This window comes from Aeromonas sp. Marseille-Q5825, assembly GCF_946892685.1.
GTDB lineage: Bacteria > Pseudomonadota > Gammaproteobacteria > Enterobacterales > Aeromonadaceae > Aeromonas > Aeromonas rivipollensis.
In genome coordinates this window covers 113735-171405 of sequence record NZ_CAMPOU010000006.1, presented here as the reverse complement: position 1 = coordinate 171405, position 57671 = coordinate 113735, and the positions used below count along the sequence as shown (strand labels likewise).

The window sequence follows — 57671 nt, the reverse complement described above, 5'->3', positions numbered from 1 at the left end:
AGCGAGGGCAACGTCACCGGATTGCTGCCCTGCCGCTGGCAACGGATCCCCCCTCCCGGCCAAGGCCCTTTGCCATCAATGTGTTGCCCGCGCCCCGTGAAAAGCGGGCAATAAAAAAGGAGGCCTAAGCCTCCTCTTGTCTCATCCCATCGACGCTTAGAGCGCCTTCAGGATGGCCTCGACGCTGGCCTTGGCATCGCCAAACAGCATCTGGGTGTTCTCCTTGAAGAACAGCGGGTTCTGGACACCGGCGTAGCCAGTGTTCATGGAGCGCTTGAAGCCGATGACGTTCTGCGCCTTCCACACTTCCAGCACCGGCATGCCGGCGATGGGGCTGCCCGGATCTTCCATGGCGGCCGGGTTGACGGTGTCGTTCGCACCTATCACCAGCACCACGTCGGTATCGCTGAAGTCCTCGTTGATCTCGTCCATTTCCAGAACTATGTCGTAGGGGACCTTGGCTTCCGCCAGCAGCACGTTCATGTGACCAGGCAGACGACCGGCAACCGGGTGGATACCGAAGCGCACCTTGACGCCGCGCTCGCGCAGCTTGTGGGTGATCTCGGCAACCGGATACTGGGCCTGCGCCACCGCCATGCCGTAGCCCGGGGTGATGATGACGGAGCTGGCATTCTTCAGCATGTCGGCCACGTCTTCGGCATTGGTCTCGCGGTATTCGCCCATCTCCTGATCGGCCGTGGAGGCCACACCGTCGGAGCCGAAGCCACCGGCGATGACGGAGATGAAGGAGCGGTTCATCGCCTTACACATGATGTAAGAGAGGATGGCACCGGAGGAACCCACCAGGGCACCCACCACGATCAGCAGGTCGTTGGAGAGCATGAAGCCCGCCGCCGCCGCTGCCCAACCGGAGTAGGAGTTCAGCATGGAGACCACCACCGGCATGTCGGCGCCGCCGATGGAGGCCACCAGGTGCCAGCCGAAGGCGAAGGCGATCAGGGTCATCACCAGCAGTGCGAAGGTGGAGCCACCGGCGTTGACGAAGTGGATCATCAGCGCCAGAGAAACCACCACGGCCAGCAGGTTCAGCTTGTGACGATGGGGCAGTTGCAGCGGCTTGGAAGAGATCAGGCCACGCAGCTTGCCGAACGCCACCACTGAACCGGTGAAGGTCACAGCACCGATGAAGACGCCCAGGAAGACTTCCACCAGGTGGATGTTCAGCATGGCGCCGGAGAGGTGCTCGACCTGGGCGACGCTGGCCGCCTGCTCGAACGCCGCCCGGGCAGCAGCCAGGGTCGCATCCAGGTTGGAGCCGACGGAGACGACTACCTCAGCGGGTGCGGAGGGGTGCAAGTCGATGAAGCTGTTGAAGCCCACCAGCACCGCCGCCATGCCCACGAAGCTGTGCAGCACGGCCACCAGCTCGGGCATCTCTGTCATCTCGACCTTGAGCGCCAGGCGCACGCCGATGGCGCCGCCGATGACCATGGCCAGGACAATCCAGTGCACGCCACTGGTTTCCGGGTTGAAGACGGTGGCGAGCAGGGCGATGGCCATCCCCGCGATACCGAACAGGTTGCCATGCTTGGCCGTTTCTTGCTTCGACAGTCCCGCGAGACTGAGGATGAAGAGCACGGCGGCAACGATATAGGATGCTGTTACCAGTCCTTGAGACACGTTAAACCCCCTTAATCCTTACGGAACATCTTCAGCATGCGCTGAGTGACGGTGAAGCCACCGAAGATGTTGATACTGGCAATCAGCACGGCGATAAAGGCCAATACGGTGACCAGGGTCGACCCTTGCCCAATCTGCAGCAGGGCACCGACCACGATAATGCCGGAGATGGCATTGGTGACCGACATCAGCGGCGTGTGCAGGGCGTGAGAGACGTTCCACACCACGTAGTAACCGACCACGCAGGCCAGGATGAAGACGGTGAAGTGGGAGAGGAAGGCGGCAGGTGCCACCGCAGCTACCCAACCGAAGGCGGCGATGCCGAGGGCACCGAACACGAACTTCTTGTTGGACGGTTTCTTCTCTTCGGCCTTCTTCGGCGCAACCTTGGCGGCCGGCTTCTGCGGCGCGGCAGAGACGGAGATGGCGGGGGGCGGGAAGGTCACTTCACCGGCCTGGATCACCGTCATGTTGCGCTGAACCACGTCCTCGAAGTCGATGGCGACGTTGCCGTCCTTCTCCTTGCACATCAGCTTCATCAGGTTGACCAGGTTGGTACCGTAGAGCTGGGAGGATTGGGCGGGCAGACGACCCGGCAGATCGGTGTAACCTATCACCTTGACGCCGTTCGGGGTGACGAACAGCTCGGTCGGCTTGGTGTATTCACAGTTGCCACCGGTGGCGGCAGCCAGATCCACAATGACGGAACCCGGCTTCATGCTGTCGACCATCTCCTTGGTGATCAGCTTGGGTGCCGGACGACCGGGGATCAGGGCGGTGGTGATGATGATGTCCACTTCCTTGGCCTGCTGGGCAAACAGCTCCATCTCGGCCTTGATGAACTCATCGGACATGACCTTGGCATAACCGTCGCTGGAGGCACCGTCCTCGCTACCGAAGTCCAGCTTGAGGAATTCCCCCCCCATGGATTCGATCTGCTCGGCGACTTCCAGACGGGTGTCGAATGCACGCACTATGGCGCCGAGGGAACCGGCGGTCCCGATGGCAGCCAGACCGGCCACACCGGCACCTATCACCAATACCTTGGCGGGCGGTACTTTACCGGCGGCGGTGATCTGACCGGTGAAGAAGCGACCGAACTGGTGGGCGGCTTCGACCACGGCGCGATAGCCACCTATGTTGGCCATGGAGGAGAGGGCATCGAGGGACTGGGCACGGGAGATCCGCGGCACCATGTCCATCGCCATCACATTGATGTTGCGCTCGGACAGCTTCTTGACCAGCTCGGGGTTCTGGGCAGGCCAGATGAAGCTCACCAGGGTGGCACCATCCTTAATTTGTGCGATCTCGGCATCGGTCGGCGCGTTGACCTTGAAGATAAGGTCGGCTTGCCAGACGCTCGGCACCACGCTGGCACCGGCAGCCTCGAAGGCGGCATCATCGAAGCTGGCCAGCTGGCCGGCACCGGCCTCGATGGCGACCTCGAAGCCGAGCTTTTTCAGCTGCTCGACGGTGGCCGGGGTCGCTGCGACCCGGGTCTCACCGGCGAGACTCTCTCTCGGTATTCCAATCTGCATGACTATTCCCTGATGGTTAATAAACAATCATTGCCCAGTCTCTCATGTCTGAGGGGACAAGGCATGATCAAAGTGCAGGTCACGGGCCCTTTGTTATGAAAATCAGCAGGCTTTACCTCAACCTCCTGTCATGGTCAGGCCCCCGCTTTTCAGGCGCGAAGGTGATTAGTATCAAATTTTGGAGTTTTATTACAACCACGACCCCGAGCGGGCGGGTACAGAATTCAGCCCATCCCGGACCATGATTAAAAAAAACAAACCAAATTAGGGGCTTATACCAGCAAAATGCGCTGAAAAAAGTGATCCAACCAGTCAAAAAAAATGTTTTGCCGAGCCTCTACCTTAGCGTTTTTTGTTCTTATGAAATCTGCCGTTGGCTCATCTGATGAGATGAAAGGGGAAAAAGTAACCGTTTTGTAACGACTCGGGGGCCGCGCCGCCGCCATAAGGCGGGAGCGGGCCCCCTGATTCAACCCCGGACAAGGCCGGAGCTGGTCTCTCGCCTCTTACCAGGCGGCTTCATAAATATGCCGGCTCTGCACCAGGTCGATGTCGCCGTGTTCCCCGAGCGCCGTCATGCCGTGCTCTTCGAGCTTGGCCAGCAGGGTATCGATATTGGCGTCGGCCAGGCCGTAGTCCCGCAGCCGGGTCTTGACCCCCATCCGCTCGAAGAAGTCGCGGGTGGCTTTGATGGCGCCGTCGATGCGCTCCGCTTCGCTGCCACTGCGCAGATCCCAGACCCGCTCGGCGTATTGCAGCAGCTTGGCGTGCTTCTGTTCACGCTTGGCAGCGAGCAGGGCGGGCAGCACCACCGCCAGGGTCTGGGCGTGGTCGAGGCCGTGCAGGGCGGTCAGCTCGTGGCCCAGCATGTGGGTGGCCCAGTCCTGGGGCACGCCGGCCCCGATCAGGCCGTTGAGCGCCATGGTGGCACTCCACATGATGTTGGCGCGCACCTCGTAATTTTCCGGCTCCACCAGCGCCTTGGGGCCCTCCTCAGCCAGGGTCAGCAGCAGGCCTTCGGCGAAGCGATCCTGCACCTTGGCGTTGACCGGGTAGGTGAGGTACTGCTCCAGGGTGTGGATGAAGGCATCCACCACGCCGTTCGCCACCTGGCGGGCCGGCAGTGTATAGGTGAGCACGGGATCCAGCACGGCGAAGCGCGGCATCACGAACGGCGAGAAGAAGTGCTGCTTGTCGCCGCTGCTCCTGCGGGTGATGACGGCCCCCATGTTCATCTCGGAGCCGGTGGCCGGCAGGGTCAGCACGGCGCCGAGGGGAATGGCGGAAGCCACCTCGCCACCGACCGTCTCGAGGATGTGCCAGGGCTCTTTGGCCAGATCGTAGTGAGCGGCAGCGGCGATGAACTTGGTGCCATCGAGCACCGAGCCGCCGCCGACGGCGAGCAGGAAGTCGATCTGCTCGGCACGGGCCAGCTCGACCGCCCCCATCAGGGTCTCGTAAGCCGGGTTGGGCTCTATGCCGCCGAACTCGAACAGGGTCAGGCCCGCCAGCTCGCTGCGGATCTGCGCCAACAGGCCGCTACGCACCACGCTGCCGCCACCGTAGGTGATGAGGACACGGGCGTCGGCCGGGATCTGGCCGCGCAGCTGGGCCACCTGGCCCTTGCCGAACAGCACCTTGGTGGGGGTATGGAGAGTAAAGTTGTTCATCGACATTGCCTTCTTCTGATAGTCCGGCGGCCTGGCCGCAAAATGTTGATTGCATTTTTCTACAGGCAACCTCTACCATCAAGACAACATTCTGCACATTGCTTGCCTATTTCTACAAATCATCAGAATCCACCCGGAGCGACCATGTCCAACCGTTACGCCGATCTCGCCGCCAGGCTGGCCCGCCACGTCACCACCCCGGGCATCACCCCCTCCCCGGTGGATCAGGTGAACCTCATCTACACCACCGAGTATCACGGCCGCACGCCCGTGCTCTACCAGCCCCGGATGATCGTCATACTGCAGGGACACAAGGTGGGCTATCTGGCGGATCAGGTGTTTCGCTACGACCCCAGCCACTACCTGCTGATGACACTGCCGCTGCCCTGCGAGTGCGAGTGCTTCGCCTCCCCCGAGCAGCCCCTCATCGGCTTCTCCCTGGAGATCAACGTCGCCACCCTGCAGGAACTGCTGCTGGAGCTGGGGGATGCCCTGCCCGCCCCGGCGGTGCAAAAGAGCGGTGTGCACTCTGTCCCCCTGTCCGAAGAAATGTTCTGTGCCGCCGAGCGATTGATCGATCTGATGGACAAGCCCCACCACGCCCGGGTGCTGGGGCCGCAGACGGTGCGGGAGATGCTGTTCTACGCCCTGCATGAGGGGGGCGGCCCGGCGCTGCAGGCGCTGGCCAATCGTCACAACCATGTGGGCCAGATAGCCCGGGTGCTGCGTATGATAGAGGCGCGCTACGCCGACACCCTGACCATGGAGGAGCTGGCCCGGGAGGTGAACATGAGCGTCTCCGCCTTCCACCACCACTTCAAGGCGGTCACCGCCACCTCGCCCCTGCAGTACATCAAGTCGTTTCGCCTGCACAAGGCGCGCATGATGATGCTGCACGACGGCATCAAGGCGGGGGCGGCGGCGGCCAAGGTAGGCTACGAGAGCAACTCCCAGTTCAGCCGGGAGTACAAGCGCTTCTTCGGCAGCACGCCGACGGATCAGGCCTCCCGCTTCCGGGAAGGCCAGTTGCACATCATCGAAGGCTAAAAGAGAGGGATCCCCCATGCGTTCACTGCTTTGTCTGCTCACCGCCTGGCTACTGACGGCCTGCACCGGCCTCGCCGACGGCATCCGCCCCGTCACCGGCTTCCAGCTCGATCGCTACCTCGGCACCTGGTACGAAATCGCCCGTCTCGACCACAGCTTCGAGCGGGGGCTGGAGCGGGTGAGCGCCACCTACAGCCTGCGTGACGACGGCGGCGTCAAGGTGCTCAACCGCGGCCTGCAGAGCGATGGCAGCTGGCGCGAGGCCGAGGGCAAGGCCTACTTCGTGGACAAGCCTACCGAGGCGCGGCTCAAGGTGAGCTTCTTCGGCCCCTTCTACGGCGGCTACAACGTCATCGATCTGGACCCCGACTACCAGCTCTCCCTGGTGACCAGCTACAACCACGACTATCTGTGGATCCTCTCCCGCTCCCCCCAGCCGCCCAAGGCCAAGGTGGATGCGCTGATCGCCAAGGCGAGGGGGCTGGGCTTTGCCACCGACCAGCTTATCTGGGTCAGCCAGGATCCGGCCGGGAACACACCTTGAAGATCTTCCAGGCCACCCCGCCGGACATTCCCCGGGTCGCCCCCTGATGCTGAGCACTGCCACCGACAATCGGCAGGCCCAGGCCCTCTACGAGGGGCACTGCGACCAGCGGGACATCGACTCCTACGGCTAGATCAAGCCGCTCTGAGCCCCTGACCGGTCAGGTTTCGAGTCCAGAGTCCGGCATTATTCAGCCGGTGCATGGCGACAAAACATCCATACACAGCATGAATAAAGGCGACCCCGGGTCGCCTTTGTCACATCAGGGTCTGCCCCTAGAGCCGGAAGCGGCCTATCTCCTGCTCCAGCCGCTCGGTCAGGGACTTGAGCTCGGCGGCCTGGGCGGCCTCCTCCTTCGCCTGCGCCGCCAGCGTCTGGGAGACATGGCGGATATTCTCGGTGTTGCGGCTGATCTCGCCGGTGACCGAGGTCTGCTCCTCCGCCGCCGCCGCTATCTGGGTCGCCATGTCGCTGATGGCGCCTATGGCCTCGTTGATCCGCGCCAGGCTCTGGTTGGCGGCCTCCGCATCCTCCACGCTGGTGCCCGCCAGCTGACGGCTGGTCTCCATGCCCCCCACGGCACGGCGCGTGGTCTGCTGCAGCGCCTCTATCATCTGCTGGATCTCGGCGGTGGAGTCGTGGGTGCGGCGCGACAGCACCCGCACCTCGTCCGCCACCACGGCGAAGCCGCGCCCCTGCTCCCCGGCCCGGGCCGCCTCGATGGCGGCGTTCAGTGCCAGCAGGTTGGTCTGCTCGGCGATGCCGCTGATGGTGGCCAGGATGCCGCTGATCTTCTGGGCATGGCCATCCAGCTCATGAATGGTCTGGCTGGCGTCGGCCACCTCCCCTGCCAGGCCGCTGATGCTGCGCTGGCTCTGGCCGACCTGGGACTGACCGGCCACGGCCAGCCTGACCGCATCGCCTGAGGTAGTGGCGGCAAACTCGGCGTTACCGGCGATCTCCTGGGTGGCGGACGCCATCTCGGTCACCGCGGTCGCCACCATGACGATCTCGTCCTGCTGCTCGCGCACCCGCTGGCTGCGAGCCTCTGCCCCCGCCGCCTGGGTCCGCGACTGGGCCGCCAGTTCGACGGTGACGTCCCGCAACCGGCTGACGATGCCGTGCAGCCGGGCCACGAACAGGTTGAAGTTCTGGGCCAGCAGCCCCACCTCGTCCTTGCTGTGGGCCGCGATCTGCACGGTGAGATCCCCCTCGCCGTGGGCTATGTCGGCCAGCGCCTTGGAGACCCGGCCGAGATCGGCAAAGAGGTAGTTGAACATGGCGATGAGCAGGGCGCTGAACACCAGCAGCAGCACCAGGGTCAGCCCTACCAGCTGCCACAGCAGGCTGGCGAAGGGCGCCTCCAGCACATCCTTGTACATCACCATGGCGAGCAGCCAGTCGGTGCCTGGCACCCCCTGCACCGACAGCAGCACCTCACGCCCCGCTATGGTAGCGACGTGCAGCTCGCCGTCCCGGCTCCAGCCCTCCAGGGTCGTCCCCGTGAGGCCGGGGGCCAGCTCGGCCACCTGTTTCAGGGCCAGCTCCTTCTGCGGGTGGCCGACGATGAGGCCGGAGCTGTCGAGCAGCATGGCGTAGCCCTCCCCCTGCACCTTCATGGCCAGCACCTCGTCGATCAGGGCATCCAGGGAGAGATCCGCCCCGGCCACCCCGATCACCTGACCCTGATGACTCACCGGCTCCGCCAGGGTCACCACCATCTGCTGCATGGTCACGCTGACGTAGGGCGGGGTGACGATCAGCTTGCCCGCCTTGCTGGCGCTCTGATACCAGGGGCGCACCCGGGGATCGTAGTTGGCGGTGTTGAGGGAGGGATCGTGACGGGTCATGGCCCCTTGCGCCGAGCCGAAATAGGTGAGGCCGAAGCCGCCGGAGGTGCGGGTCTGCAGCAGGTGAGGCACCAGGGTCGCCTCGGGATTGTCGGCAATGACGGCGGCCAAGGCATCGACCGCGTGCTTGCGATCCGCCATCCAGTTGCCGATGGCCACCGAATGGGCGTGACCATAGTTGACCGCCTCGCTCTGGATGGCGCTCAGGGTCCGTGATTTGAGGGTGTGGAAGGCGACTATGCCGAGCAGGGCAGCCATCAGCAGCACTACCCCCAGGCTGGTCGCGAGCAGCTTGCCGCGCAACGAGAGTGTCATGACTACAAATCCTTGTGGTGACAGGAGGCCAGGAATACCCCCATATTGGTAGGTGATATCGGCGGCAGCCCCACTGGACTTTAGTGAATCCTTTTAATTTCTTCTTTATCAACAGCTGAAGATGCTGTGCATGCCACCGCGACCTCAGCCGCCGGGCACCGACATCCAGAGGCCGCCCGCAGGCGGCACTAGTGTCAGCAACGCCAGGGCGACCAGCTAGGGTGAGCGAACCCAAGGGCGGATCGGCAAGGACAAGAGAAGTGAGTCGCGCGGAGTGCGTCAGGGGTCGCCGGCGAGTGGCGCAGCAGAAAGGTTCAGGGATCGCAGAAATGCGAAAGGCCAGCTCAATGAGCTGGCCTTTCTGAAAATGGCAGGGGCGGCAGGACTCGAACCCGCAACCATCGGTTTTGGAGACCGCTGTTCTACCAATTGGAACTACGCCCCTGCAACAAACGAGGCGAATTATACAAAGCCGGGATCAAAGGTAAAGGCTTTTTTTCTCACTTTCGATGCGATCGAACAATTCACGAGCAAATCGCGGCAATTTCCGCAACCAGCCGGGGTAACTTGCTGTATTTGCAGTCCCGCCGGGGTAGGAATGGGGCATAAATGGGGGTAGGGTGAAACCAGCTACAGGGAGGTCGTTCATGCTCAATTACCGCCTGCTTCAACAACTTGCGCCCCTCAACTTCCGGGATGAGCGCAAAACCGAGTCCCTGCCAGACTATCTCGAGCGGGTCTCTCCCCTGGTGCCCTTCATTCCCCAAAATGTGCTGACGCAATGGATTTACCGCCATTGGCGCGGTTTTGAGTCCAACTGGAGCTTTATCGACCTCGCCCGCCACCAATTCGAGTGCGAGGCCTGGGACACGGCCCAGGTCGTGAGCCAGATAGGCTCCCGTCACATGGAGGTGATCGAGCGCTGGGGCGAGATGCTGCGCAGCAACCGCTATGTGCGCCGCTCCTGGCTCGGCGAGGACATGCTGAGCCGGGGCACCTGGTCAGAGCCCATCATAGTGCTCGCCCCCGAGCCCGGCGGCCATTATCCGGACGGCCAACCCCTGCCGCTGCCATATTGCCTGCTGGAGGGGCATCACAGGCTCGGCTATCTGCGCAGCATGGCCGAAGATGGCCTGTCGTTGCAGCGTGAGCACCAGGTCTGGATTTGTCGACCCGTTCGCGACACTCAAACGTTTTTACCGGCAAATCCTGCCTCTGAAATAAATTTTTGACAATTCAAAAACCAGCCCTATAATCTGTCCGGTTTTGAAAAAGGTCGGGACAGGACGATGCCGTTTTTGATGAAAAAAGCAGCCTTGCAGACGGGTGGAGCGCACCAGAGCGGCCCCGTTGTTTCCGGTTTCCGACCCACAGATCCCCAGTTATTTTTAAAAAGAGCCCCTGTTTCAGGGGCTTTTTTTTGTGCCAGAAAAACCTTCATTGATGTCAAAGGGAATGCAGACGATGACCAATCCACTCTATAACAAACACGTCATCTCCATCTCGGACCTGACCCGGTCCGACATGGAACTGGTGGTCGCCACCGCTCAGCGGTTGAAGGCCGAACCCGACACCCGCCTGCTGAAAGACAAGCTGGTCGCCAGCTGCTTCTTCGAGGCCTCTACCCGCACCCGTCTCTCCTTCGAGACCGCGGTACAGCGCCTCGGCGGCAACATCATCGGCTTCGCCGACGGCGGCAACACCAGCGCCAAGAAGGGCGAGACCCTGGCCGACTCCATCAAGATCATCGGCTCCTATGCCGATGCGGTGGTGATGCGCCACCCGAAAGAGGGCGCCGCCCGTCTGGCCTCCGAATTCTCCCGGGTGCCTGTCATCAACGGCGGTGACGGCTCCAACCAGCATCCGACCCAGACCCTGCTCGACCTCTTCTCCATCCACGAGACCCAGGGCAAGCTGGACGGCCTCAACGTGGCCTTCGTCGGTGACCTCAAGTACGGCCGCACCGTCCACTCCCTGGCCCAGGCCCTGAGCCTGTTCAACTGCCGCTTCTTCTTCATCTCCCCGGAAGCCCTGGCGATGCCGGACTACCTCTGCGAAGAGCTGGAGGAGAAGGGCATTCAGTTCAGCGTCCACGAGACCATGGAAGAGGTGATGCCGGAGCTGGACATCCTCTACATGACCCGGGTCCAGAAAGAGCGCTTCGACGAGACCGAATACAAGCACATGGCCGCCAAGTTCGTGCTGGAGCTGGCGACTCTGGAAGGGGCCAAGCCCACCATGAAGATCCTGCATCCCCTGCCCCGGGTCGACGAGATCGAGGTCGCCGTCGACAAGACCCCCCACGCCTACTACTTCCAGCAGGCGGAAAACGGGGTCTATGCACGCCAGGCGCTGCTGGCACTGGTACTGAACGAAACCGTCTAAGGGAAAAGGGGAACATCATGTCCGAGAAGAACCAACTGCAAGTCGAAGCCATCCGTCACGGCTCCGTCATCGACCACGTCCCCGCCGGCCAGGGCATCAAGATCCTCAAGCTGTTCCAGCTGATCGAGACCCAGGAGCGGATCACCGTCGGCTTCAACCTCAAATCCGGCGCCCTGGGCAAGAAGGATCTCATCAAGATCGAGAACACCCGCCTGACCGAACAGCAGGCCAACCAGCTGGCGCTGTTTGCCCCGACCGCGACCGTCAACATCATCGAAGACTTCGCCGTGGTGAAGAAGCACCAGCTGAAGCTGCCGGAGTTCATCGCCGGGGTGTTCCACTGCCCCAACTCCAACTGCATCTCTCACAACGAGCCGGTGGACAGCTATTTCCGGGTGCGCGAAGTGAAGGGCGCTGTGCGCATGAAGTGCAAATACTGCGAAAAATCCTTCACCCAGGACATCGTCAGCGAGCGCTATTGATACTCTGTCGGGCCCTGCGGGGCCCATTTTTGACCCCTGTCACATCACTTATTCCCCCTTTGGTTATAATTTGCCATCTCGCAACGGCTAGACATCGCTCATCACCTACCGAAATGCTCGTCATCAGTGTTTTTCGCTATGAAAAACAGGCGTGACAGACTGAGCGCCATAGCCATCTGTCATCGTCAAAGGAAGTCGCCATGGTCAAGACCCTCAGTCGCCCCCCGGAACAGGAGTCCGACCTGGCCCAGCTCGATGCCTGCCGCCAGATCATCGGCCAGCACTGCTACAGCACCCAGGAAGAGATCCGCCGCGAGCTGGCGGAGCGCGGCTTCGCCGACATCAGCCAGTCCACCATCTCCCGTCTGCTGCGCCGCCTCGGCGTCGCCAAGGCCCAGAATGCCAATGGCAAGAAGGTCTACACGCTGGTCGACGATCAGCTGGAACCCGCCGGCAGCACCCGCTCCGTGCACGACATGGTGCGCGCCGTGGTGCACAACCAGCAGATGGTGCTGGTGCACACCACCCCTGGGGCCGCGACCGTGGTGGCCCGCCTGCTGGATCGCCACGCCGATCCCGAGATCCTGGGGGCCGTGGCCGGCAACGATGTGGTGCTGATAGCCCCGCGCCACATCAGTCGCACTCGCCAGGCCCATGCCGCCGTGGTGCGCACCCTGGAGCAGGCGCGCTAAGCCAGCCCCGAATGCAGCAAGGCGACCCCTGGGTCGCCTTTTTATTGCCTGCGATCTGCCCGTGCCATCATGCACAGCCATAAAAAAACGGGAGCCCACAGGCTCCCGTTTCATTCGACTCGTCTTCTCGTGCTACTTCACTCAGGAGAGCAGGGCCCCCAGGCTCAGGCAGACCACGATCAGCACAGTCAGTATGCCGAGCAGCGGTGCCACCCACTTCAGCCAGCGCACATAGGGCACCTTGGCGATGGCCAGGCCACCCATGACCACGGCCGAGGTCGGGGTCACCAGGTTCACCAGACCGGAGGCGGATTGGTAAGCGGTCACCACCAGCTCGCGGCCCACGTTGGCGAAGTCGGCAAGGGGCGCCATGATCGGCATGGTCAGCACCGCCAGACCGGAGGAGGACGGCACCAGGAAGGAGAGCACCACTTCCAGCACGAACATCACGTTGATGAACACCACTGTGGAGAGGCCGGTCACAATGCCCTCCGCGCTGTTCAAGATGGTGTGGGTGATCATGCCGTTGTCCATCACCACCACTATGCCGCGGGCGATACCTATGATGAGGGCCACGCCGAGCAGGTCGCGGGCACCGTCGATGAAGTTGGAGGTCAGCTCCTCCTCGCTCATGCGGGAGATGAGGCCGACTATGATGGCGGCGGCCAGGAAGACGCCGGAGATCTGCGCCATCCACCAGCCGAGCACGGCCACTCCGTAGATCATCACGGCGAAGGCGGCCACGAAGATCCCCAGCACTATCTTGCGAGTCAGGGTGAACTCCAGCATCTGGTCGCTCTTGTTGCCGAGGAAGTGGGCACGGTTCTCATCCCACTTGTCGGCCACCAGGGACTTGCTGGGGTCGTTGCGCACCATCTTGGCGTAACGCATCACATAGGCGACGCACAGCAGCCAGCCAGCCACCAGCATGGCGACCCGCAGCCAGATGCCGTCGGTGAAGGAGATGCCGGCCGCGTTGGCGGCAATCACGGTGGCGAACGGGTTTATGGTGGAGCCCAGCGTCCCTATACCGGCGCCGAGCAACACTGTCGCGGCGGCGACCACGGGGTCGAAGCGGGCGGCCATCATCACCGGCACCAGCAGGGTGTAGAAGGGCAGCGACTCTTCCGCCATGCCGTAGATGGTGCCCCCTGCGGCGAACAGCGCCATCAGGATAGGGATCATCCACTCCTCGCGGCCACGCAGACGATCGGTGACGCGCTCGATACCGGCATCGATGGCCCCAGTCTTGGTCACTATGCCAAGGAAGCCGCCGATGATCAGGATGAAGAGGGAGACGTCGATGGCGCCTGCCTCATAGGTATCGTGGTTGTAGAGGCCATCGATGGGTGCCAGCAGCACGTCGACTATCCCCTGGGGATTGGCCTCTACCAGCTTGTAGGTGCCAGCCACCGGCACTTCCTTGCCGAGGGCTTCATTCATTACCATGTCGTATTTGCCGGCCGGCACTATCCAGCTCAGGGCGGCCACCAGGGCGATCAGCACAAACAATATGGTGTAGGCTGACGGGAACTTGAATTTGGTCATGGTCCAGCTTCCTTCTGTGGTGTGGTATCCATGTATCTGCGGGTCGTAGGGTTAGAGGTGTTATGCCGCCGTCACATGGTCGAAAAGCCGGGGGTCACCCCCCGGCACCACCGGCGACCTTAGTCGCCCAGCGTAGCCACCATCACTGCCTTGATGGTGTGCATCCGGTTTTCGGCCTCGTCGAAGACTATGCTGTGTTCGGATTCGAACACGTCCTCGGTCACTTCCAGACCCTTCATGCCATATTTGTCAGCCACTTCCTTGCCCATGGTGGTCTCATCGTTGTGGAACGCCGGCAGGCAGTGCATGAACTTCACATCCGGGTTCTTGGTGGCGTTGATGACGTCCATGTTGATCTGATAGGGGGTCATCAGTTTCACCCGTTGATCCCAGGCTTCCTTCGCTTCACCCATGGAAACCCAGACGTCGGTATAGAGGAAGTCGGTACCCAGCACGCCCTCTTTCACGTCTTCGGTCAGGTGAATGCGCGCACCTGTCTCTTCGGCGATCTGGCGACACTTGGCGACCAGCTCTTCTTCCGGCCAGAAGGCCTTGGGAGCAACCAGGCGGATGTCCATGCCCATCTTGGCGGCACCGACCATCAGTGAGTTGCCCATGTTGTTGCGAGCGTCACCCAGGTAGGCGAACTTGATTTGATCCAGACGCTTGCCCTTGCCGTGCTCCAGCATGGTCATGAAGTCCGCCAGGATCTGGGTCGGGTGGAATTCGTTGGTCAGGCCGTTCCAGACCGGGACACCGGCATAGGCACCCAGCTCTTCCACTATCTCCTGGCCGTAGCCACGGTATTCGATGCCGTCATACATGCGGCCCAGCACACGGGCGGTGTCCTTCATGGACTCCTTGTGACCGATCTGGGAACCGCTTGGGCCAAGGTAGGATACTTGCGCGCCCTGGTCGAAGGCCGCCACTTCAAAGGCGCAGCGGGTACGGGTGGAGGTCTTCTCGAAGATGAGGGCAATATTTTTTCCGCTTAGATGTTTGCGCTCATAGCCACCGTATTTGGCTTTTTTCAGGTCGATGGCCAGATCGATCATGTATTGGATTTCGCGCGGGGTGAAGTCCAGCAGTTTCAGGAAGTTACGGTTACGCAGATTAAAAGCCATGATGAGTTCTCTCTATATTTGTGTCAGACCAATTCGGGCAGTGTTGTTAACTACGCAGTGATTCAACGACTCAAGCATTCACGGTATGGGTGGCGACTATATTGGTGCCGGCTTCGCCTTTGAGGATGGCGAGGCCATCTTCCAGGGAACCGATCCCGACCATGCCGCCGGTTGCCTTGACAAATTCGCAGGAGGCTTCGACCTTGGGCCCCATGGAGCCGGCATCGAACTTGACGCCAGCCAGTTCATCCGGGCTGGTGACCCGCAGCGGGTGCTGGGTCGGCTTGCCCCAATCCAGGTAGACGGCATCGGCGTCGGTCAGGATCAGCAGGGCATCGGCCTTGATCTGTCTGGCCAGGTAGGCGGCGGACATGTCTTTGTCGATCACCGCTTCGATGCCGGTCAGGCACTGGCCATCCCAGGTCACCGGAATGCCGCCACCACCGGTACAGATGATGAGGTGGCCCTGGGCGATCAGGGTTTCGATGGCGTCGCCTTCGACGATGCGCTGGGGCAGCGGGGACGGCACCACGCGGCGGAAGAACTTGCCGTCGGCCTTGACCGACCAGTGCTTCTCGGCCGCCAGGGCGCGGGCCTCGGCTTCCTCATAGACGGGGCCGATAAATTTGGTCGGATTGGCGAAGGCGGGATCCTTGGGGTCGACCTGCACCTGGGTCAGCAGCGCGGTGACGTTGCGGCTCGGCATCAGGTTTTTCAGCTCCTGGATCAGCATGTAGCCGATCATGCCCTGGGACTCGGCGCCCAGCACATCCAGGGGATAGGGGGAGACCTTGGTATAGGCGCTGTTCTGCAGAGCCAGCAGGCCGACTTGCGGGCCGTTGCCGTGCACCAGCACCACGTTGTACTCCTCGGCGATCCGGGCGATGGTCTTGGCGGCGGTCGCTATGTTCTTGCGCTGGATGTCGGCTTCAAGGGGCTCGCCACGACGGAGCAGAGCATTGCCACCCAGGGCGACGACGACAGTTGGTTTTTTCATAGTGGTTGATCTCGATTCGGGGTCTGTGTGGCGCCAGCCTCTGCCGGCGCCACGCCGTCTTGTCAGATGCCGTCACGTTCCATCGGGCAGCTCATGCAGCGGGCGCCGCCGCGACCACGTCCCAGCTCTTCACCCGGGATGGGCAGCACTGTGATGCCGGCCTTGTCGTACTTCTCGTTGGTGTAGGTGTTGCGCTCGTAACCCACCACCACGCCGGGACGCACTGTCAGCACGTTGTTGGCATCGTTCCACTGCTCGCGCTCGGCCTCGAAGCTGTCACCACCTGTGGTGATGAGCTTGAGCTGATCCACGCCCAGCGCCTTCTCGATGGCGGTGACGAAGTAGCCCTCTTCCTTGATGTTCATGCCGGTGGCGCCGCCCGGAGTCAGGCTCCAGCAGTTCACATCCTTGCGGATGACCTCCGGATAGACGGAGAAGGTGTCTATGTCCATGTGGGTCATGACGGTATCCAGGTGCATGCAGCTGCGGTGTTTCGGCAGTTGCATGGCGATGACCTGTTTGGCCTGACCGTGCTTGAACAGGCCGCGTGCCAGGTGCTCCACCCCTTGCGGCGTGGTGCGCTCGGACATGCCGATGAGCACGGCGCCCCGGCCGATGACCAGGACGTCGCCCCCTTCGATGGTGGAGTTGTCGTAGTCACGATCCTCGTCACCGAAGTACTTGATGAAGTCCTGACCGGCGAACTGCGGGTGCCAGCGGTAGATGGCCTTCACATGGTTGGTCTCGCGGCGACGGGCGGCCTTGGCCATGGGGTTGATGGAGACGCCACCGTAAACCCAGCAGGAGGTATCACGGGTAAAGAGGTGGTTGGGCAGCGGCTCTATGATGAAGTCGGTCGGAGCGTGCATGCCGACCACCATGTTGACGCCGCTGAAGGGCATCTCTGAGTAGGTCAGGCCACCGGAGAGGATGCGGGCCAGCTCGCGGTGCGGCATGTCAGCCAGGAAGCAGCGCACGTCATTGGCCAGTGCGGTGCCGAGGCGATAATCGGAGACCTGGTGTTGCAGCAGCCAGGCTTTGGCTTCCGGCACATCCAGGGTTTCGGCAAGCAGGTTGGTCAGCAGGAAGACTTCGACATTCTGATCGCGCAGTACCTGAGCGAATTTGTCGTGCTCCTGACCGGCACGTTCAACGGACAGGACGTCATCGAACAGCAGATCCTGGCAGTTGGAAGGGGTCAGGCGCTTCAGACTGAGGTTGGGGCGGTGCAGCATGACACGGCGCAATTGGCCAACTTCAGAACCTACATAAAATTTGCTCATGATTATATTCCGTCTAGCAGTGGTCCCTGCGAGTGATTGAATAGATTCCTTCTATTCTGGCTCGTGGCTAAGGCGGGATATTCTTTATGTAGGGTACTCGGCTTGTGTTCTATCCTGCCCTTGCCTTTCGTGACAGAGGTTAGGACTAGCAATCACCGCAAACTTAGACATTGATCACATTCACTCTAGACTGAATAAAATCAGGAGTTAATTTATGATGGAGTTTACATAAATGACATTTACTCATTAACGCCTGCCGCATAACGACGCAATAAAGGCATGTTTTATTTCACCAGGATACCGTTTTCATTCATGCCAGATATCTACAAATGGATATGAACAATTATAAATAACCAATAAAATCATAAGCATGTCTGGTTTTTATTTTTTGTTTGAATTTTATACGTTCATCCATGCATTTATCCTCATAAATACTCCCGCCACTCACCACATAAATAGTCATCTTCATCCCTTCGCCTGAATAATCCATCTCTTGTCCCAGATCATGGCATCGGCGCCAACCCGTACGGGCAGCCCTCCGTATCAGGGTGCTCATCGCATCTCCTTTATATGGATATGCATTCTGAGCGCATCCTGGCGATGCTTTTCTCACCAGCGCCATTGCATCCCGGTTTTAAAGTTTTTTCATTAGTTGAATTTATTGCGCCACCTTGCGCCACTCCCGGGTTCGCCTTAACTCAGAAAGTGATCAGGATCACGCTATTTTCTATCACCAAGGAGATAACCATGAAGATCAAATCGCTGTTTCTGCTGGTCGCCCTGGTTCTGCCCATGACCCCGACCCTGGTTCAGGCCCAGGGCGCCCCCGCCATGCCGCTGGTGGTATGCCACATTGACCAGGCCCCCCAGAAGCTGCTCCCCGCCTACCTGTGCCAACAGCATGGCGGCCAGCAGCACCATTGATACTGCCCCAGGGGGAGAACGCCTCCTCCTGGGTTGTCAGTTCCCCACACCGGCATACCCCTCCCCCGATAAGCCCGCTCCTTCTAGCCGCTTCCGGCCAGCACCCCCATGCAACCCTCTGTGTTCACCCCTCGACCCGTCCTGGCACAGGTGCCTCTGACCCTGGATGCTGACGGCCCCGGCTCGCCTATCTGCGATCGACTCTGACCCTGGTGACTTTTCTGAACCTCAGTTAAACGAGCCGTGAGACATTCGCCATAGCAGACGTAAGCCAAGCGCCTCAAAAATTCTCGCCATAGTCGGAAGATAGGAGCAAAAAAACCGCACTTAAAAATCACAACTAAATGATTTACAAAGAAATGACATCATTATCATTTCTCGAGAAACGAGTTTCGAAAAAACGTTTTTCAACATGCCGTTGTCGTCCCCCGGGAAATCCTTATAGTTACTCCTGCACGGACGCAATGAAGTCGGTCAGGAAGACTGGCTGCCAGGGTTGGGCAAATGGACTCACCACAGGATGTGGTAAAGGACACCTCCCAGGACGGAGAAAGTGCGACGGGAACGGATGACTCGTCAGGCCATGATGGCTAAAGGACACCCCAAAGGATTGGGAAGGGGAAACCTAAAGGAAGAGGTATAGTCAGGGATTGCAGGGAGCAACTTCGTTCAAGGATATGAGCGATAAGACTATCGGGGGCGACGCAAGTCGCCCCCATCTTTTTTTGGGAATTTTTCACACTTTCCCTGTGAGCTACCACCCTGGCGCCAGCGGCCAGGGTGCCCACGACCAATCCAACCGACCTTACTCCAGCCGGAAGTGCCCCACTATCTCCCGCAGCCTGTCATAGGTGTGCTGCATTGAAGTCGAACTCTCAACCGTCCGCTCGCCATTGCCCTTGAGCTGGGTGATCACCTCGGCGATGGCGCTCATGTTGCGGTTGATCTCTTCGGCGACCGCACTCTGCTGCTCCGCCGCTGTGGCGATATGACTGATGAGATCGTTGATCTCCACCACTTCCCCCGCCATCAGATCCAGCGACGCATTCACCTTGCTGGTGTTCTCTGCCGCATCCTGACAGCTCTGCCGGGTGTTGCCCATGGCCGCCACCACAGTCTGGGTCCCCCGCTGCAACCGGGTCAGCATGGTCTGGATCTCGGCCGTGCTCTGCTGGGTACGGCCCGCCAGGGAGCGCACCTCGTCGGCGACCACGGCAAAGCCGCGCCCCTGCTCACCGGCACGGGCGGCCTCGATGGCGGCGTTGAGGGCCAGCAGGTTGGTCTGCTCGGCGATGCTGCCGATGACCCCGAGGATGGAGCCAATCTGCTGCACATCCTGCTGCATGGCGGCGATGGAATGGGCCGTGGTTTCCACCTCCGTCACCAGGGCGGTGACGCTGGCCATGGCCTGATCCACCACCCGGCGCGACTGGCTCGCGAGCTGCTGGCTCTGACCAGTCAGCTGGGCCGTGCTGGCGGCGCTTTCCGATACCGAGACGGCGGTACGGCTCATCTCGTTGATTGCGGTGACCACCTGTTCGGTCTCTCGCACATGCTCGGCCAACAGCCCCTGGGCCGAGCCCGTCTGCCTGGCCAGACCCGAGATCCCTTCGTTGAGCTGGCCGCTGGCTTCCCGTACCTCTCCCATCATCTCCTGCAGCCGCTCGATGAAGCGGTTGATGCCGGCCGAGATCTGGCCAAGATCATCCTTGCTGGTCACCGTCAGGCGGCGGGTCAGATCGCCGCTGCCCCGAGACAGCTCCTGCACCAGATCACGCAGGGAGAGGATGGGGCGGTAGGCCAGGTTGAGGGCCACCATTGAGATCACCAGCACCAGGGCCGCGACCCCGAGCAGGGCCAGGGTGATCTTGCCGTTGAGCGCCTGGGTCATGGACCGGATGTAATCGAGGTCCACGTAACCGGTCAGGAGCCACTGGCTGCCACGGATATCCAGCTGATTGGGGCGAGACTCGCTCTCTCCCTGGGGTTTGCTGCTGTAGAGCACCTGGCCCTGACTGTCCGCAAGGGAGAAGTAGCGCCCCTCCCCGCTTACCTTGGCCAGCAGCGCCTTGAACTCGCTCATATCGAGGTAATAGAGGTAGGCGGAATCGGCACCCCGGGGCACCAGGATGGAGATGACCGGCTTGCCGTCCAGCTGCTCCAGCGAGCTGACGGTGATCTGGTTGTTGGCGGCGGGGATCAGCTTGCGCAGGGCTTCAACCCTGGCCTTGTCGTCGATGACCCCGTTCACGTCGAACGCCATGTCGCCGATCAGTTTGACGATGTTGTGAAAGCCGGTCTCCTGCAGCGCCTTCTTGACGCTGGTCACCCCGAGGTTGAGGTTCGCCGCCAGCAGCACCTTCTGGTTGATGTCACCGGCCAGCTTCTCCTTGACCAGGGTGATCTGCTCGTTGATGTTCTGGGTCGCCTGGGTGCGGATATAGCCACTGATGAAGTGATTGACGCTGAACCAGGCGGTGCCGATGGTGACCAGGATGGCGAGCAGCAGCAGGACGTTGATTTTGACTTTGAATGGCATGGGGTGGGTCCCTCCAAGTAGAAAGGGCCGGAACATGTCCGACCCTCTCTGCCAATGCTTACTTCTTCTTGGCGTACTTCATGGAGTCCAGGGCCACGGCAAGAATGATGATGCCGCCCTTGATGATGAACTGCCAGTAGGGGCTGACCCCTATGTAGGTCAAGCCGTAGTTGATCAGGGTGAAGATGAGCACCCCTGTGATGACACCGGCGACAGTCCCCACACCACCGGCAAAGGAGACACCGCCCACCACGCAGGCCGCGATGGCATCGAGTTCATACATGAAGCCGAGGTTGTTGGTGGCGCTGCCGATGCGGCCCGCTTCCAGCATGCCGCCGAAGGCGTAGAAGACGCCGGCCAGGGCGTAGATCATCACCAGGTTGACCGCTACGTTGACGCCGGAGACCTTGGCGGCTTCCGGGTTGCCACCGATGGCGAAGATGTTCTTGCCGAAGCGGGTCTTGTTCCACAGCACCCAGACGAAGACGCTGGCGATGGCCGCATAGAAGGTGAGATACGAAAGCTTGAATCCCCCTATCCGGATAAAGCCCTGCGCGAAGCTGGAGAAGCGGGGGTCGAAGCCGGCCACCGGGGAGGCACCTACCGAGTCAAAGTAGAGGGAGTTGATGCCGTAGACGATGATCATGGTGCCCAGGGTGGTGATGAAGGGCGTCACGTTCAGGTAGGCAACAATCAGGCCGTTGACCAGACCGATCAGGGCACCCACAGCACACACCAGCAGGATCACCACAGGAATGGGCACTTCACCCAGACTGGGGAACACCTTGTTGACGTTGGTCAGCGCCTGCAGCATGGTGGCCGCGATCAGCGCCGCCAGACCGACCTGACGACCGGCCGAGAGATCCGTACCCTGGGTGATGATGATGCCCGCCACCCCGAGGGCTATGATGACCCGCACCGAGGACTGGGTCAGGATGTTGCTGAGGTTGGTGAGGCTGAGGAAGGAGGGCTCCTGGATCACTATGATCATGAGCAACACCAGCAGCACCAGGTAGATGGCGTTCTCTTTGAGCGCCTGCATCAGATTGAAATTTTTAGCCGACTCCATAATGTCTTCCTGTCTTTATAGGTACAGAGATGCCAGGCGCAGGATCTCGCTCTGGTCAGTTTCTTTGGTGTTGACGATCCCCGCGACCCGGCCATTGCTCATGACCATGATGCGATCCGTGATCCCCAGCAGTTCAGGCATCTCGGACGAGATGATGATGATGCCCTTGTCCTTCTTCGCCAGCTCCAGGATGAGCTGATAGATCTCGAACTTGGCGCCCACGTCTATGCCGCGGGTCGGTTCATCCAGCATCAGGATCTCCGGCTGGGTCAGCAGCCAGCGGCCTATGATGACCTTCTGCTGGTTGCCCCCGGAGAGGGAGCCAATCTGTGTCTGTTGGGTCGGTGTCTTGACCCGCATGGAGTCGATGACCCACTGGGTATCGCTCTTCATCTTGTTGTCGCTGAGCAGCCCCATGGATCCCTTGTAGCTGTCCATGTTGGCGATCAGGGAGTTGAAGGCGATATCGAGACGGGAGTAGATCCCGGTGGAGCGGCGCTCCTCCGTCACCAGGGCGAAGCCGTTCTGGATCGCCTCGTGGGCATTGCGATTGGCGACCTCCTTGCCGTGCAGCTTGATGACACCGTCGCTGTGATCGCGGATGCCGAACAGGGTCTCGACTATGTCGGTGCGCTTGGCCCCCACCAGACCGGCGATGCCGAGGATCTCTCCCTTGTGCAGGTTGAAGCTCACGTCCTTGATGGAAGGCTGGTTCTTGGCCGTCAGGTGCTCGACTTCGAGGATCACCTCTTTCGGCTGGTTGGTTTTCTCCGGGAAGCGCTGGGTCAACTCACGACCGACCATCATGCCGATGATCTGATCCATGGTCATACCCTCGAGCGGCTGGGTCGCCACCCACTGGCCATCCCGCAATATGGTGATCTCGTCACAGAGCTGGAAGATCTCTTCCATCTTGTGGGAGATGTAGACGATGCCGCACCCCTTGTCCTTCAACTTGTTGATGATCTTGAAGAGGTGGTTGACCTCTTTCTCGGTCAGGGAGGAGGTGGGTTCGTCCATGATGACGATCTTGGCGTCATAGGAGAATGCCTTGGCGATCTCGATCATCTGCATCTGGGAGACGGAGAGGGTGCCGACCTTGACCCGGGGGTCTATGTCGATGTCCAGCTCGTCGAAGATGCGCTTGGTGTCGTCATACATCTTGCCGTGGTCGATGAACCAGCCCTTGGTGGGATAGCGACCTAGCCACATGTTGTCCATCACGGTGCGTTGCAATACCAGGTTCAGCTCCTGGTGCACCATGGATACGCCATTTTCCAGCGCCTCTTTGGAAGAGGTGAAGTTGACCTCCTCGCCCTTGAAGAAGATCTTGCCCTGATCCTTCTCGTAGATGCCGAACAGGCACTTGAGCAGCGTGGACTTTCCTGCGCCATTCTCGCCCATCAACGCATGCACAGAATGAGGACGGACCCGTAAATTGACATTATCGAGTGCCTTGACGCCAGGAAAGCTCTTACTGACGTCAATCATCTCCAACAGCCATTCTGATTGTTGCCGTGTTGTCATATCAGCCATCACATCTGGTTGAAAAAAGGGCAAGGGGATCTCCCTTGCCCTGGAGGGGGGAATTACTCGAATTGGGACAGGTTGTCTTTATCAACGCCCACGTAGGCAACACGCACGACCTTGTTGTCGATCTTCCAGTTGGTGCCTTCACCGGCCGGCTTGCCTTCAGCCAGGTTCTTGGTCAGCTCGTAGGTGGCCTTGGCCTGGTTGGCCGCATCGTTCAGCACTGTACCCGCCATGGCACCGCTCTTGACCATGGCCAGGGCTTCCGGCAAGGCATCGACGCCGAACACCGGGATGGCGCTCTTGCCCTGGGCTTTCAGGGATTCAACAGCGCCCATTGCCATGCCGTCGTTGTTGGCGATGACCACTTCGATCTTGTTGGCGTTGGGGCCGGAGATCCAGGCGTCCATCTTGTCTTTCGCCATGGCGGTATCCCACATACCGGTATCCATGTGCAGCTGCTCTGTCTTGACGCCGCCGTCATTCAGGGTCTTGACGACGTAGGTGGTACGGGCTTCGGCATCCGGGTGGCCCGGCTCGCCCTTCAGCAGTACGAACTGGATGACGCCATCCTTGTTCAGATCCCACTCAGGGTGTGCCTTCCAGTGCTTGGCGATCAGCTGGCCCTGGATGATGCCTGACTCCTTGGAGTCGGTACCCACGTAGTAGGCCTTGTCATAGCTGGCCAGATCGGCCGCGCTCGGTTCCTTGTTGTAGAACACCACGGGGATCTCGTCTGCACGGGCCTTCTCGATCACGACAGGGGCCGCCGCCGGGTCAACCAGGTTGATGGCCAGCGCCTTCACGCCCTTGGCCAGCAGCACGTCGATCTGGTCGTTCTGCTTGGACTGGTCATTCTGGGAGTCATTCATCAGCAGCTCCACACCGGGATTGGCTGTCGCTTCCTTCTCGATGGCCTTGCGCACTACCGCCATGAAGTTGTCGTCATACTTGTAGACGGTGACACCGATACGGGTATCGGCCTGGGCTTGGGCTCCCGCCATCAGTCCCATCAGCAAGGTGGCAACTGTCGTGAGTTTTTTCATTGTTATGCTCCGATCTCTAATATCTGTTTTTGTAGGGAATGCTGTACACCGTTTGAACTGGCGCCAGCCTAATGTAATCAGTTTGTTGTATGGCGGTCTGTGATCATGGCAACAAAATGAAAACGTTTACACTCTGTTACATAGACATAAAACACTTTAAAATCAATCAGATATCCAATTAAAAGACCTTTACGAATCCATTTTCGTCATCGGCGTCAGATTCAGTGTAGAACACAGTTCCAACTGTAACTTCCAGGCGACAACCAGAATTCGGGTCGCACGCTCTGGCTCCAGGAGTCATCACCCCCTACACCCATGTGGAAACCATCCAGGCAGAGGTGCAATCCCCCCAGGGCCACCAGATCGGTCTGGTGGCGGGCCTGGGCCAGCTGCTGCTGGCTGTAGCGGCTGACGCTGAAGTGGAACTTGCCCTCCATGCTCACCTCTGCGAGGCGCAGCTGACGGGTATCGCAACGCAAACCGTTGTCGGTCGGGAACACATAGGGGGTGTGCAGGGCCGAGATCGGCAATTGCCAGCGATGGAGGTCGGCGGAAAGCTGACGATCCGGATAGTTCTCGTGGGGACCGCGTCCCAGCCAGCTCACCTCGTCGACCTCGTCGGCCAGCCAGAGCCTGGCCCCGATGCGGGGCAGGGACGGCATGTCGGCGGCAACCTCCACCTCTATGCGCAGCGCCATGGCGCCGTCGGCACCGAAGCTGTGATGCCAGCGGGTCAGCAGCCGCAGCGACTCCCCGACGAAGTAACCGTGGGATACGACCAGCGTCCCCTTATCGGGGTTAGCCTCCAGGCCGAGGCAGCGGTGCTGCAGATCATTGAGCCCGGCCTCCTGCCAGCGGGCAATCCAGGCGTTGGGATCCGCGTGATCCGCCTCGCTGGTGCCGATGTCGTTGTCGAGCGGTGCCCGGTAGAAGTGATCGGCGATGGCATCCCGCAGCCGCTCACGGCCCTGTTTCTGCCAGCTGCTGATGCGGCCGCTGGCCTTGTCCAGCCGCCACTCGCTGCCTGCGGCACGCACCAGCCAGTGGTCCGGCTGCTCGCTCAATGAGGCGGGAGCCCGGGTAACAGGCAGGGCCAGAGGGGTCGGCAGCATGCATTGCTGGCGCGCCACCTCGTGATCCGCCCCGGCCCAGGCCGTGGCGGTGGGCTGCACTATGGCCAGATCCAGCCAGGCCAGGGTGCCTGCGGCAAAGCCCGGCAGCCGCTCCAGCAGGGTCAGCGTCACCCTGCCCTGGGGCGCCAGCTCGAGCGGGCACTCACCCTGGCTCAGCACCACACCGTCCTCCAGCAGCTGCCAGCGCAACACTTCGTTGTCCGTGAGGCGGAACAGGTATTCGCTGCGGATCTCGACCCGGAGCGGCTGCCGGCTTTGCAGGGTCAGCACGAAGGGCTGCTGGGCCCGTTTCGCCTCGAACAGGGTGGGATGCGGCGTCCGGTCCGGGAATAGCAGGCCGTTGCAGCAGAACTGGCGATCGTTGGGAATATCGCCGAAGTCACCGCCATAGGCCCAGAAATGGCGGCCATCGTCGGTTTTCTTGTCGAGCCCCTGATCCACCCAATCCCACACGAAACCGCCCTGCAGGCGGGGATGATCGCGAAACGCCTGCCAGTAGTGGGCGTAGCCCCCCAGGCTGTTGCCCATGGCGTGGGCATATTCGCAGAGGATGAGCGGCCGGGTCTCTTCCGGCAGGCCTATCCACTTGGCCAGCGCCCACTTGGGCACCGCTGGGAAGGGTTGATCCTGATGGGTACGGGCATACATGGGGCAGATGATGTCGGTGGCCGGGGTATCGGCCCCGCCCCCTTCGTACTGGACCGGCCGGCTCGGATCGGCCCGTTTGACCCACTGGTACATGGCGTCGTGGGCCGGGCCATAGCCGGATTCGTTGCCCAGGGACCAGATGATGATGCTGGGGTGGTTGAAGTCCCGCGCCACCATGCGGGTGACCCGCTCCAGGAAGGCGTTGCTCCAGGCGGGATCCTGCGCCAGCCGCCCCATGGGGGTCATGCCGTGGGTCTCCAGGTTCGCCTCGTCCACCACGTAGAGGCCGAGCCGGTCACACAGTCGATAGAACTCGGGATGGTTGGGGTAGTGGGAGCAGCGCACCGCATTGAAGTTGTGCTGCTTCATCAGCCGCAGATCCTGCTCCATGGCGGCAGGGGTCACCACATGGCCCAGGGCGGGATCGTGTTCGTGGCGATTGGCGCCGCGGATCAGCAGCGGCTGGCCGTTGACCCTCAGCAGGCCGCCCTTGATCTCCACCGCCCGAAAACCCACGTCATGGGCCTCGCTCTCGATGGGCTCGCCCTGCTCATCCAGCAGGGTCAGGGTAAGTCGATAAAGATGGGGAGTCTCGGCGCTCCACTTGTGCGGCGCCGCTACCTCCAGCCACAGCTCGGCCCTGTCTGTGTAGGCGCCCTTTTCGTCGATGGCGCCTGTACCGAGCGGCTGGCGCCGATCGGCGATCAGCGTCTCACCGAAATAGAGCCTGGCCTCCACCGCCAACCCGGCGCCCTCATTGACCTGCAGCGCCACCTTGAGGCGGGCGTCCCTGTAACAGGCATCCAGCACAGGGGTCAGCCGCACGTCCAGCAGCCGGCGCTCGGGTTTGTGCAGCAGGCTGACGGAGCGGAAGATGCCGCTCATGCGCCACATGTCCTGATCCTCCAGATAGGAGCCATCGGACCAGCGCAGCACCAGCACGGCCAGTCGGTTCACACCGGCCTGCAGGAAGTCGCCGAGATCGAATTCGGCAGGCAGCCTGCTGTCCTGGGAGTAACCGACCCAGCGGCCGTTGCAGAACAGATGGAAGGCGCTGTCCACCCCATCGAAGATGATCCGGGTCTGGCCGCTGGTCAGCCAGTCGGCGGGCAGCTCAATCTCGCGGGAATAGCAGCCGGTGGGATTCTCGGCCGGCACCCTGGGCGGATCGCAGGGGAAGGGGTACTTGATGTTGGTGTAGATGGGGCGATCAAACCCCTGCAGTTGCCAGTTGCCGGGCACCCTGATGGGGGTCGCGCCGGGCAGATCCCCGCTCAGCCACTCCTCTGGCACCAGCTCAGGGGCTTCGAAGAAGGAGAAACGCCAGTCGCCATCGAGCAGCATGCGGGAGGGCGAAGGGAGCCCGGCACGGGCATCGGCCTCGCTGCGCCAGCTGAACAAGGGGGTATGGGCAGGCAGACGATTCACCGATGTAATCGCCTGGGTCTGCCAGTCCTGACGGGCCACTATCTCCCTGAGCATTCTTCTCTCTCCCTGCATGAAACAGATAACGCATGCAGTGTAGGGGAGTTTTGCCCGGTGATCGGCGATCTCGCTCACACAGATGTAAACGATTACACTGATTTTGTTAAGTAAAACAGGGTAAAAATAAGATAAATGAAAGTAAAAGATCGCCCTGCCGGATAGGCAGGCTGAAACAGGGCGATCCAGACGGGGAAACCGGGGAAAAAGAGAGAGATTGAGCTTCGAATGGAAATTTTTCAGGGCGTGTCATCAGAGTCATGATCGTGTGGGGCCACCCTAGTGGCCCCAATCCACCGTAAGAAGGCGGCAAGAAGCACAGCCTGCAGAGTCTGGTGGGTACTATCAGATACGATTGCGCAGAAATTGGCTGACGCCATCAAGCGGCTGTTGAGCAGGGATCTAGTCGTGTGGCGGCGCCTCTGCGCCCCACTCCACCACCATGACAGCGGTGAGGAGACGCAGGGGCGCCACCGAGTGGCGGTTGAGCAGGACAGGAGTCTGTAAGCGTGCCTCTGCACCCCACCCCACCGCCATGACGGCGGCGAGAAGACGCAGCGATCAGAGCCTGACGGGCGCGACCGAGTGGCGGTTGATCAGGGTCGGGGTGTAGATCCGGCTCTGCACCGTCTCGCTCTCCCCTGCGGCGAGTTGCAACGCCAGCTTGGCGGCCTGGGCGGCCATGAGTTCTATGGGATAGCGCATGGTGGATAGCTTGGGTCTCAGGTATCTGGCATAGATGATGTCATCGAAGCCCACCACCGAGACCTCTTCCGGCACCTTGAGGCCGTTGTCTGCCAGTACAGAGATGGCCCCTGCCGCCATGGCGTCGTTGTAGGCCACCACGGCCGTGATGGGCAGCCCCTTGGCCAGCAGGTTGAGCATGGCGCGCTCCCCCCCTTCCTCATTGGGCATGCCGCTCTCCACCAGCTCGGGATCTGCGCTCAAACCCGCCTCGGCCAGGGCATCCTGATAACCCTGATGGCGCAGCAGGGCATCCTCGATGGCGTGATCCGAACTGAGGAAGGCGATGTGACGGTGCCCCAGCTCCAGCAGATGGCGGGTCGCGGTGGCGGCCCCCTGCCGGTTGTTGAGGGCGATGCAGCGGCCCCTCAGGCTGGGGATGTCGCGGTTGATCAGCACCATGCCGGGGGCTCGCAGGGCGTAGTCGATGAGCTCCTCGTCGCTGAGCGCCTTGCTGTGCACCACCAGCGCCTCGCAGCGCTTGCCGATCAGCAGATCTATGGCTTCCCGCTCCTGCTGGGCGCGGTGAAAACCATTACCCATCAGCAGGTGCAACCCCTGTTCCACCGCCACGGCGGCGACCCCCTTGACCAGGGCTCCGAAGAAGGGATCCGCCACGTCACCGACCACCACCCCCATGGTGTCGCAGGTCTGGCTGACCAGGGCCCGGGCGTTGGCGTTGGGGGTGTAGCCCAGCTCTGCCATGGCCTTCTGCACCACCTCGCGGGAGGCGGCGCTGGCCTTGGGTGAGTTGTTCATCACCCGTGAAACCGTTGCCACCGATACATTGGCCAAACGGGCGACATCCTTGATGGTGCTCATGCTGTTTTCACTTATTTCACGGTTCGATATGGCGCCATTATACCGGGCAATGTCACTGATAACAGGGGGAAAAGCCATGTCGATGCATTTATAACCACACAAACAAGTGTAATCGTTTCCACATATTTGTTAACCAGTTCACAGTTTGTCCGTCAGCCCCTCGGCTAGACTCCTGCTCAGGCTTTCCTTGCGTGAGGCACGAACGGTGGAGAAGAGGATGAGAGTACTGGTGACCGGCGGTTGCGGCTATATCGGCAGCCACACCTGTCTGGCCTTGCAGGCGGCAGGCATGGAGCCCGTGGTGGTGGACAACCTCTGCAACAGCAAGGCCGCCGTGCTGACACGGGTCGCCGCCATCAGCGGGCAGATGCCCAAGTTCTATCAGGGGGATATCCGTGATCCTGCCCTGCTGGACAGCATCTTCGCCGAGCAGCAGATAGACGCAGTGATCCACTTCGCCGCCCTGAAAGCGGTCGGCGAATCGACCCGGATCCCCCTCGAATATTATGAGAACAACCTGAGCGGCACCCTGGTGCTGCTGCAGGCGATGAAGCGGGCCGGGGTTCACAACCTGGTGTTCAGCTCCTCGGCCACCGTCTACGGCGACCCGGCCAGCACCCCCATCCGGGAGGACTTCCCGCGCAGCGCCACCAATCCCTATGGCCGATCCAAGCTGATCATCGAGGAGATCCTCGAGGATCTGCAGGCCGCCGAACCCCACTGGAGCATGACGCTGCTGCGCTACTTCAACCCGGTCGGCGCCCACGAGTCCGGCACCCTGGGGGAGGATCCCCAGGGCATGCCCAACAATCTCATGCCCTATATCACTCAGGTGGCCATTGGCCGTCGTGACTGTCTCTCGGTATTTGGAAACGATTACAACACGGTGGATGGCACAGGGGTGCGCGACTATATCCATGTGATGGATCTCGCCGAGGGGCACGTCAAGGCGCTGCACCACTGTGCGGGGCGAGGCGGCGTCCACCCCTACAACCTGGGTACGGGCCAGGGCCAGAGCGTGCTGCAGATGGTGGCGGCGTTCGAGGCGGCATGCGGCCGCCCCCTGCCCTGTCGCATCGAACCCAGACGCCCGGGTGACATCGCCGAATGCTGGGCCGATCCCGCCAAGGCCGAGCGCGAGCTGGGCTGGCATGCCACCCGGGATCTCGCGGCCATGTGCGCCGACAGCTGGCGCTGGCAGTTCGCCAACCCGAACGGTTACGAGGAGTAGGCCTGACGGCCTGCCCGTTACGATTTTCTCAACTCATTGATTGGAGTGATGATGTTCAACCCTGTTGATCACCCCCACCGCCGTTTCAACCCGCTGACCGGCCAGTATGTACTGGTCTCCCCCCACAGGGCCAAGCGCCCCTGGCAGGGTCAGGTCGAAAAAATAAGCCAGGCACCGAGCCAGTCCCACGATCCGGACTGCTTCCTCTGTGCGGGCAACAAGCGCGTCACCGGCGACCAGAATCCCGACTATCAGGAGACCTTCGTCTTCACCAACGACTTCGCCGCCCTGATGCAAGACACCCCGGCCGCCGACAGCCAGCAGGATCCCCTGCTGAAGCTGGAGGCCGCCCGCGGCACCAGCCGGGTCATCTGCTTCTCGCCGGATCACGGCAAGACACTCCCCGAGCTGGCGCTGCCCGCCATAGAGGCGGTGATCAGCACCTGGATGAGCCAGGTGGCCGAGCTGTCGAGCCAGTGGGACTGGGTGCAGGTCTTTGAAAACAAGGGCGCCGTCATGGGCTGCTCCAACCCCCATCCCCATGGCCAGCTGTGGGGCAGCGACTTCCTGCCCAACGAGATCGCCCGCGAAGAGCAGCACCAGCGCGACTGGCTGGCCGAACACGGCCGCCCGCTGCTGCTGGACTATGTGGAGCGGGAGCTGGCGGACAGATCCCGCATAGTGGTGGAGACGACACATTGGCTGGCCGTGGTGCCCTTCTGGGCGGCCTGGCCGTTCGAGACCCTGCTGCTGCCCAAGGCCCATGTGCCCTCCCTGCTGGGTCTCACCCGTGAGCAGCAGGAGGATCTGGCGGTGGCGCTCAAGGAGCTCACCAGCCGCTACGACAACCTGTTCGAGTGCAGCTTCCCCTACTCCATGGGCTGGCACTTCGCGCCGCCCAAGTCGGATTGCCCCGAGGCCTGGCAACTGCACGCCCACTTCTATCCGCCCCTGCTGCGCTCCGCCACGGTACGCAAGTTCATGGTGGGCTTCGAGATGCTGGCCGAAACCCAGCGAGACCTGACCCCGGAACAGGCCGCCGAGCGCCTGCGCTCCCTCTCCCCCGTTCATTACAAAGCCAATGAGGTGACCCCATGACCCCGAGCCAACGCGTCAGCGCCGTGTTTGCCGAGCAGTTTGAGCAACAACCCGACCTGCTGGTGCGCGCCCCCGGTCGCGTCAACCTCATCGGCGAGCACACCGACTACAACGACGGCTTCGTGCTGCCCTGCGCCATCGACTACGAGACCTGCGTCGCCATCGGCCTGCGCAGCGACAACCTGGTGCACGTGATCGCCGCCGACTACGGCAACCAGCGGGATCTGTTCGACCTGGACAAGCCCATCACCCATCATCCGGATCAGCGCTGGAGCGACTACATTCGCGGCGTGGTCAAGCATCTGCAGGCCCGTGGCCATGCCCTGCGCGGCCTCAATCTGGTGGTCTCAGGCAACGTGCCCCAGGGGACAGGCCTGTCGTCGTCCGCGTCTCTTGAGGTGGCCATAGGCCAGGCCTTCAAGGAGGCCCTGGGGCTTCACATCAGCCAGGCCGAGATCGCCCTCAACGGCCAGCAGGCGGAGAACCAGTTCGTCGGCTGCAACTGCGGCATCATGGATCAGATGATCTCCGCCAGCGGCAAGCAGGATCACGCCCTGCTGCTGGACTGCCGATCCCTGGAGACACGCCTCATCCCCATGCCCGAAGATCTGGCGGTGCTGATCGTCAACTCCAACGTGCGTCGCGGCCTGGTGGACAGCGAATACAACACCCGTCGCCAGCAGTGCGAGACCGCCGCCCGTCACTACGGGGTCAAGGCCCTGCGCGACCTGGATCTGGCCGCGCTGGAAGCGGGCAAGGCCGGGCTGGACGAAGCCTGCTACCGCCGTGCCCGCCACGTGGTGGGAGAAAACGCCCGCACCCTGGCCGCCGCCGAGGCGCTGGCCTCTGGCGATCTGGTGCGCCTCGGCGAGCTGATGGGCCAGTCCCATGCCGCCATGCGGGATGACTTCGAGATCACCGTGCCCGCCATCGACGGCCTGGTAGAGATCATCAAGGCAGAGATCGGTACCCAGGGCGGCGTGCGCATGACAGGGGGTGGCTTCGGTGGCTGCGTGGTGGCCCTGCTGCGCCCGGCGCAGGTGGACGAGGTGATCGCCGTGGTCGAGGCCCAGTACCCGGCCAGGTTTGGCCTCAAGGCGGACTGCTACGTCTGCCGCGCCAGCGCCGGGGCCGGCAGGCTCTAACGGGAAGCAGATGAGTGACAGGTCACTGACCATAGAAACGGGCAAACCATGAAGACATTCGAACTGGAAAACGAGGAGGGGCTGCGCCTGCGCGGCCTCGAATTTGGCGCCACCCTCACCTCCCTCAGCCTGCCGGTGGCCGGCGTGCGCCGTGAAGTGTTGCTGGGCTGCGCCGATGAAGCCTATGCCACCCAGCAGGTGTGGCTGGGGGCGGTGGCGGGGCGCTTTGCCAACCGCATCGGCGCCGCCGAGCTGGTGCGAGGGGACGAACGCTGGTCCCTGGACGCCAATCAGGCCCCCCATTGCCTGCACGGCGGACGGGTCGGATTCCATCGTCAGCCCTGGCAGATCAAGGTGCGGGAGGCGGACAGGGTCAGGCTGGCCCTGCTCTCAAGGGCGGGAGATCAGGGCTTCCCCGGCAACCTTCGGGTGACCCTGGAGTATCGGCTGGAGCAGCAGGATCTGGTGGTCGACTTCAGGGCCAGCACGGACGCGCCGACCCCGGTCAGCCTCACCAGCCACGCCTACTTCAATCTCGATGGCCACCAGGGCGGCAGCGATCTGCGCTCTGATATTCGCAATCATGCCATCAGCATCAATGCCGATCGCTTCCTGCCCACCGACCAGAGCGGTTTGCCGCTCGCCATCACGCCGGTGGAGGGCCCCTTCGATCTGCGTACCGAACGCCCCATAGGCCAGGATTGGCTGAGTCACCCCCAACAGCAGCAGGCCAAGGGCTTTGACCACGCCTTTCTGCTGAACGGCCCCGAACAGGCGTGGGCGGCACGGGTGGTCTCAGGGGATAAGCAGCTGGTGATGGAGGTCCATACCAATCAACCCTCCCTGCAGTTCTACACCGGCAACTGGTTGGCCAGCACGCTGGACCGCAGCGGTCGGCCATACCGGGATTACGACGGTTTCTGCCTGGAGGCGCAACAGCTGCCGGACAGCCCGAACCGGCCCGAGCTCGGCGACCCCTGGCTGCTGCCGGGCCAGCTGTATCACCACCAGACCCGTTACCGCCTGATCCCCGCAGGCTAAGACCTCCTACCGATCTCCCCCTTCAAAGGGGGAGGCGCTATGACGTCCCTTATGAAGGGGAGGGATGGGGTTCTTCAACCCTCTCTTGCTGACGACAGTCCACCGAGCCAACTCAGGAGTCTTGATGAACATGGATGATCACTACCTCGCCGCGCCGGATCGTTACCAGCGCCAGCCCTATAGAGCCGCCGGTCGCCACGGCCTGCGCCTGCCCGGCATAGGCCTCGGGCTCTGGCACAACTTCGGCGCCGGGAGCGATCCCGCCAGGGTGAAGGCCATGGTGCATCAGGCCTTCGATCTGGGGATCACCCACTTCGATCTCGCCAACAACTACGGGCCGCCGCCGGGCTCCGCCGAGACCACCTTCGGCGGCGTGCTCAAGCGCAGTCTGGCCCCCTACAGAGACGAGCTCATCATCGCCAGCAAGGCGGGTTATGTGATGTGGGACGGCCCCTACGGCGATGGCGGCAGCGCCAAGTACCTGTTTGCCAGCCTGCACCAGAGTCTGCGCCGGCTCGGGCTCGACTATGTGGACATCTTCTATCACCACAGGCCGGATCCCCGCACCCCGCTGGAGGAGACCTGCCAGGCACTGGCGCTCATGGTGCGCCAGGGCAAGGCGCTCTATGTGGGCCTCTCCAACTACCCGGCCGAGCTTGCCGCCAGGGCGGCGACCCGGCTGGCCGAACTCGGCACCCCCTGCCTGGTCAACCAGCTCAAGTACTCCCTGTTCCAGCGCGACATCGAGGCCGAGACGCTGCCGGTCTGCCGCGAGCAGGGGGTAGGGGTAGTCGCCTTCTCGCCCCTGGCGGGGGGCCTGCTGAGCGATCGCTACCTGGAGGGGATCCCGGCGGACTCCCGCGCCGCCAGCGCCAGCCCCTTCCTCCAGCCAGACCAGATCACCGCGGACAAGCTGGCCCGCATCCGCGCCCTCCATGCCCTGGCGCAGCAAAGGGGTCAACCCCTGTCACAGCTGGCATTGCAGTGGGTGCTTCGCGATCCCGTGGTGAGCTGCGCCCTGATCGGTGCCAGCAGCCCGCAGCAGATAGTGAGCGCGGTCGAGGCCCTGGCCATGCCGCCACTGGACGAGGCGCTGCAGCAGCAGATCCTGGCGGTGCTGGCATGACGGGCCTATGCCGCTGACCATGTCAGAAGATGACGGAACCAGGGGACTGCCGGCCCCTGCCCCGCGCCGCCCGCAGACAGACGACCCCGGCCGCGCGGCACCTAGCGGGTTCGACTGTCCCTTCCAATAATCTCTGGTTGCCCGCGTGATTTTCCGCCATCATTGGCCGCCCCGACCCTGATCGGGGCTGATTTTATCCGGACCCATCAACCAAGAGATCTGTACCATGACCGAATCCTACGCCCTGTTTGTGGCCTTCGTGCTGGGCATAGTGGAAGGCCTGACCGAGTTTCTGCCCGTTTCCTCCACCGGCCACATGATCATCGTCGGCCACCTGCTCGGTTTCGAAGGCCCCAAGGCCGCCACCTTCGAGGTGGTGATCCAGCTGGGCTCCATCCTGGCTGTGGTCGTCATGTTCTGGCGCCGGCTGTTCGGCCTCATCGGCATCCATTTCGGTCAGAAACCGGCACCTGGGCATGCCACCCTCTCCCTGGTGCACATCATCCTCGGCATGCTGCCCGCCGTGCTCATCGGGCTGGCCATCCACAGCTGGATCAAGGCCCATCTGTTTGGCCCTGAAACCGTGATGTATGCCCTGGTGGCCGGCGGCATACTGCTCATCATCGCCGAGAAGTTCCGCCCAGCCGTCACCGCCGAGACCCTGGACGACATCAGCTACAAGCAGGCGTTCGGCATAGGTCTGTTCCAGTGCCTGGCGCTCTGGCCCGGTTTCTCCCGCTCCGGCGCCACCATCAGCGGCGGCATGCTGATGGGCATCAGCCGCCATGCGGCGGCCGAATTCTCCTTCATCATGGCGGTGCCCATGATGATGGCGGCCAGCGGACTGGACCTCTACAAGAGCCGCGACTTCCTCTCCATGGCCGACTTCCCCATGTTTGCGGTGGGCTTCGTCACCGCCTTCGCGGTCGCCATGGTCGCCATCAAGACCTTCCTGGCGCTGATCCGTCGCCTCGACTTCATCCCGTTCGCCATCTACCGCTTCGTGGTGGCCTTCGCCGTCTACCTGGTATTTGTGGCCTGATCCCGAGGGATTGCCTGATGAATAAAGGGACCGTTAAGGTCCCTTTTTCTATTGCTGCCCGCACTCAATAGAGGCGATGGCTGATGCCGTTGAGCAGCCGCGACAGCCCCTTGGTGAAGTGGACGGGTGCGTCCTGCACCGTGTAGCAGAGGCAACCGTCCGGGGTGTGCGGGCTGTGGGCGTGACTGGCATCGCGCCAGATGAAGTCCCCTGCCTGATAACAGATGTCCCCCTCCTGCATGTTACCCGCCAGCAGCAGGGTCAGCTCATAGCCCTTGTGGGTATGCTCGGGGATGCGGCCACCGGCCTCGATATGGAGCAGGCTGGCGCGAGCCCCCATCTCGTCGAGCGGCAGGCTGTGCTGGCGAATGGCGCCCACATGGCGCCACTTGGGCGCATGGTGGCGGGCCAGCACCCGTGGCAGCCGGTAGGATTGGCCCGCGACTCGCAACTCGGGGGCCGGCCGCACCTGCTGCGCTAGCTCAGCCACGGTCGCCACGGGCTGTTGCAGTATCTCCGCCAGCATGGCGTCGAGCCCGGCCGGCAGCCCCTGGTCCGGCGCGGCCGGCGCCAGGAGCTGGTTCGCCAGCTCAGCCTCAAGGGTCTGTACCTGGGCGGCACACTCGGGGCAGAGCTCGCAATGGGCGGAGACACCGACGGCCAGCGGCAGGGGCAACTCGTCGGCGGCGAAGGCGCGCAACATGAGTTCGGTCGGATGGGTCTTAATCATGGCCTTGCTCCACTTGCTCTTTCAGTTTCTGTAATGCCAGCCGGAGGCGGGACTTGATGGTCCCGAGCGGGACGCCTAGCCTGTCGGCCAGCTCCTGCTGGGAAAACTCCTGCAGATAGATGCCGCGCACCACCTGTTGTTGCGGCTCCGGCAGAGTGGCGAGGTAATCTGCCATCTGGCGGGTCAGCACGGCGTCCTCCCCGCCGCTCAGGTGCTCCTCTTCCGCCCTGAACTCCAGCAGGGGCCACAGCTCCTCGGCGCAGAGATCCTCCTTGCTGGCGCGACGGCGCCGCAACATGTCGAAACTCTGGTTGCGCATGACGGTGTAGATCCAGGTGGTCGGCGCCCCCTTCTCGGGGTGATAGAGCCGCGCCTTCTGCCACACCAGCAGCATGGTCTCCTGCACCAGCTCGAGGGCGTTGGCCTCGCTGCCGAGGTGGCGCATCCCATAGCTGCGGATGCGCGGCGCGAAGTGGTGGAACAGGGTGGCGAAGGCGACCTTGTCGCCATGTTCGGCCACCCGAATGAGAAGAGACGTCAGATCGCCATCTGGGTTGTCCATGGGGGGCGATATCCTGCGTGGAGCCGATTGTGGTTGGCCAGTATATGCCATTGCGCCATCCCTTGAGTGTTGCTGTCATCACCATTACGACGGGCGGGGCAAAAGGATCACCGGGGACGGGAATTCAGTGGCTCGCGACCAGCAGGCCGCTCAGCAGGGAGAGGGCGGGCTGGTTATCCTTGGCCGCGACCAGCCACTGCTTCTGCTCCACCGGGATGGGCAGTACCTCCAGCCAGCGCTGGGCCACCCAGCTGGCGTCGTCCCAGTCGGGCTCGGGGTAGAGGGCCGCGTATTCCGGGTAGTCGTTGAACACATCCTGCAGCGCCTTGGCCAGGGTGTGCTGGTCGGCCTTGAGCCGGCCGCTCTGCCAGGGGGGCAGCGGCTCCACCTCGCCGACCCGCAGGCCGTCTGGCTCCTGCCACAGATCGACTATCCTGACCCGCTCCACCCCGAGCACTGTGATGCCGAGCAGGCCGTCCGGCAGCAGATCGAAATCGATGATCCGCACCCGGGTGGCGATGGGATACATGTTACGCATGGCGTCGGGCTGGCGGGGGTCCAGCATGCAGAGCGCAAACTCCCGCTCCCGCACCTCGGCTATCATGCGCTGATACTTGGGCTCGAAGATGCGCAGCGGCATGATGCCGCCGGGCAGCAGGTGGGCGGAGAGTGGAAACAGCACCAGTGTCATCGGGATCGTCCTCTAGCGACTTCCTCTAAGGATACGACCGCCGGACGGTGCGGGATCATTCAGACCAAATTGGAATAAATAACCCCTTAACAATCAGGGGAAAATAGCCTGGACAAGCCGCTTCGATATGCAGTAGAAATGGATAACCACCACTTATTCAAATCAATATTCTGCAATGTGGTGAAAAACGCAGTGAAATATCCGCCACCCCAAGGGGGTCGGGCCATTCCTATAGTTTTCTCGGCCCGATGCGGGTAAAATTCACGCCCTTATCCAGTCAGTCATTTTTCGACGCGCAACCTCGGTGGTCAGTTATGAAAGAGCATATTCATCATCTACTTGAACAAACGGTAGCCAATCTCAAGTCCGCAGGCGTCTTGCCGGCCGACCTGGAAGCCCGGGTGCAAGTAGACCGATGCAAGGAGAAGGCTCACGGCGACCTGGCCACCAACCTGGCCATGCTGCTGGCCAAACCGGCCCGCAAGAACCCCCGTGAGCTGGCCGCTGCCATCATAGAGCACCTGCCCGCCTCCGATCTGATCGCCAAGGTCGAGATCGCCGGTCCCGGCTTCATCAACTTCTTCTTCGACCCGAGCTGGCTGGCCGGTCAGGTGGAAGCCATGGTGACCAGTGCCAACGCCAACGTGAAGCTGCCGACCCCGCAAACCGTGGTGGTGGACTACTCCGCCCCCAACGTGGCCAAAGAGATGGCGGTGCACCACATCCGCAGCACAGTCCTCGGTGACGTCGCCGCCCGCGCCCTGGAGTTCCTCGGCCACAAGGTAGTGCGTGCCAACCACATCGGCGACTGGGGCACCCAGTTCGGCATGCTGATCGCCTACCTGGAGAAGATGGCCAACGAGCACGCCTCCGACATGGAGCTCAAGGACCTGGAAGCCTTCTACACCCAGGCCAAGCGTCACTACGACGAAGACGAAGCCTTCGCCGAGCGCGCGCGCAACTACGTGGTCAAGCTGCAGGGTGGCGATGAGTACTGCCGCACCATGTGGAAGAAGCTGGTCGACATGACCATGGAGCAGAACCAGCGCAACTACGATCGCCTGAACATCTCCCTGTCCAACAAGGACATAATGGGCGAGTCCATGTACAACGACATGCTGCCCACTATCGTCACCGACCTGAAGGCCAAGGGCCTGGCGGTCGAGAGCGAAGGGGCGACCGTGGTCTTCCTCGACGAGTTCAAGAACAAGGATGGCGAGCCCATGGGCGTCATCATCCAGAAGAGCGATGGCGGCTTCCTCTACACCACCACCGACATCGCCTGTGCCAAGTACCGTTACGAGAGCCTGGGCGCCGACCGTGTCATGTACTTCATCGACTCCCGTCAGCACCAGCACCTGATGCAGGCCTGGACCATCACCCGCAAGGCGGGCTATGTGCCGGAATCCGTGCCGCTTGAGCACCACGCCTTCGGCATGATGCTGGGCAAGGACGGCCGCCCCTACAAGACCCGCTCCGGCGGCACCGTCAAGCTGGTCGATCTGCTGAACGAAGCCGAAGAGCGCGCCAGTGCCCTGCTGGAGAGCCGCAACAGCGATCTCAGCGCAGAAGACAAGGCCAAGGTGGTGCACGCCATCGCCATGGGCGCAGTCAAGTATGCGGATCTCTCCAAGAACCGCACCACAGACTACATCTTCGACTGGGACATGATGCTGTCGTTTGAAGGCAACACTGCCCCTTACCTGCAGTACGCCTACACCCGCATCCAGTCCATCTTCCGCAAGGCGAACATAGATGCCGAGGCCCTGACCGGCCACGTGACCCTAAACGAAGAGGCGGAAGAGGTGCTGGCCCAGAAGCTGATCCAGTTCTCCGACGCGGTCAACGGCGTGGCGGACAAGGGCATGCCGCACCTGCTGTGCACCTATCTGTACGAGCTGTCCGGCAACTTCATGACCTTCTACGAAGCCTGCCCGATCAACAAGGACGGCGTGGACGAAGCGACCCGCAACAGCCGCCTGCTGCTGTGCGCCGCCACCGCCAAGGTGCTCAAGCTGGGCCTGGGCGTGCTGGGCATCCACACCCTGGAGCGCATGTAATAGATGGCGACCCGGGATTACGTCGGCAACAGCCCGAGACGACGGGCCGGTGGTCGTAACATCAAGAAAGCGGCACCTCGCCGCTTTCCTGTTATCCCGGCACTGCTGGCCGGGGCCCTGGTCGTCGGCTTTGGCGCCTTCCTTTACCTGATCAACGGCAAGGGGGCTGATGCCCCCACCATAGAAGAGCAGGTGAAGGCCAACAAACCCAAGGCACAGGGCAATACCCTGCCCCAGGAGAAGTGGAGCTACATAGAGCGGCTGGAGAACAAGCAGGTGGACATCATAGAGCCGCCGCCCCAGCCGGGCGTGCTGCCGCCTCCGCCTGCCGAGACCCTCACCCTGCAACCCGAGAAGCTGCCGCAGCCGGTACCGACCGAGATCCCCCAACCGGGGACCCCCCTAGGTCAGGTGAAGCCCTTCCAGCCGCAGCCGGTGCAACCGACCAAGCCGGCCACCGGTGCCCCGGTCGCCAGCGCCCAAGAGCAGGTGATCGACCAGAAGGCCGAGCGTGAGCGGATGGAGCGGGAGATCCGTGCCGAACTGGAGCGGGAACGCGCCGAGGCCGCCAAGGCCAAGGCGGCGACCCAGACGGCGGCAGCCGACGGCGGTCGTTACATGATGCAGTGTGCCGCCCTGCGCTCGCAGGATTCCGCCGAATCGCTCAAGGCACGCATCGCCTTCGGCGCCGGCCTCTCCTCCAGCCTGCAGGTGGTCAATGGCGCCAATGGCACCGTCTACAAGGTGATGGTGGGCCCCTTCAGCGGCAAGGCGGCCGTCGATGCGGCCAACCGCAAGCTGCAGAGCTCCGGCATCAGCGGCTGCATTCCCAAGAAAGGCTAGCCGCACAGCCAATCAAGAAGGGCCGGGGGACAACCCCGGCCCTTCTCCTTTCGACTCCCCTCTCCCTCGCCGGCATGGCCTCCCCCTTTCTCCCGACAACAGGCAGGCTTGAAAAGCCGGTTTGCCATCCCCATCTTTCTTGCCATGCACAGTCCGGCCGTCATTCGGCTCAAGCGAGGTAAGTAAAGTGACTACCATAGTTTCCGTCCGCCGCAACGGCCAGGTCGTGATCGGCGGTGATGGCCAGGTCTCCCTCGGCAACACCGTCATGAAGGGCAACGCCCGCAAGGTTCATCGTCTCTACAACGGCAAGGTGCTGGCAGGTTTTGCCGGCGGCACCGCCGACGCCTTCACCCTGCTCGAGCGCTTCGAAGCCAAACTGCAGGCCCATCAGGGCAACCTGGAACGCGCCGCCGTGGCGCTGGCCAAGGACTGGCGCACCGATCGCGCCCTGCGCCGCCTCGAGGCCCTGCTGGCCGTGGCCGACGAGCACAAATCCTTCATCATCACCGGCAACGGTGACGTGGTGCAGCCGGAGCATGACCTGATCGCCATCGGCAGCGGCGGCAACTTCGCCCAGTCCGCCGCCATCGCCCTGCTGGAAAACACCGATCTGGATGCCAGGACCATAGTCGAGAAGTCCCTCAAGATTGCGGGCGACATCTGCGTCTTCACCAACGGCAACCACACCATCGAAGTGCTGGACTACAGCGCCAAGTAAGGGCGCCCGTCAGCCAACTCATTCTCCAAGGGGTGGGCCCTGCCCGCCCCGGATACAGGAACTCCATCATGTCCGAGATGACCCCGAGAGAAATAGTCCACGAGCTGGACAGACACATCATCGGTCAGGCCGATGCCAAGCGTGCGGTGGCCGTGGCCCTGCGCAACCGCTGGCGCCGGATGCAGCTCAGCGAAGAGATGCGCCATGAAGTGACCCCGAAAAACATCCTGATGATAGGCCCGACCGGGGTTGGCAAGACCGAGATCGCCCGTCGTCTGGCCAAGCTCGCCAACGCCCCCTTCATCAAGGTGGAAGCGACCAAGTTCACCGAAGTGGGCTATGTTGGCAAGGAAGTGGACAGCATCATCCGCGATCTCACCGATGTCGCCATCAAGCTGGTGCGCGAGACCGAGATGGAGAAGATGAAATACCGCGCCGAGGAAGCCGCCGAGGAGCGCATCCTCGACGCCCTGCTGCCGAACCCGCGCAACAGCTGGGGCGAGGAGGAGAAGGCCGACAACTCCAACACCCGCCAGATCTTCCGCAAGAAACTGCGGGAAGGTCAGCTGGATGACAAGGAGATAGAGCTGGATCTGGCCGCCACCCCCATGGGCGTCGACATCATGACCCCGCCGGGCATGGAAGAGATGGCCAACCAGCTGCAGGGGCTGTTCCAGAACCTGGGCCAGCAGCAGAAGAAGAAGCGCAAGATCAAGGTCAAGGAGGCCATGAAGGCGCTGATCGAAGAGGAAGCGGCCCGCCTGGTCAACCCGGAAGAGCTGAAGCAGAAAGCCATTGCCGCGGTCGAGAACAACGGCATCGTCTTCCTCGACGAGATCGACAAGATCTGCAAGCGCGGCGAGAGCTCGGGCCCCGATGTATCCCGTGAAGGGGTGCAGCGCGACCTGCTGCCGCTGGTCGAGGGTTGCACCGTCAACACCAAGCACGGCATGGTCAAGACAGACCACATACTGTTCGTCGCCTCCGGCGCCTTCCAGGTGGCCCGTCCGTCGGACCTCATCCCCGAGCTGCAGGGTCGCCTGCCGATCCGGGTCGAGCTGACCGCACTGACTACCCATGACTTCGAGCGGATCCTGACCGAGCCGAACGCCTCCCTGACCGATCAGTACCAGGCGCTGATGGCCACCGAAGGGGTCAAGATCGAGTTCACCCAGGACGGTATCCGCCGTCTGGCCGAGGCGGCCTGGCAGGTCAACGAGCGCACCGAGAACATAGGTGCCCGCCGTCTGCACACAGTGATGGAGCGGCTGATGGAAGACATCTCCTACGACGCCTCCGAGAAGTCCGGCGAGACCTTCGTCATCGACACCGACTACGTCAACGCCCACCTCGGCGCCCTGATCGAGGACGAGGATCTGAGCCGCTACATTCTGTAAGCGCGCCCCCTCCCGATAAAAAACGCCTCCCTCCGCGGAGGCGTTTTTGTATGCGTTTCTGCTCAGGCTCAGGCGCTGACCAGCATCCCCTCCCGGCGGCGACCCACCAGCCAGAGCGCCAGGCCAATCAGCAGGGCGCTCAGGGCGAAGAGGGCCCGGGTGCCGAACACCAGATCGCTGGCCATGGTCAGGCCCTGCTCTCCCACCAGGGCGGCGAACAGGCCGCCGAGCCCGGCCACCCCGGTCAGCTGGCCCAGATTGCGCGACAGGGTCAGCAGACCGGCCACGGCGCCACGGGTCTGCTCACTCGCCCCACCCACCACGGCACTGTTGTTGGCGGTCTGGAACAGGGCATAACCGGCTGTCAGCAGCAGTATGGGCAGCAGGTAGCCGAGCGGGCCGAACTGCCCCGCCGCCCCGGCCAGACCGAGGGCCGCAGTCCCCATGACTGCCAATCCCAACCGGACCACCTGCCGCGCACCCAGCCTGTCCACCAGCCAGCCAGCGGGCATTCCCGTCAGGGCTGCCAGCAGGGGCCCACCCGATATCATCAGGCCGACAGTCCCGAGACTGAGACCGAAGACCCCCCTCAGGTAGAAGGGGCCTATGAGCAGGGTCAGCACCATGACGCTGGCCACCAGGGCGCTGGCGACAAGGCCGTTGCCAAGCCCCGGGGCCCCCCGCAGCGCCAGCGGCAACAGGGGCACAGGGGCGCGGCGCTCGCGGCGAACGAACCAGGCAGTGACCAGCAGGGCCCCCGCCCCCCACCAGAGGGCCAGGGCGCCCCCCAGAGTCAGCGCCAGGCCGTAGCAGAGCAGGGCCGCCACCAGCAGTGACAGGCTCGCGAGGTTCATCTCCTCTTTTTGTGGCGAGGAGCCGTCCCGAGGCAGACCGAGCCGGGCACAGCCCAGCGCCAGCAGGCTGAGGGGCACCAGCAGCAGGAAGGGGGCCTGCCAGCCAAAGCCGGCCGTCAGCAGGCCGCCAAAGGAGGGGCCGAGCGCAGTGCCGCAGGCCGACAGGGTACCGAGCAGCCCCATGCCCCAGCCCCGCCGCGCTGGCGGCACCAGCTGGCCCACCATGGCCAGCGCCAGGGAGAGCATGCAGGCCGCAGCGACCCCCTGCAGGGCACGGGCCGCGATCAGCCAGCCTATGGTCGGCGCCAGGGCACACAGCAACGAGGCCAGCGCAAAGAGCCCCAGCCCCAGGAGCAGCAGGCGACGCCGACCGAACCTGTCCCCCAGTCGGCCGGCCACCACAGTCAGGCAGGTGATCCCCAGCAGATAGGCCACTAGCACCCATTGCAGGCTGGCAAAGGGCACCGCAAAGGCCTGCCCCAGGGCGGGCAGCACCATGTTGGCCAGGCTACCCCCCAACATGGGCAGCAGGGTGGCGAGGCCGAGTGCCAGCAGGCCGAGACGGCGAGCGGCAGGGGTCGGGAGGGGCTTGGGTTCTGACATGGCACTGTCTCCGGCAGAGGATGATGCCACAAGGCTAGCGGGGGGCATGAGTTGGCGGAAGACGCACGACTTGCAGTTTATAGCTGCACGAGACGCCATATGAAGAGAGGGGTTTTCGCGTATGATGAAGCCAACCGACCGTCATGGGTCATCACCCGGGATCCCCGGCTCGGCGAGGGCAATGCCATGAATACCCCCGACTTCAATCTGCTGCTGACCCTGGATGCCCTGCTGGACGAGGGCAGCGTGGCCGGTGCCGCCAGACGACTCTCCTTGAGCCCCTCCGCCATGAGCCGGGCCCTGGCCAGGCTGCGGGAGACCACGGGTGACCCCCTGCTGGTCAGGGCGGGCCGGGGTCTGGTGCCCACGCCGCGTGCACTGGCCCTGCGCGCCCAGGTCAGCCAGCTGGTGCAGGAGGCGCATGCCGTGCTGCGCCCCCAGCAGGAGATAGACCCGGCACGGCTGGTGCGCACCTTCCGCCTGAGATCCAGCGACGGCTTCGTGGAGGCGGTCGGCCCTGCCCTGCTGGCCCGGCTCGCCGCCGAGGCCCCCGGGGTCAGGCTGCACTTTCTGGCCAAGCCCGACAAGGAGAGCCACCCCCTGCGCAGCGGCGAGCTGGATTTCGAAACCGGCGTCATAGGTGCAGAGACGGCGCCCGAGCTGCGCACCCAGGCGCTGTTTCAGGACCACTTCGTCGCCGTGGTGCGTCCGGGCCACCCCCTGTGCGAGGGTACCCTGACCGCCCCCCGCTATGCCGCCGCCCGCCACATACTGGTGTCACGGCGCGGGCTGGAGCAGGGCCCCATAGACGAGGCCCTGGCGCACCTCGGGCTGGCCCGCGAGGTGGCGACCCTGGTCCCCGGCTTTGCCACTGCCCTGGCGCTGGTGCGAGGCAGCGACCTGGTGGCGACGGTGCCCGAGCGGCACTGCGCCGCCCTGCACGCCGATCTGGTGACCCTGCCCCTGCCCTTCCCGCTGGCAGGGATCAGGGTCGCCCTGATCTGGCACCCCAGTCAGGACGCCGACCCGGCTCACCGCTGGCTGCGCACCCTCATCCGCGAGACCTGCGCCCAGGCCCCCTATGGAGTGGACATCAGGGACAGCTGATCCCCCCGGCGGCAGGCACATCCACCTCCCGGCCGCTCGGGGAGCACGGTGCGGCCGCCCGGGATCCCGAGGGCTCCGGCCCGCTGCACCCGCCTTTTCCCTCCTTCACGCAGAGCAGTGATGCACCGCCCGCCTCTTGTTCAAAAAAAAGATCTACCCGCCCTCTTCCCTCGAGTTTATACGAGCGTATAATTTAGATCAAAATCTGTGCAGCAGGAGCCTTGCTAGATGCACCCCACTCGTCAAAAACTGCTCGATACGGGCCTTGCGATCGCCACCGACAAGGGATTGCGCGGCCTCACTGTGCGCGAGCTGGCGGCGGCCGCCGAGGTCAATCTCGGCACCTTCGTCTATCACTTCGGTCACCGCGACGCCTTCATCGACGAGCTGGTGGAGCTCTGGTACGCCCCCCTCTTTGATGAGCTCAAAGCGGTGGCTGCCCGCGGCACCTACCCCTCTGCCCTCGCGACCTTCGAGGCCACCATGGTGGCGGTGATCGCCCTGGTGGCGCGCCAGCGCAGCTTCATCAATCACCTGTTTGGCGATGCCCTGGCCGGCGAGAGCGCGGCCCAGCGCTTTCTGCTGAGCCTGCCGCGCCGCCACCCCCTGCTGCTGCTCGAGCAGGTTCAGAAGGCGCAGGCGGAGGGATCCTTGGTGGCGGGCAACCCGTTGCAGCTGATGATCTTCATCATGGGCTCCGTCGGTCTGCCCCTGGTGATCGCCGGTGGCGGTCGCCAGCTCGGCTGGCTGCCTCCGGAGGCGGCGCCGTTTTTGTCCCAGATAGACAATCCCGAGGCCGCCCGGCAACGCCTGACGTGGGCCCTGCGCGGCCTGCGCCGCTCCGAAGGAGATCCCGCATGAAACAACGCATCGCCATCCTGGCCCTGCTGCTGGCCCTGATCAGCGGCTACCTCTGGTGGCAGGGCCGCCCCCAAGGAGATCCGACATGAAACAACGCATCGCCATCCTGGCAGTGCTGCTGGCCCTGATCGGCGGCTACCTCTGGTGGCAGGGCCGCCCGGCCGACGGCTCCATCCTCTACGGCAACGTCGACATCCGCGATGTGAACCTGGCGTTCAGGGTCGGCGGCAGGGTCAGCGAGGTGCTGGTCGATGAGGGGGACGTCATCAAGGCGGGTCAGCCGCTGGCGCGTCTCGATCCCGTGCCCCTCACCCACCAACGCGACAGCGCCCGAGCCAATCTGGCCGCGATCGAAGCGGCCAACGCCTTGATCCACAAGGGGTATCGCAGGGAAGAGACAGACCGTGCCCGGGCCGAGCTGGCCGCCGCCGAGGCGGCTGCGCTCGAGGCAGAGCAGCAGTGGCGTCGCCAGAGCACATTGGCGGCGACCGGCGCCATCTCCCGTGGCCAGCTCGACAGCGCCCGCTCCCAGCGGGATCAGACCCAGGCCCAGGTGCGCTCCGCCCGCGAGCAGCTCGGCCAGCTCGAGACCGGCTACCGCCCGGAGGAGATAGCCCAGTCCGATGCCCAGCTGCAAGGGGCCAAAGCGGCGCTGGCCAGCGCCGAACTGGCGCTCGCCGACGCCGTGCTGACAACCCCCAGCGACGGCATCCTCCTCACCCGCGCCATCGAGACTGGCAGCATGGTGCAGCCGGGAGCCACCGCCTTCAACCTCTCACTGACCGCGCCTGTCTGGGTGCGCGCCTATGTGGAGGAGCCCTGGCTCGGCCACTTCCCGAGCGGTGCCAAGGTGACCCTTACTACCGACTCAAGGCCGGACAAGCCCTATCAGGGGGTGGTGGGCTTTGTCTCCCCTACCGCCGAGTTCACCCCCAAATCCGTAGAGACGCCGGATCTTCGCACCCACCTGGTCTACCGGCTGCGCATAGTGGTGCAGGATCCTGACTCTGCCCTGCGCCAGGGGATGCCGGTCACCGTCAGGCTGCAGCCATGAACGCCGCCATCCAGCTCGCCGGGGTCACCAAGCGCTTCGGCGAACGGGTGGCCCTCAACGCCATCTCGGCCACCATTCCGAGCGGCGGCATCACGGGCCTGGTGGGGCCGGACGGCGCGGGCAAGAGCACACTGCTGCGCCTGCTGGCCGGTCTGCTGGTACCGGAGGCCGGGGAAATCCGGGTGCTGGGGCTGGATCCGGAGCGCGAGGGGGATGCCCTACGTCAGCGGTTGGGCTACATGCCACAGCAGTTCGGGCTCTACGAGGATCTCAGCGTGCAGGAGAACCTCAACCTCTATGCTGACTTGCGCGGGGTGCTGGAGCCAGAGCGCAGCCCCACCTTCGAGCGCCTGCTCGCCTTCACCGATCTCGCCCGCTTCACCGCACGGCCGGCGGGCAAGCTGTCGGGGGGAATGAAGCAGAAGCTGGGGTTGGCCTGCGCCCTGCTCGGCACCCCGGACGTGCTGCTGCTCGACGAGCCCGGGGTCGGGGTCGATCCCATCTCCCGCCGCGCCCTCTGGAAGATGGTGCGCGAGCTGGCCCAGGGAGGCATGACGGTGCTCTGGAGCACCGCCTACCTCGATGAGGCCGAGCTGTGCGACCACGTGCTGCTGATGGCGGACGGCGAGGTGCGCACCAGCGGCACCCCGGCGACACTCATGGGGGCCATGGCGAGCCGCTGCTGGCTGCTGGAAGCCGGAGAACTGGATGGCCGTGAGCGGCGCGCCCTGCTGCGCCGCGCCCTGGCTCACCCGGCTGTGATGGACGGCACTGTGGCGGGGGAGCGGGTGCGTCTGCTGCTGCACCCGGACCAGATGCCGCCTCCCCTGGCGGAGCTCGGCCTCTCGGAGGGCGGCTTCGTACCGACCCCTGCCCGGCTCGAAGATGCCTTTATCGATCTGCTGGGGGGAGGCCCGGGTGGGGAATCCAGCCTGGCGCAGCTGATGCGCGAGGCCAGCCTGCCCGAGGGGGTCTCCCAGGAGGCGGTGATCGAGGCCCGCCGCCTCACCAAGCGTTTCGGCGATTTCACCGCCACCGACGACGTCAGCTTCGCGGTGCGCCGGGGGGAGATCTTCGGCCTGCTCGGCCCCAACGGTGCGGGCAAGTCCACCACCTTCAAGATGGAGTGCGGCCTGCTGCGCCCAAGCAGCGGGCAGGCGCTGGTGACCGGCATCGATCTGGCCCGCAGCCCCTCGGCGGCGCGTCAGCACCTCGGCTACATGGCCCAGAAGTTCTCCCTCTACAAGCAGCTCACCGTGGCCCAGAACCTGTCGTTCTTCGCCGGCATCTACGGCCTGTTCGGTCGCCAGCAGCAGACGCGCATCGACGCCATGGTGAAGGCGTTCACCCTCGGCCCCTGGCTCGGCCAGCAGACGGAATCCCTGCCCCTTGGCCTGCGCCAGCGCCTGTCCCTCGCCTGCGCCCTGCTCCACGAGCCGCCGCTGCTGTTCCTCGACGAGCCCACCTCGGGGGTCGATCCTGTGACCCGGCGGGAGTTCTGGTCCCACATCAACGCCCTGGCCGATCACGGGGTGACAGTGCTGGTCACCACCCACTTCATGGACGAGGCGGAGTATTGCGACCGCATCGCCCTCATCTACCGAGGCCGCCTGCTGGCACTCGGCACCCCGGACGAACTCAAGGCCAGTGCCGCCGGAGGGGTCACCCTCTCCCTGCCAACCTCTTCATTACCAACGATGGAAGAGGCCTTCATCACGCTGGTCGAGCAGGCCAGCGAGGAGGACGCATGAGCATCAACCGTCGCCGTCTGCTGGCCCTGTGCCACAAGGAGTCCCTGCAAATAGTGCGCGACCCCAGCAGCATCCTGATCGCCTTCATCATGCCGGTTGTGCTGCTGGTGGTGATGGGCTACGCCATCAACCTGGACGTGGACCACCTGCGACTCGGCATCTGGCGCACCGACGGCGGCGCACCGGCCATCCGCCTCGAACAGGCCCTGCGCGGCTCGAACGCCCTTGAGGTGCAGGGCGGTCCGAGCAAGGAGGCGCTGCTCGGCAGCCTTGAGCGCGGCGAGATCCGCGGCCTGCTGGTGATCGACGAGGGGTTCTCCCGTGCCATGGCGGGCCAGGGCGGCGGCACCCCCAGGGTCTTGCTGCTCACCGACGGCTCTGAACCCAACACGGCGAACTTCGTCACCAACTACGTGCAGGGGATCTGGCAGGGGTGGCTCGTCAGGGAGGGCGTCTCCCTGCCGGTGGCGGTGGAGAGCCGCGCCTGGTTCAACCCGGCCCTGGTGAGCCGCAACTTCCTGGTGCCCGGGTCCATCGCCGTGGTGATGACCATCATAGGCGCCCTGCTCACCTCCCTGGTGGTGGCCCGGGAGTGGGAGCGCGGCACCATGGAGGCCCTACTCGCCACCCCGGTGACCAAGACAGAGCTGCTGCTCTCCAAGCTGTTGCCCTACTACGGGCTCGGCATCGCCGCCATGCTCATCTGCCTGCTCTTCTCGGTAGCCGTGATGGGGGTGCCCTGGCGCGGCTCGCTGATCTCCCTGTTCGTGCTCACCACCCTGTTTCTCGGCAGCGCCCTCGGGCTCGGGCTCTTTCTCTCCACAGTGATGCGCAGCCAGTTCAACGCCGCCCAGGCCGCGCTGACGGCGGCGTTTCTGCCGGCCATGATGCTCTCGGGCTTCGTGTTCGAAATCGCCAGCATGCCGCCCCTGTTGCGAGCCATCACCCACCTCATTCCGGCCCGCTACTTCGCGAGCTCGTTGCAGACCCTCTACCAGGCGGGCAACGTGCTCTCCATCCTGCTGGTCAACGGCGTCTGCCTGTTGCTGCTGGCCGCCTTCTGGCTGGCCCTCACCGCCCGCAAGACGCGGCGCACCCTGGAGTAAACATGCTGATCCGACTCTGGTGGCTGATCCGAAAAGAGTTGCAGGCCCTGATGGGCAATACCCAGGGACGCTTCCTGCTCATCATGCCGGTGCTGCTGCAAACGGCCCTCTTCCCCTTCGCCGCCACCCTGGAGGTGACCGGCAACACCCTCGCCATCTACGACCAGGATGGGGGGGTGCAGAGCCGGGAGCTCATCGAGCGCCTCACCCACATGCCCGCCTTCACCACTGTGATGCCGGTGGCGGGCGAGGCTGGGATGACAGATGCCATCACTGGGCAGCAGGCCCTGATCGGCCTCATCATTCCACAGGATTTCTCCCGCCGCCTGGCGCGCGGCGACACTGCCAAGGTGCAGCTGATCATCGACGGGCGCCGCTCCAACGGGGGTCAGGTGGCGGCAGGCTACATCAGCCAGGTGATCGCCCGCTGGCAGAGCGAGGGCAAGGGGCTGCCGGAGCTCACGGTGCGCCACCTCTACAACCCCAACATAGAGTTCAGCTGGCACATACTGCCCTCCCTGGTGGCCATCATCACCACCATTGGCTGCCTCATCGTCACCGCCCTGTCGGTGGCGCGGGAGCGGGAAGAGGGCACCTTCGATCAGCTGCTGGTCTCCCCCCTCACCGCAGGCTGGATCATGGCGGGCAAGGCGGTGCCCGGCATTCTGGTGGCGGTGGGCCAGGGCACCATAGTCGCGTTGGCGGCCCGCTTCCTCTATCAGGTGCCGTTTGGCGGCAGCACCACGCTGCTGATGGCAGGCATGGTCTGCTACGGTCTGGCGCTGGCGGGGATAGGGCTCTTCGTCTCGTCCCTCTGTTCGACCCAGCAGCAGGCGTTTCTCGGGGTCTTCTCCTTCATGGTGCCGGCGGTGATCCTCTCCGGCTACGTCTCCCCCATCGAGAACATGCCGCTGTTGTTCCAGTGGCTGGCGGCCGTGGATCCCCTTAGCCATTTCATCCTGCTGCTCAAGGGAGTCTTCCTCAAGGATCTCGGCTGGTCGGCGGCCTGGCCCCTGCTCTGGCCTCTGCTCGCCATCGCCGGTGTCTCCCTCTCCCTGGCGCTGGCCATGTTCCGCCGCCATATCGCCTGATGACCCGGCCCCTGCCAGGGGTCGGGCCCTTGCCCGCCATACCGGCACTCGACCGGGGCCAGCAGCCACGCCGGGCACGAAAACCGTCAACTGGTATACCCATTTATGTATAAGTTTGAATTCCCTCGAATTACCCCTGAGGAGATATATAAATAGACACTTGATTTGCATCAATCGACCGCCCCCGTCGACTGGGTAGCCTAGCTTCAGAATGATGTTTTATTACTCCAAATCAGAGGCAATCATGAGCAAAGTCAGGCTGGCCGTCATCGGCAACGGCATGGTGGGGCACCGCTTCATCGAAGAGTTGATCGAGCGATCCGATCCGGACCGGTTCGAGATCACCGTCTTCGGTGCAGAACCGCGTCCCGCCTACGATCGTGTCCATCTCTCCTCCTACTTCTCCCACCACACCAGCGAAGATCTCTCCCTCGTCAAACCCGGTTTCTACGAGAAGCACGGCATCCGCCTGCTGCTCGGCGAAGCGGTGAAAAAAATCGACAGGGCAACCCGCGAGGTGCACTCCAACAAGGGCACCGTGGTCGGCTACGACAAGCTGGTGCTGGCCACCGGCTCCTACCCCTGGGTGCCGCCCATCCAGGGCAGTCAGCACCACGAGTGCTTCGTCTATCGCACCATAGAGGATCTGAAAGCCATCCGCAGCGCCGCCAGGAGCGGCAAGAGCGGGGTGGTGATCGGGGGTGGTCTGCTCGGGCTGGAGGCGGCCGGTGCCCTCAAGGCGCTGGGCCTCGAGACCCACGTGGTGGAGTTCGCCCCGGTATTGATGGCGGAGCAGCTCGACGGTCAGGGCGGCCAGCTGCTGCGCCGCAAGATTGAATCCATGGGGGTGCAGGTACACACCAGCAAGAGCACCAGCGAGATCCTGATGCATGGCGGTGAGCAGGCGAAACACCGCCTCGCCTTTGCCGACGGCAGTCAGCTTGAGGTGGACGTGGTGGTCTTCTCCACCGGCATCCGCCCGCAGGACACCCTCGGCCGTTATAGCGAACTGGCCATCGCCGAGCGCGGCGGCGTAGCTGTCGACGATCACTGCCTCACCTCAGACCCCGACATCTATGCCATCGGCGAGTGCGCCGCCTGGCAGGGCCGCTTCTTCGGGCTGGTGGCGCCGGGCTACAAGATGGCCCAGATCACCGTCGACCACCTGCTCGGCGGCGACAGCCGCTTCGAGGGGGCGGACATGAGCGCCAAGCTCAAGCTGCTCGGCGTCTCCGTCGGCTCCATCGGTGATGCCCATGGCCGCACCCCTGGCAGCCACAGCTATGTATTCCAGGATGACCAGGCCGGCGTCTACAAGAAGATAGTGGTGAGCGAAGACAACAGCCGTCTGCTTGGCGCCGTGCTGGTGGGTGACGTGGATGACTACGGCAACCTGCTGCAGCTGATGCTCAACGCCATGCCGCTGCCGAGCCACCCGGACACCCTGATCCTGCCCGCCTACGCCGGGGCCAAGCCGACCCTGGGGGTAGATGCCCTGCCTTCAACCGCCCAAATCTGCTCCTGCTTCGACGTCTCCAAGGGCGACATAGCCCAGGCGGTGGCCGAGGGTCACACCACCCTCGCCGCCATCAAGCAGCACACCAAGGCCGGTACCGGCTGCGGCGGCTGCGTGCCGCTCATCAGCCAGGTGCTCAACGCCGAACTGGTGAAGCAGGGCATAGAGGTCAACAACCACCTCTGCGCCCACTTCCCCCACTCCCGTCAGGAGCTGTTCCACCTGGTCAAGGTGGAAGGGATCAAGAGCTTCGACGAGCTGCTGGCCAGGCATGGTCAGGGCCATGGTTGCGAAGTGTGCAAACCGACCGTCGGCTCCATCCTCGCCTCCTGCTGGAACGAGCATGTGCTGAGCCCGCTGAATACCCAGCTGCAGGACACCAACGACATCTTCCTCGGCAACATGCAAAAAGACGGCAGCTACTCCGTCATCCCGCGCATGGCCGGTGGCGAAGTGACCCCGGAAGGGCTGCTGGCGGTGGCCGAAGTGGCCCGCGACTACAAGCTCTACACCAAGATCACCGGCGCCCAGCGCATCGGCCTGTTCGGCGCCCAGAAGGACGATCTGCCCGCCATCTGGCGCAAATTGCTGGCCGCGGGCTTCGAGACAGGTCAGGCCTACGCCAAGGCGCTGCGCATGGCCAAGACCTGCGTCGGCAGCACCTGGTGCCGCTTCGGCGTACAGGACAGCGTCGGCCTCGGGGTCTTCCTCGAGAACCGCTACAAGGGCATTCGCACCCCGCACAAGATGAAGTTCGGGGTCTCCGGCTGTACCCGTGAATGTGCGGAAGCGCAGGGTAAAGACGTCGGCATCATCGCCACAGACGCGGGCTGGAACCTCTATGTGGGCGGCAACGGCGGCATGAAACCGCGCCACGCGGACCTGCTGGCTTCGGACCTCGACCGCGAGACGTTAGTCCGGTTGATCGACCGCTTTATGATGTTCTACGTCACCAGCGCCGACAAACTGCAGCGCACCTCGGTCTGGCTCGGCAATCTGGAAGGGGGCGTCGACTACCTGCGCGAGGTGATAGTCCACGACAAGCTGGGGCTGGCCGAGACCCTGGAACGCGATATCCAGGTGCTGATCGACAGCTACGAGTGCGAATGGTCGCGCACCCTCAACGAAGAGGAAGCGCTCAAGCGCTTCAGCCACTTCATCAACAGCGACAAGCGCGACCCAGACGTCCAGTTCGTCAGCGAGCGCGACCAACACAGACCCGCGACCCCGGCCGAGCGCATCCCCGTCTACCAGATCGAGGTGGAGACCAAATGATGAAATTAGCCTGTCAACTCAACGACATACTCCCTGGCACCGGCGTCTGCGCCCTGCTGGAAGGGCGCCAGAATATGCCTGTTTCGCTCGATGTGGAGGTTCAATCATGAAATTCGCCTGCCAACTCAACGACATCCTGCCGGGAACCGGCGTCTGCGCTCTGATCGAGGGTCGTCAGATCGCCCTGTTCCGCCCGAGCGCGGCCGCCGAGGTGTTCGCCATCGACAACCGGGATCCCTTCTTCGCCGCCAACGTGCTGTCGCGGGGCATCATCTGTGAACACGACGGCGCGCTCTGGGTCGCCAGCCCCCTCAAGAAGCAGCGCTTTCGCCTGAGCGACGGCCACTGCTTCGAGAATCCGGCCATGTCGATTGCGGCCTATGCCGTTGAAGTGCGTGACCAGCAGGTCTGGGTCGCCGTCTAATCCCATACACATCAGGGCTGCCTGCGGGCGGCCCGCTTAAAGAGAGCCAGCATGTATACAGACACCATCAACAAGTGCGCCGCCAATGCGGCCCGCATCAACCGCTTCGAGCGCAGCGACAAGCTCGGCTTCTGGCTCAGCTCCGCCATGGCGGGGGCCTATGTGGGCCTCGGCATCATACTCATCTTCACCCTGGGCAACCTGGTGGATCCCAGCATTCGTCCGCTGGTGATGGGGGCCACCTTCGGCATAGCCCTGACCCTGGTGATCATCGCCGGCTCCGAGCTGTTCACCGGCCACACCATGTTCCTCACCTTCGGGGTGAAGACGGGCAGGATCTCCATGGCCGACCTGCTGCGCATCCTGCCCCAGACCTGGGCCGGCAACCTGCTCGGCTCCATCTTCGTCGCGCTGATCTACTCCTACGGCGGCAGCCTGCTGCCGGACGCGGGCAGCCTGGCCCACAAGGTGGCACTGGCCAAGACCCAGGCGCCGGCCCTGACCCTGTTCATGAAGGGCGTGCTGTGCAACTGGCTGGTCTGCCTCGCCATCTGGATGGCGCTGCGCACCGAGGGCGCGGCCAAGTTCATCGCCATCTGGTGGTGCCTGCTGGCCTTTATCGCCTCCGGCTACGAGCACTCGATCGCCAACATGACGCTGTTCGCCCTCTCCTGGTTCGGCGCCCACTCCGAGGCCTACACCCTGGGTGGCATAGGCCACAACCTGCTGTGGGTCACCCTGGGCAACACAGTCTCCGGCGCGCTCTTCATGGGGCTGGGCTACTGGTATGCCACCCCCAAGGCGGAGCGTCCCGTCCCAGTGACCGACGCCAGCGCCACCGCCAGCCAGACCCAAACCGCCTGATCCGGAGGCCCCATGGACTACTTGCCCATCTTTTGCCGACTCGACAACAAACCCGTGCTGCTGGTTGGCGGCGGTGAGGTGGCGGCGCGCAAGGCGCGCCTGCTGCTGGACGCCGGCGCCCGACTGACGGTGGTCTCCCCCTCGCTCGACCCCGAGCTGGCGGGACTGGCCGCCAACGGAAGCATCGAGTGGCTGGCCGGTGAATTCGCGCCGCAGCAGCTGGCGGGCAAATGGCTGGTGGTGGCCGCTACCGATCGGCGCGAGGTCAACGCCCTGGTCTACCAGAGCGCGAACCAGGCGAGGATTTTCGCCAACGTGGTGGACGACCCCAAACGATCCAGCTTCATCATGCCGTCCATCATCGACAGATCGCCGCTAATGGTGGCCATCTCCTCCGGCGGCAAGGCCCCTGTGCTGGCCCGGCTGCTGCGGGAGAAGCTGGAAGCCCTGCTGCCCCAGCATCTCGGCGCCGTGGCGGCCTTTGCCGGCGGCCTGAGAGACAGGGTCAAGGCCCGCTTCGCCAGCATGGGGGAGCGACGCCAGTTCTGGGAGCGACTGCTCGGCGCCGACCGCCTCGGTCAGGCGCTGGCGCGCGGCGACAAGGCCGCCGCCAACCAGCTGGCCGACACGCTCTTTGCCGAGGATGCCGCTGCCAAGGGCGAGGTGATCCTGGTGGGAGCAGGCCCGGGGGATCCCGGCCTGCTCACCCTGCACGCCCTGCGCCAGATGCAGCAGGCGGATGTGGTGGTCTATGACCGCCTGGTGTCGGACGAGGTGATGGCGCTGGTGCGACGGGATGCCAGACGCATCTTCGTCGGCAAACAGGCCGGCAACCACTGCGTGCCCCAGGAGGGCATCAACCAACTCTTGCTGGAGGAGGCGAAGAAGGGACAGCGGGTGGTGCGGCTGAAGGGGGGCGACCCCTTCATCTTCGGCCGGGGCGGCGAGGAGCTGGAGACGCTGGTCGGCAGCGGCGTGGGCTTTCAGGTGGTGCCGGGGATCACGGCGGCGAGTGGCTGCGCCGCCTACGCCGGCATTCCGCTGACTCACAGGGATCACGCCCAGAGCGTGCGCTTCGTCACCGCCCACGGCAAAGGGGGCGCCCAGGATCTCGACTGGCCCCTGCTGGCCAAGGACAAACAGACCCTGGTGTTCTATATGGGGCTTTCATCCTGCGCCGTGATCCGCGAGCAACTGTTGGCCCACGGCAAGCAGGGCAACACCCCGGTGGCGCTGATCGAGCGCGGCACCCAACCCTGCCAGCGGGTCATTCGCGGCACCCTGGACCAGTTGCCGGAGCTGGCCATCGGCGTCGAGAGCCCGGCCCTCATCATGGTGGGTTCAGTGGTGACCCTGGCGGACAAGCTCGCCTGGTTCGGCCAGGACAACGACGCAGTGCGGATCGCGGCATCGGCCTGAGACTAGGCCCAACGCCAGTATTGAAAGCGCCACCTTGGGGTGGCGTTTCTTTATCCTGCATTTACTGTCATAACCTCTTGTTTTGAATTTGGTATCCTATGGAGCAAGGCCATCCGGCCAACCGAATTCAGGAATCTTGTTGCATGTCTCTCCCCCCCAAGAACAGCGCCAAACAGCGTGAACACGACAGAGCCCGCATCCTCACCCTGCTGCTGGCCGACGATGCCCTCACCGACAGCCTGCTCGATCCCCAAGGGGTGCAGGACGCCGAGCTGCGGGATCAGACCAGCGAGCTGACGCGCCTGGTCAACAGCCTGCCGGCCGCCGACGTCGCCGATGCCCTGGAGTCCCTGCCGCCGGACGAGCGCCAGGTGCTCTGGCAGCAGGTAGACCCGGAGCGCCACGGCCAGATCCTGGTGGAGGCGTCGGAGACGGTGTGGGACAGCCTCATCAGCGGCATGAGCGACAAGGCGCTGCTGCACGCCCTGCGCACCCTCGACATAGACGATCAGATCTATCTGGGCCAATACCTGCCCCGCAATCTGATGGGTCGACTGCTCACCTCCATGGCCCCCGACCAGCGCGACCGGGTGCGGGAGGTGATCCGCTACGGCAAGCACACAGTCGGCGCCATGATGGACTTCGAGCTGATCACGGTGCGGGCGGACATAAGCCTGGCGACTGTGCAGCGCTATCTGCGCCAGCTCGGCAAGATCCCCGCCAACACCGACAAGCTGTTCGTCACCGACAGACGCAACCGGCTGCAGGGGGAACTACCCCTCACCACAGTGCTGCTGCACAAGCCGGAGACCAGGGTGGAAGACGTGATGGAGAAGAACCCCGTCACCTTCGATCCGGAAGATAACGACGAGGCGGCGGCTCGTACCTTCGAGCGGGACGATCTCGTCTCCGCCGCCGTGGTGGATGGCAAGGGCAAGCTGATGGGACGGCTCACCGTCGCCGAGGTGGTGGACCTGGTCTATGAGGAGAGCGACACCGATCTGCG

The 57671-nt window shown here is 63.3% G+C and carries 47 protein-coding genes and 1 tRNA gene (1 of these 48 cut by a window edge); 28 read left to right on the top strand and 20 right to left on the bottom strand.

From position 1 onward, the window contains the following. Positions 1–156: 156 nt before the first annotated feature. The 3 genes from pntB to yqhD form a co-directional block, all read right to left on the bottom strand. Positions 157–1641, bottom strand: a complete 1485-nt coding sequence (gene pntB / locus OC537_RS15665; protein ID WP_106885534.1) for a Re/Si-specific NAD(P)(+) transhydrogenase subunit beta — start codon at positions 1639–1641, stop codon at positions 157–159. Positions 1642–1652: 11 nt separating this feature from the next. Next, positions 1653–3179, bottom strand: a complete 1527-nt coding sequence (pntA, locus tag OC537_RS15660) for a Re/Si-specific NAD(P)(+) transhydrogenase subunit alpha (RefSeq protein ID WP_106885533.1) — start codon at positions 3177–3179, stop codon at positions 1653–1655. 506 nt (positions 3180–3685) lie between these two features. Further along, a complete protein-coding gene (gene yqhD / locus OC537_RS15655) occupies positions 3686–4849 on the bottom strand; it encodes an alcohol dehydrogenase (RefSeq protein WP_262112618.1) in 1164 nt (387 codons plus the stop codon). Positions 4850–4993: 144 nt separating this feature from the next. Here yqhD and OC537_RS15650 point away from each other — a divergent pair, with 144 nt between their 5' ends. Beyond that, entirely contained in the window at positions 4994–5896 is a 903-nt protein-coding gene (locus tag OC537_RS15650; protein ID WP_168236007.1) for an AraC family transcriptional regulator, read from the top strand. 16 nt (positions 5897–5912) lie between these two features. After that, complete coding sequence (locus OC537_RS15645) at positions 5913–6440, top strand: lipocalin family protein (protein WP_168236008.1); 528 nt, start codon at positions 5913–5915, stop codon at positions 6438–6440. A 275-nt stretch (positions 6441–6715) separates the two neighbouring features. Here the strand turns inward: OC537_RS15645 and OC537_RS15640 are convergent, their stop codons facing one another. Together OC537_RS15640 and OC537_RS15635 are read right to left on the bottom strand one after the other, a co-directional pair. Next, complete coding sequence (locus OC537_RS15640; RefSeq protein WP_111910887.1) at positions 6716–8605, bottom strand: methyl-accepting chemotaxis protein; 1890 nt, start codon at positions 8603–8605, stop codon at positions 6716–6718. A gap of 368 nt (positions 8606–8973) precedes the next feature. Next, positions 8974–9050: transfer RNA gene (locus OC537_RS15635), tRNA-Trp, on the bottom strand. Positions 9051–9252: 202 nt separating this feature from the next. Between OC537_RS15635 and OC537_RS15630 the strand changes: the two genes are divergently transcribed. The 4 genes from OC537_RS15630 (at position 9253) to OC537_RS15615 (ending at position 12164) form a co-directional block, all read left to right on the top strand. After that, positions 9253–9837 carry a hypothetical protein gene (locus OC537_RS15630; protein ID WP_262112609.1) on the top strand — a complete coding sequence of 195 codons (585 nt, stop codon included), beginning with the start codon at positions 9253–9255 and terminating at the stop codon, positions 9835–9837. A 232-nt stretch (positions 9838–10069) separates the two neighbouring features. Continuing rightward, positions 10070–10990 carry an aspartate carbamoyltransferase gene (pyrB, locus tag OC537_RS15625; RefSeq protein ID WP_005324450.1) on the top strand — a complete coding sequence of 307 codons (921 nt, stop codon included), beginning with the start codon at positions 10070–10072 and terminating at the stop codon, positions 10988–10990. A gap of 17 nt (positions 10991–11007) precedes the next feature. After that, entirely contained in the window at positions 11008–11472 is a 465-nt protein-coding gene (gene pyrI, locus OC537_RS15620) for an aspartate carbamoyltransferase regulatory subunit (protein WP_005324452.1), read from the top strand. A 200-nt stretch (positions 11473–11672) separates the two neighbouring features. Continuing rightward, positions 11673–12164, top strand: coding sequence for an arginine repressor (locus OC537_RS15615; protein WP_005324454.1), 492 nt, complete (start codon positions 11673–11675; stop codon positions 12162–12164). A gap of 141 nt (positions 12165–12305) precedes the next feature. Here OC537_RS15615 and OC537_RS15610 read toward each other — a convergent pair whose 3' ends face one another. From OC537_RS15610 to OC537_RS15590, 5 genes are all read right to left on the bottom strand, one after another. Continuing rightward, complete coding sequence (locus OC537_RS15610; protein ID WP_025328664.1) at positions 12306–13712, bottom strand: YfcC family protein; 1407 nt, start codon at positions 13710–13712, stop codon at positions 12306–12308. Positions 13713–13831: 119 nt separating this feature from the next. Further along, positions 13832–14836 (bottom strand): ornithine carbamoyltransferase, encoded by a 1005-nt coding sequence (gene argF, locus OC537_RS15605; protein ID WP_042644520.1) that lies wholly within the window; start codon positions 14834–14836, stop codon positions 13832–13834. Between the two features lie 70 nt (positions 14837–14906). After that, entirely contained in the window at positions 14907–15833 is a 927-nt protein-coding gene (gene arcC / locus OC537_RS15600) for a carbamate kinase (protein ID WP_106885525.1), read from the bottom strand. A 62-nt stretch (positions 15834–15895) separates the two neighbouring features. Continuing rightward, positions 15896–17116 (bottom strand): arginine deiminase, encoded by a 1221-nt coding sequence (gene arcA / locus OC537_RS15595; protein WP_106885524.1) that lies wholly within the window; start codon positions 17114–17116, stop codon positions 15896–15898. A gap of 343 nt (positions 17117–17459) precedes the next feature. Beyond that, positions 17460–17672, bottom strand: coding sequence for a hypothetical protein (locus OC537_RS15590; RefSeq protein WP_262112600.1), 213 nt, complete (start codon positions 17670–17672; stop codon positions 17460–17462). A gap of 191 nt (positions 17673–17863) precedes the next feature. Between OC537_RS15590 and OC537_RS15585 the strand changes: the two genes are divergently transcribed. After that, positions 17864–18040, top strand: a complete 177-nt coding sequence (locus OC537_RS15585) for a hypothetical protein (protein ID WP_262112598.1) — start codon at positions 17864–17866, stop codon at positions 18038–18040. 805 nt (positions 18041–18845) lie between these two features. On the opposite strand, the gene OC537_RS15580 is transcribed toward OC537_RS15585, so the two are convergent. From OC537_RS15580 to OC537_RS15555, 6 genes are all read right to left on the bottom strand, one after another. Then, a complete protein-coding gene (locus tag OC537_RS15580; protein WP_262112596.1) occupies positions 18846–20579 on the bottom strand; it encodes a methyl-accepting chemotaxis protein in 1734 nt (577 codons plus the stop codon). Positions 20580–20637: 58 nt separating this feature from the next. After that, a complete protein-coding gene (gene mglC, locus OC537_RS15575) occupies positions 20638–21648 on the bottom strand; it encodes a galactose/methyl galactoside ABC transporter permease MglC (protein ID WP_106885521.1) in 1011 nt (336 codons plus the stop codon). Between the two features lie 15 nt (positions 21649–21663). Continuing rightward, positions 21664–23184: a galactose/methyl galactoside ABC transporter ATP-binding protein MglA gene (gene mglA / locus OC537_RS15570; protein WP_041206573.1), complete on the bottom strand. Its 1521-nt coding sequence runs from the start codon at positions 23182–23184 to the stop codon at positions 21664–21666. Between the two features lie 53 nt (positions 23185–23237). Beyond that, on the bottom strand, positions 23238–24224 hold the full coding sequence (gene mglB / locus OC537_RS15565) for a galactose/glucose ABC transporter substrate-binding protein MglB (protein ID WP_262112593.1): 987 nt from the start codon (positions 24222–24224) through the stop codon (positions 23238–23240). A gap of 221 nt (positions 24225–24445) precedes the next feature. Continuing rightward, complete coding sequence (locus OC537_RS15560) at positions 24446–27487, bottom strand: beta-galactosidase (RefSeq protein ID WP_262112591.1); 3042 nt, start codon at positions 27485–27487, stop codon at positions 24446–24448. Between the two features lie 561 nt (positions 27488–28048). Beyond that, entirely contained in the window at positions 28049–29053 is a 1005-nt protein-coding gene (locus OC537_RS15555; RefSeq protein WP_163148389.1) for a substrate-binding domain-containing protein, read from the bottom strand. 217 nt (positions 29054–29270) lie between these two features. On the opposite strand from OC537_RS15555, the gene galE reads away from it, so the two are divergent. The 6 genes from galE to bacA all read left to right on the top strand — a co-directional run bounded on the left by galE (position 29271) and on the right by bacA (position 35736). Continuing rightward, entirely contained in the window at positions 29271–30284 is a 1014-nt protein-coding gene (gene galE / locus OC537_RS15550) for a UDP-glucose 4-epimerase GalE (protein ID WP_234568734.1), read from the top strand. Positions 30285–30335: 51 nt separating this feature from the next. After that, on the top strand, positions 30336–31382 hold the full coding sequence (locus OC537_RS15545; protein WP_234689887.1) for a UDP-glucose--hexose-1-phosphate uridylyltransferase: 1047 nt from the start codon (positions 30336–30338) through the stop codon (positions 31380–31382). Then, the gene (gene galK / locus OC537_RS15540) at positions 31379–32527 is read left to right on the top strand and encodes a galactokinase (protein ID WP_163148386.1); all 1149 of its coding nucleotides are present in this window, start codon (positions 31379–31381) and stop codon (positions 32525–32527) included. The genes OC537_RS15545 and galK overlap by 4 nt, the downstream gene beginning before the upstream one ends. Positions 32528–32575: 48 nt before the next feature. Further along, entirely contained in the window at positions 32576–33568 is a 993-nt protein-coding gene (locus OC537_RS15535; RefSeq protein ID WP_262112584.1) for a galactose-1-epimerase, read from the top strand. A gap of 130 nt (positions 33569–33698) precedes the next feature. Further along, complete coding sequence (locus tag OC537_RS15530) at positions 33699–34694, top strand: aldo/keto reductase (protein WP_262113320.1); 996 nt, start codon at positions 33699–33701, stop codon at positions 34692–34694. A gap of 226 nt (positions 34695–34920) precedes the next feature. Beyond that, positions 34921–35736, top strand: coding sequence for an undecaprenyl-diphosphate phosphatase (gene bacA / locus OC537_RS15525; protein ID WP_106885514.1), 816 nt, complete (start codon positions 34921–34923; stop codon positions 35734–35736). A 64-nt stretch (positions 35737–35800) separates the two neighbouring features. Here bacA and OC537_RS15520 read toward each other — a convergent pair whose 3' ends face one another. The 3 genes from OC537_RS15520 to OC537_RS15510 all read right to left on the bottom strand — a co-directional run bounded on the left by OC537_RS15520 (position 35801) and on the right by OC537_RS15510 (position 37719). Further along, positions 35801–36466 (bottom strand): ChrR family anti-sigma-E factor, encoded by a 666-nt coding sequence (locus OC537_RS15520; RefSeq protein ID WP_111910876.1) that lies wholly within the window; start codon positions 36464–36466, stop codon positions 35801–35803. Next, a complete protein-coding gene (locus tag OC537_RS15515) occupies positions 36459–37028 on the bottom strand; it encodes a sigma-70 family RNA polymerase sigma factor (RefSeq protein ID WP_025328693.1) in 570 nt (189 codons plus the stop codon). Before OC537_RS15515 ends, OC537_RS15520 begins: the two co-directional genes overlap by 8 nt. 124 nt (positions 37029–37152) lie before the next feature. Continuing rightward, positions 37153–37719 (bottom strand): LON peptidase substrate-binding domain-containing protein, encoded by a 567-nt coding sequence (locus OC537_RS15510; RefSeq protein ID WP_262112579.1) that lies wholly within the window; start codon positions 37717–37719, stop codon positions 37153–37155. Positions 37720–38033: 314 nt separating this feature from the next. Between OC537_RS15510 and argS the strand changes: the two genes are divergently transcribed. From argS to hslU, 4 genes are all read left to right on the top strand, one after another. Then, a complete protein-coding gene (gene argS / locus OC537_RS15505) occupies positions 38034–39779 on the top strand; it encodes an arginine--tRNA ligase (protein ID WP_262112577.1) in 1746 nt (581 codons plus the stop codon). 3 nt (positions 39780–39782) lie between these two features. Then, positions 39783–40622, top strand: a complete 840-nt coding sequence (locus OC537_RS15500; RefSeq protein ID WP_106885511.1) for an SPOR domain-containing protein — start codon at positions 39783–39785, stop codon at positions 40620–40622. A gap of 187 nt (positions 40623–40809) precedes the next feature. After that, positions 40810–41343: an ATP-dependent protease subunit HslV gene (hslV, locus tag OC537_RS15495; protein WP_025328697.1), complete on the top strand. Its 534-nt coding sequence runs from the start codon at positions 40810–40812 to the stop codon at positions 41341–41343. 68 nt (positions 41344–41411) lie between these two features. Then, a complete protein-coding gene (gene hslU / locus OC537_RS15490) occupies positions 41412–42740 on the top strand; it encodes an HslU--HslV peptidase ATPase subunit (RefSeq protein ID WP_005328414.1) in 1329 nt (442 codons plus the stop codon). Positions 42741–42808: 68 nt separating this feature from the next. On the opposite strand, the gene OC537_RS15485 is transcribed toward hslU, so the two are convergent. Further along, the gene (locus OC537_RS15485) at positions 42809–44197 is read right to left on the bottom strand and encodes an MFS transporter (RefSeq protein WP_262112574.1); all 1389 of its coding nucleotides are present in this window, start codon (positions 44195–44197) and stop codon (positions 42809–42811) included. A gap of 186 nt (positions 44198–44383) precedes the next feature. Here OC537_RS15485 and OC537_RS15480 point away from each other — a divergent pair, with 186 nt between their 5' ends. The 11 genes from OC537_RS15480 to mgtE all read left to right on the top strand — a co-directional run. Continuing rightward, the gene (locus tag OC537_RS15480; protein ID WP_262113318.1) at positions 44384–45304 is read left to right on the top strand and encodes a LysR family transcriptional regulator; all 921 of its coding nucleotides are present in this window, start codon (positions 44384–44386) and stop codon (positions 45302–45304) included. A 228-nt stretch (positions 45305–45532) separates the two neighbouring features. Continuing rightward, on the top strand, positions 45533–46165 hold the full coding sequence (locus OC537_RS15475) for a TetR/AcrR family transcriptional regulator (protein ID WP_262112573.1): 633 nt from the start codon (positions 45533–45535) through the stop codon (positions 46163–46165). Between the two features lie 85 nt (positions 46166–46250). Beyond that, positions 46251–47219, top strand: a complete 969-nt coding sequence (gene hlyD / locus OC537_RS15470; RefSeq protein ID WP_262112572.1) for a secretion protein HlyD — start codon at positions 46251–46253, stop codon at positions 47217–47219. Further along, complete coding sequence (locus OC537_RS15465; RefSeq protein ID WP_262112571.1) at positions 47216–48970, top strand: ATP-binding cassette domain-containing protein; 1755 nt, start codon at positions 47216–47218, stop codon at positions 48968–48970. Before hlyD ends, OC537_RS15465 begins: the two co-directional genes overlap by 4 nt. Beyond that, the gene (locus tag OC537_RS15460; protein WP_111910865.1) at positions 48967–50076 is read left to right on the top strand and encodes an ABC transporter permease; all 1110 of its coding nucleotides are present in this window, start codon (positions 48967–48969) and stop codon (positions 50074–50076) included. The genes OC537_RS15465 and OC537_RS15460 overlap by 4 nt, the downstream gene beginning before the upstream one ends. A 2-nt stretch (positions 50077–50078) precedes the next feature. Then, the gene (locus OC537_RS15455) at positions 50079–51167 is read left to right on the top strand and encodes an ABC transporter permease (RefSeq protein WP_262112568.1); all 1089 of its coding nucleotides are present in this window, start codon (positions 50079–50081) and stop codon (positions 51165–51167) included. A gap of 244 nt (positions 51168–51411) precedes the next feature. Next, positions 51412–53958, top strand: coding sequence for a nitrite reductase large subunit NirB (gene nirB / locus OC537_RS15450; RefSeq protein ID WP_262112566.1), 2547 nt, complete (start codon positions 51412–51414; stop codon positions 53956–53958). 106 nt (positions 53959–54064) lie between these two features. Next, positions 54065–54382: a nitrite reductase small subunit NirD gene (gene nirD / locus OC537_RS15440; RefSeq protein WP_262112564.1), complete on the top strand. Its 318-nt coding sequence runs from the start codon at positions 54065–54067 to the stop codon at positions 54380–54382. Positions 54383–54433: 51 nt separating this feature from the next. Further along, the gene (gene nirC, locus OC537_RS15435) at positions 54434–55246 is read left to right on the top strand and encodes a nitrite transporter NirC (RefSeq protein ID WP_262112562.1); all 813 of its coding nucleotides are present in this window, start codon (positions 54434–54436) and stop codon (positions 55244–55246) included. 12 nt (positions 55247–55258) lie between these two features. Then, positions 55259–56665: a siroheme synthase CysG gene (cysG, locus tag OC537_RS15430; RefSeq protein WP_262112560.1), complete on the top strand. Its 1407-nt coding sequence runs from the start codon at positions 55259–55261 to the stop codon at positions 56663–56665. 143 nt (positions 56666–56808) lie between these two features. Next, a protein-coding gene (gene mgtE, locus OC537_RS15425; protein WP_262112558.1) for a magnesium transporter crosses the window boundary here: on the top strand, positions 56809–57671 show its 5' portion. 562 nt of this gene lie beyond the right edge of the window; the window shows 863 of its 1425 coding nt (coding positions 1–863); its start codon is at positions 56809–56811; its stop codon lies beyond the right edge, outside the window.

Bases quoted from the DNA above. Each gene is read 5' to 3' on its own strand.
- OC537_RS15590 (WP_262112600.1), bottom strand. From the start codon at position 17,672: ATGAGCACCCTGATACGGAGGGCTGCCCGTACGGGTTGGCGCCGATGC.
- OC537_RS15535 (WP_262112584.1), top strand. From the start codon at position 32,576: ATGAAGACATTCGAACTGGAAAACGAGGAGGGGCTGCGCCTGCGCGGC.
- OC537_RS15480 (WP_262113318.1), top strand. From the start codon at position 44,384: ATGAATACCCCCGACTTCAATCTGCTGCTGACCCTGGATGCCCTGCTG.
- OC537_RS15585 (WP_262112598.1), top strand. From the start codon at position 17,864: ATGAAGATCAAATCGCTGTTTCTGCTGGTCGCCCTGGTTCTGCCCATG.
- OC537_RS15645 (WP_168236008.1), top strand. From the start codon at position 5,913: ATGCGTTCACTGCTTTGTCTGCTCACCGCCTGGCTACTGACGGCCTGC.
- mglA (WP_041206573.1), bottom strand. From the start codon at position 23,184: ATGGCTGATATGACAACACGGCAACAATCAGAATGGCTGTTGGAGATG.
- OC537_RS15485 (WP_262112574.1), bottom strand. From the start codon at position 44,197: ATGTCAGAACCCAAGCCCCTCCCGACCCCTGCCGCTCGCCGTCTCGGC.
- OC537_RS15500 (WP_106885511.1), top strand. From the start codon at position 39,783: ATGGCGACCCGGGATTACGTCGGCAACAGCCCGAGACGACGGGCCGGT.
- pyrI (WP_005324452.1), top strand. From the start codon at position 11,008: ATGTCCGAGAAGAACCAACTGCAAGTCGAAGCCATCCGTCACGGCTCC.
- mglC (WP_106885521.1), bottom strand. From the start codon at position 21,648: ATGGAGTCGGCTAAAAATTTCAATCTGATGCAGGCGCTCAAAGAGAAC.
- galK (WP_163148386.1), top strand. From the start codon at position 31,379: ATGACCCCGAGCCAACGCGTCAGCGCCGTGTTTGCCGAGCAGTTTGAG.
- OC537_RS15545 (WP_234689887.1), top strand. From the start codon at position 30,336: ATGTTCAACCCTGTTGATCACCCCCACCGCCGTTTCAACCCGCTGACC.
- pyrB (WP_005324450.1), top strand. From the start codon at position 10,070: ATGACCAATCCACTCTATAACAAACACGTCATCTCCATCTCGGACCTG.
- OC537_RS15640 (WP_111910887.1), bottom strand. From the start codon at position 8,605: ATGACACTCTCGTTGCGCGGCAAGCTGCTCGCGACCAGCCTGGGGGTA.
- cysG (WP_262112560.1), top strand. From the start codon at position 55,259: ATGGACTACTTGCCCATCTTTTGCCGACTCGACAACAAACCCGTGCTG.
- bacA (WP_106885514.1), top strand. From the start codon at position 34,921: ATGACCGAATCCTACGCCCTGTTTGTGGCCTTCGTGCTGGGCATAGTG.
- OC537_RS15555 (WP_163148389.1), bottom strand. From the start codon at position 29,053: ATGAGCACCATCAAGGATGTCGCCCGTTTGGCCAATGTATCGGTGGCA.
- OC537_RS15530 (WP_262113320.1), top strand. From the start codon at position 33,699: ATGGATGATCACTACCTCGCCGCGCCGGATCGTTACCAGCGCCAGCCC.
- OC537_RS15460 (WP_111910865.1), top strand. From the start codon at position 48,967: ATGAGCATCAACCGTCGCCGTCTGCTGGCCCTGTGCCACAAGGAGTCC.
- OC537_RS15615 (WP_005324454.1), top strand. From the start codon at position 11,673: ATGGTCAAGACCCTCAGTCGCCCCCCGGAACAGGAGTCCGACCTGGCC.
- nirD (WP_262112564.1), top strand. From the start codon at position 54,065: ATGAAATTCGCCTGCCAACTCAACGACATCCTGCCGGGAACCGGCGTC.
- galE (WP_234568734.1), top strand. From the start codon at position 29,271: ATGAGAGTACTGGTGACCGGCGGTTGCGGCTATATCGGCAGCCACACC.
- yqhD (WP_262112618.1), bottom strand. From the start codon at position 4,849: ATGAACAACTTTACTCTCCATACCCCCACCAAGGTGCTGTTCGGCAAG.
- nirC (WP_262112562.1), top strand. From the start codon at position 54,434: ATGTATACAGACACCATCAACAAGTGCGCCGCCAATGCGGCCCGCATC.
- OC537_RS15650 (WP_168236007.1), top strand. From the start codon at position 4,994: ATGTCCAACCGTTACGCCGATCTCGCCGCCAGGCTGGCCCGCCACGTC.
- nirB (WP_262112566.1), top strand. From the start codon at position 51,412: ATGAGCAAAGTCAGGCTGGCCGTCATCGGCAACGGCATGGTGGGGCAC.
- OC537_RS15560 (WP_262112591.1), bottom strand. From the start codon at position 27,487: ATGCTCAGGGAGATAGTGGCCCGTCAGGACTGGCAGACCCAGGCGATT.
- OC537_RS15610 (WP_025328664.1), bottom strand. From the start codon at position 13,712: ATGACCAAATTCAAGTTCCCGTCAGCCTACACCATATTGTTTGTGCTG.
- argF (WP_042644520.1), bottom strand. From the start codon at position 14,836: ATGGCTTTTAATCTGCGTAACCGTAACTTCCTGAAACTGCTGGACTTC.
- OC537_RS15630 (WP_262112609.1), top strand. From the start codon at position 9,253: ATGCTCAATTACCGCCTGCTTCAACAACTTGCGCCCCTCAACTTCCGG.
- mglB (WP_262112593.1), bottom strand. From the start codon at position 24,224: ATGAAAAAACTCACGACAGTTGCCACCTTGCTGATGGGACTGATGGCG.
- arcA (WP_106885524.1), bottom strand. From the start codon at position 17,116: ATGAGCAAATTTTATGTAGGTTCTGAAGTTGGCCAATTGCGCCGTGTC.
- arcC (WP_106885525.1), bottom strand. From the start codon at position 15,833: ATGAAAAAACCAACTGTCGTCGTCGCCCTGGGTGGCAATGCTCTGCTC.
- OC537_RS15475 (WP_262112573.1), top strand. From the start codon at position 45,533: ATGCACCCCACTCGTCAAAAACTGCTCGATACGGGCCTTGCGATCGCC.
- OC537_RS15510 (WP_262112579.1), bottom strand. From the start codon at position 37,719: ATGACACTGGTGCTGTTTCCACTCTCCGCCCACCTGCTGCCCGGCGGC.
- OC537_RS15580 (WP_262112596.1), bottom strand. From the start codon at position 20,579: ATGCCATTCAAAGTCAAAATCAACGTCCTGCTGCTGCTCGCCATCCTG.
- OC537_RS15455 (WP_262112568.1), top strand. From the start codon at position 50,079: ATGCTGATCCGACTCTGGTGGCTGATCCGAAAAGAGTTGCAGGCCCTG.
- OC537_RS15515 (WP_025328693.1), bottom strand. From the start codon at position 37,028: ATGGACAACCCAGATGGCGATCTGACGTCTCTTCTCATTCGGGTGGCC.
- argS (WP_262112577.1), top strand. From the start codon at position 38,034: ATGAAAGAGCATATTCATCATCTACTTGAACAAACGGTAGCCAATCTC.
- OC537_RS15465 (WP_262112571.1), top strand. From the start codon at position 47,216: ATGAACGCCGCCATCCAGCTCGCCGGGGTCACCAAGCGCTTCGGCGAA.
- pntA (WP_106885533.1), bottom strand. From the start codon at position 3,179: ATGCAGATTGGAATACCGAGAGAGAGTCTCGCCGGTGAGACCCGGGTC.
- OC537_RS15520 (WP_111910876.1), bottom strand. From the start codon at position 36,466: ATGATTAAGACCCATCCGACCGAACTCATGTTGCGCGCCTTCGCCGCC.
- hlyD (WP_262112572.1), top strand. From the start codon at position 46,251: ATGAAACAACGCATCGCCATCCTGGCAGTGCTGCTGGCCCTGATCGGC.
- hslU (WP_005328414.1), top strand. From the start codon at position 41,412: ATGTCCGAGATGACCCCGAGAGAAATAGTCCACGAGCTGGACAGACAC.